Genomic DNA, 54873 nt, shown 5'->3' on the forward strand with positions numbered 1-54873 from the left:
AGGGAGAACTGCTCTTTTTCAAAAGGGTGGTGCAAGTGGGAAAACAATCATTCGTTGTCAGTACCAACCAAAAACTTACTTGGGGTGTTACCGTAAGGTGGCATGAAGGCTAGAGCGTCAAATGTCTAGCGATAGACGAAAAGACCTAGCGTTCTAACTCAAGCCCCCACTGAAACGTTTCATCTCAGTAGGGGTAGTTGACATAGCGTATATATTCATAGTCTTGAAAAAATAAAGTCGTTACAATAAGCGTAAAAAATCCAATTTAAACTAGTACGTATCCTATTTGCTTCTTACATAACATAACGCGTGCCCTTAAGGAAGTACATCCACTAATAAACTAAAATCTTGTAAAGAAAAAGTACTATATTTCATAATACCTTGTACAGCTAAAAGTAAAATAAGACCGGTCACACACATATAATTAATGCTTTCTTCACTCTTTTTTTCAGCAACTATTCCGCCGCTTATACATAATATTCCTAACAAATGGAGTGCTAAATACATAAAGAAATAAGCTTCCTCCCAGCGAAGAATAACATTGACTGTCGTTATCAGCACAATACTAAGCAAAATCAAATAAAAAAACTTATTTGATGATATTGTTTCATTCATATAATTTTATACATCCCTTTCAAATTTAGAATTAATGATGTTTCAAAGCTATAAAGTAAATGATTGTTTTCATACTATAAAACAAAAGGAAAGCCACTATTACTTTCTCGAATACTTTATGAACCCACATATACTTCTCTTCATTTTTTCTGAAGATGCGCTTCATCATTTCTTCTACAATTAGACCAAATATTAGTAAAACCCCTAACACAATAAGAAGAGAAATAATATTTTCTTTTACATGAGTGCTAGAAAATAAGTAATACTCTGGAAACACAATCGTATCTACTACAGGTTGCACCCAATGACAAACACTTTTATCACACATATCTGTAATAGACGTAGAATCTATAATGTCTTTCAATATTTTTTCAATCGTCTTCTTCATCTCATTTACTCCCCACTACGTCTGAAAAGCTTTTTTCCTGTTCTACATATATAGCTGGCATTTCTTTATTCCAATATTTGCGGTTAACAAATAAAAAGATGAGTACTAAGTTTAATCCTGTTATAAAAATAATAAGTCCTGGGAAAAAGGTCGTATAATTTGAGAAATCTGCAAAACTCATTATCTCTTCTTTATTTATAAAAAAAGAAGCACCGATTACAAATGCATTGTTTAACATGTGAATAGCAATTGGCATGAGTAAACTATTTGTACGAATATATACGATTGATAGTACAACGCTAAATACTACTGCGCCTAGGAAATCAACATGTAACAACGCAAACAACATCGCTACTACAATAATCGCTATACTCGTTCCCCATTTTGCTGCAAAGCGTTGCAGTAAAAATCCCCGAAAAACAAATTCACCAATAATTGGCGCAATGAATACGACCATAATAAATTGATATACATATCCCCCTGTACTATCTATAATCGGTTCACGTAACGCGTTCATAATAAATTCCGGTGTAATCCATGCAAAGCTATACATGTACAAAATAAGATATCCATAACTAAATACGCCTAACATAAGTGCAATATATAAAACTTGTACCAGGTTAAATGTTTCATTTTTATTAATAAATAATGACAATGAAACACGGTGTTTTCTATATTCATAAAAAATCCATATAATCGGAAGGATGTAGAATATAAGAATATTTATAAAAGTAGAATTTTGCATATGAAATGTATTTTCTATCAATTCATTACTGACTCTTGCAACTAAAGTTAATAGTGCAAATACAATTAAAAAATATCTAGCTCGCATCGTTTGAAACGGATTCACACTCATCTCCTCCCCCTATGTTCTTTTATCATATCATTTGATTCTTAATTTTTTGCGAAAGAAAACCTTAAAATTTCCTTAAAAATTCCATAAATTATAGAAAGATGATATGATATTCGAGGAAATTAGGAGGGATTTTTTATGTACCAAGCAAATATTTTGCTCGTTGATGATGAAACAGCAATTTTACAATTACTAACTACCATTCTTGAAAAAGAAGGTTTTTCTCATATTACAACTGCAACATCCGCTGAAATAGCTTTATCTCTCACCGCGCAAAACGATTACGATTTAATTATTTTAGATGTCATGCTTCCTGGACAATCTGGTTTTGATATTTGTCCAATCATTCGCCAGACAACAGATTGCCCTATCTTCTTCCTCACAGCCAAAACATCTGATTTAGATAAAATATCTGGATTTTCACACGGTGCAGATGATTATATTACGAAGCCATTTAATCCACTTGAAGTAGTAGCTCGTATGAAAGCACAACTCCGTAGACATATGAAACAAGCAGTACCACACGAACAAAAAGCACACTCCAGTTCATTTGGTAGATTTGAAATTGATCGATATTCCGCAGAACTTACAGTAAATGGACATGTTGTCGAATGTTCCGCCCAGCTATTTCAGCTATTACTCTTCTTTTGCGAGAATCCGAACTACGTATTTTCGAAAGAAGAAATATACGAAAAAGTTTGGGGAGCACCTGCCTATAATGGCGATGATAATACTGTTATGGTCCACATTCGAAAACTACGTGAAAAAATTGAACAAGACCCAAGTAAACCAGAATATATAAAAACCGTTCGCGGACTTGGCTATAAGTTCATTACAAAGTAAGGTGACGATATGAATTTTAATAAACGACTTATTATCCAGTTTATCCTGCAACACGTATTTGTTTTAGTTACATTACTGCTTGCTGTAGTAGCTGCTTTCACTTATTTAATTTTCCTTGTTACTAGTACTTCATACGAACCGAATATTCCAGATGCTGATAATTTTATGATTGCAAGATATATCTCTTCAGAAGATGGCGATATTTCGTTAAAAGCTGAAGTAAAAGACTTAATTAAAGAAAAAAATGATTGGATTCAAGTTGTAGAGGAAAATGGAAAAGTTCTCTATCACTTTAATACGCCGAGTGACGTACCGACATCTTATACGAGAACATCTTTATTCTCGTATATACAGAATCATATAGAAAGCCCTTATACATTTACATATTGGGAAATTGAATTAGAAGAAAAGAACGTACTTGTTATATACGGCGGTATGTTAAAAAGCAATCTATTACTGAAAACGATACAGAAAGAGCACCCTTCTGTATCTACGGATACGTTCACATTAACAGAAGAAGAAAAACAGTTACTTTCTAAAGAAAAAGCAGCACTTCAAATCTTTAATAGTGATGGCGAAGAAGTATTCTCCTATCCAGATGGAAAGAAAAAAACGTTTTCTGTCATACAAGCTGCTCTTAGCGAAAAGGAACCGTGGAATCATAAAGAAAACACGTCTAGCTTTTACGACACAAATAGCAATCACCTTCTCGTTGTAACTGCCAAAAATGAGTACTACTACCCAGATGATGAAATAGACGATGTATTTACTAAAAAGTTTCTAATCGGATGCGGATTAATCCTTCTTATCGTATTTGTTTATTTAGTCATTCTTTCTATTTGGTACGGTAATAAATTCGGAAAACCGTTACTCCATGCGATGCGCTGGCTTAAAAACATCGCTGGTGGAAAGTACGAAGAACCTGTTAGTAAAAAAGGGAAACCTGTCAGGTTCCGGCGATCTGGTAAAGAGAAATGGTCATTCCGCTTATTTAGTGATGTGACAAATTCACTAGAGCATCTTTCTATTACACTCAAAAAAAATGATGCGATGAGGCAAGTACTGCAGCAAACACGTGAAGAATGGATTACTGGTCTCACACATGATTTAAAAACACCACTTAGTTCTATATATGGCTACGCATTATTACTAGAATCACAGCAGTACAACTGGACTGATCGTGACATTCAACAATTCGGCAGCGTTATGAAAGAGAAATCTCAATATATGACGACATTAATTGATGACTTAAGCTTAACGTATCAATTAAAAAATAACAGTCTTCCTGCGCAGCACGTAAACATTGAAATGAATCAATTCGTCCAAAAAGTCTTATTACAATTTATTAATAATCCGACACTTCAAAATCAAAATATTGAATTCGTACCAAGCTCAAACAAAATTCAATATTTCATTGAAGAAAAATGGTTCCAGCGTATTATCGAAAACTTACTAGTAAACGCGGTAAAACATAATAATGAAACGACAAATGTGAGCGTAAAACTTTCCCAAAACGCTACTTCATTTACACTCTCTATTTCAGATAACGGAAAAGGAATGGATGACAAAACGAAAGAGCTTCTATTTGAGCGATATTACAGAGGAACCAATACAGAAGAAAGCAACATCGGAACTGGGCTTGGCCTTGCTATTACGAAACAGCTCGTTCATGCTCATAACGGAACGATTTCTATTGAGAGCGAACTTGGAAAAGGAACAACGATTATACTTGTGTTCCCGTTTCATTCGTAGAAAAGACGCTATGTGGCGTCTTTTTTTAGGGCAGAGTTCAGCGGCAAATGAAATTATATCGACTTACCAACAAAAATCGTCAAATATAGCAACCTATATGAAAAAAGCGAACCACTCAGTGGCTCGCTTTTCCTTCTATTATTACTTCTTCTTCACCGGTATCCAAAGTTCAATTTGAGCGAACTCACTTTTATCTGCATGGGAACGTTCATCGTATAGCTCAAACTCATTAACGCCGCAATGTTCATATCCTGAATGTGGGAACCATTCTGAGAATACAGCATTCCACGTTTGGTGAATAGACGAAACCATTTCTTCATGAGGAACTTTCGGCGTTGTAAATACAGCATATGTCGCTGCTGGGAAAGTACGCTTCGCAACTTCATTTGGTACATTTTCAAAACCTGTAACTTCCATTCCGATAATATAAGTGAAGTCCCCTGTTTCTAAATTAAAATCAGTACATAATCCAAGCTCTACCCATTGGCTCGTATCTTTACGATTCGGAATCGTTGTTCCAAGATCTTTTTGTAAATATTCTTGCCAAAATGCTGGTATGTCTTGATGGTTTTTCCCTTCTTTACTTGTCGTCTTCAGTTCATAACCCGCCATTAAAAATTCTGGTTTATTTACAATACGATATTCCATTTGTATGCCTCCTAAATATGGATTTAATTTTCTTTGCTTTACATTCACGCTGTAATACATCGGTGTTTCTATTTCTTGCTTTCGATATTCACTCGGTGTCATTTGAAATAATTTTTTAAAGGCTCTCGTGAACGTTTCATGAGATTGAAAGCCATGCTCAAATGCGATATCAATAACTTTTTCATCCGTATGAGAAAGCTGATAAGCTGCCCGGGCTAACCTCCTCTTTCGAACATACTCCATTACTGTATCACCTACTAACGCCTGAAATACACGATGAAAATGAGACTCAGAAAAACCTGCAATACGTGCTAAATTACGCAACGTCTGTTTTTCCATGACATCTTCTTCAATATAATTAATTGACCTTTGAATTTGTGTTTCATAGCTTTCCATCTCTGTTCACCCGCCTTATATGTATTATGATAAAAGAGAATCCTATCCAATTCTTGACGTTTTTTACTATAATTCCATAAAACATTGTAACTTTTTTATATGTATTTCGTTGTTATGTATGAAGGGAGGGAAATGTAGTGAAACGAAAACAATCATTAGAAGAAATTTACTCCGAACATATGCAAGATTTATTTCGCTATCTTCTCTCCCTAACCGGAGATTCCCACTGTGCGGAAGATCTCATGCAAGAAACATTTTATCGAATGCTCGTCCATATTGACTATTATAAAGGAGAAGAAATTAGGCCGTGGTTATTTACGATTGCCTACAACGCCTTTATCGATTGGTATCGAAAAGAAAAAAGATATAAAACAACGACAGTTGAAGAATTCCATTTACCAAACGTACCAAGTACAGAGCACTCTTATTTCGTAAAACATGAGATTGCTAGTTGGTTAGACAGTTTATCTTCTCTTCCCCTTGAAAGACGAAATGTGTTACTACTACGAGATTACTACGGATTCTCGTATAAGGAAATAGCAGAAATGACCGGTCTCTCACTAGCGAAAGTAAAAATTGAATTACACAGGGGACGAAAAGAGACGAAAAGCATAAAGGAGTGATAGGGATGGGTTGTACAAAGTTTAAAAAACTATGGGAGAAGTACGAAAACGGAACGCTCACGCATGATGAACAAGAAGAGTTAGAAAGTCATATTGAGACATGTGAAGAGTGTGAAGTTTACTTAGATGCGTTGCTTTCGAACAGTGAACCGATAAAGAAAAGACTACCACCACAAAATCTTAAAGTCCCGTTTTGGAAAATAAAATGGAAACAGCGTTGGCAAACCGTTAGTTTTGTCCTCGCTGTTTGTATAGCAATCTATTTTGTTGGTCATTTCTCATCTTCCTTTTACTTCTATTCGAACAATATGAAAAAGTTAACTGAAGTAGATGAGATTCCAGCACTCGCACTAGAAGCGACAATGCCAAATAGTCGTTCCGCTGGCGGCAGTACAAAGATTAAACCCTTTTTCCGTACAGAAAATGAAATGAATTTTTTTAAAACGGTCGGCAAAAAAGAGTTTCCAATTGGTACAGTAACAACGAGTAGTTTCTTATCCTCTGTAGCTGTCACAAATCAATCTTGGGCAAACACAGCCTATTCAAAAAAACTTTCCTTTGTTCACCCCAAAATCAAGCAAGTTGATCATTTGAAAGAATCATCTAAAAAAGTTTGGGATACACTTGGAAAAGTACATGAGGGCACCGTTGCAGAAGTAGCGATATCTTTTGACAAACTTTACACATTACAAGAATTAGAATCCCTTTTATATAGCGTATTTGAAGCACAAGGAATGCCACCAACTCCTATATGGTACGCTTTAGACACAGGGCAAGAAAGAATAAATGAAAATGATTTTATCCTACATGGCGGAGAAATGATTGGATTTCCAGAACATATAAATCTTCCTGAAAATGAAACAAAAAAGCTACACACAAAAGAAGATGAAGTAATCGAAATGATGCGTATTCTTTCTATAAATAAAGAAATTGTAAGTAAAACTACTTGGACTCGTCAAAAAGATCTAAACTTAGATAAGCGCTATCAGTATGTAAAAGATAATGGTGTAAAAGTATACGGCATTGTCATTACCGGCCCGTCAAAAGAGTTATTAAAATTACAAAACTCACCTCATGTTCGTTATGCGACTCTTGGAGATATTGAGGTTTGGAATTGGTTCGATTATTAATGAGAAAAGGAGAGCAAAGTGATGCTCTCCTTTTTTAATCCGAAATCACTTTCACATACATCCCTCTCATCGCTTTTTCATAAGCGACCTCACTCATCTGTTTTATTTTTTCCGATACGACAGACGATCGAACAACTTCACCTTCACGAAGGAACGGAGGATCAATAAGACGGACTTTATTTTTCTGATACAAATCGTAATCGTTTCTATCTTCTTTTACTATTACATTCGGATGAACTTTGCTTAATAAAGCATGCACTTCTGGCTCACTACATTGCTGCAATTTCGAAATAAGCTCCTCGTCTTTAAGAAGGAAATCTTCTGCATGAATAACCTTTTTATGAAGAGCTAACTTTAACGTTTTCGCTAACATATCGTTTCCGTAAATATTCATTGGTTTCATAAAGAAATCAATTACTTCTTTGTAATACATTTCTGTAAACCATTCTGCTACTTCGATACTTTGAAGAACCATCTTCCCATCTACTGCGATGACATCCTCTAAAAATCTATGAACCTCTTCTAAAGAAGTATATCCGTATGTATACATATCTCGTAACGTATAATCCACTCGGTCTGCGCATAATTCGGGCGCTGACCTTTCCAGTAACGTCCACTTCGAATCATCTAACAAAATTTCCTCATAGTTATAACCATACTTTGAAAGAATCGCTGGAATTTCTGAGTTTTTCACGACAGAACTAAATATCTCTTCATGATAACTTTCATTTATATTATCAAAAACGTAATCAATCACATGAGAAAAAGCAGTGTGCGATACGTCATGCAGTAAACCTGCAATTTGTTCTTCAACTGAACCACCGAGTTTTTTCACTAATAACATAACGCCAACTGAATGATCGAAGCGCGTTACATTCCATTTCTCATTTATTAAGTAGCTTGCGCCATTTTGATGAATACCTTTAAGTCTTTGCACAGACTTACTTAAGATTAATTCTTCTAACACTTGATCCACTTCAAATTCTCCGTATAGTACATCTGATATGATCACTTATAATCCCCCTTTATTTCCGCCACGTCTTATAATCGTACCTCTTTTATGAAATTAGCACCAACAGAGATATTTATTGTTATTTGTTTTTATTGAAAAAAATAGAGAGCCATCAGCTCTCTATTTTATAATCCTATTCAAACGTAACCTCCACCTGCACAATCTCTGACCTACTTCCAAGTCTAAGCGGTGGCCCCCAGAATCCGAAACCAGAAGAAACAATTGCGTGGAACGCACCTTTTTGTGCGTATCCCCAGTCTAGTTCGTACATTCTTCTCGTTACAATATGATTCGGCGCCATTTGTCCGCGGTGCGTGTGACCGGATAATAGTAAATCTACACCAGCATCCGCTGCTTGTTTCAACTCGAATGGTTGGTGATCCATTGCAATAACAGGCATAGATTTATCTACCGTACTCATCAGAATTTCAAAACTTTGGCGATCTCGCTCTGTTTTATCTCTTCTTCCAACGAGATAAAACTGATCTTCAATTGTAATCACTTCATCTAACAAAATACGAATATCGATCTTATTCATCTCTTGTAAAAATTCAGGAACCGCTCTTCCGTAATATTCGTGATTTCCTAATACGCCGTATACGCCTAATGGAGCCTTCATTTGTTTCATAATGTGCCCCATATTTTTTTGAATGAACACACCTGGATGATCATCTATAATATCACCTGGCAGTAAAATAATATCAGGCTCCATTTCATTTACATGACGGACAAGTCTTTTTAAATGCGAAACGCCAGATAATTTACCGAAATGCATATCAGAAGCCATCGCAATGCGTAAACTTTTACGTCCCTCTACTTTTTTCGGTATGTGCACCTCGTATTTTCTTACTACTGGGCTATATGCGTTGAATACTCCATACGCAAAGATAAAGATAAATGCAACTAACACAGCCGTTCCTGTCCAAATAATTGCCGCTTCTTTCTCCACTGGAAACTGTAAAAGAAAGACTGTAATATTTGCTAACGGCAATAACATAAGCGCATATTGTATGACCGCAAACCAAATTGAACCTATCGTTCGTAGAAATGGCAAAAACTTAAACACTTGTACGAGAATGTACGCATATGAAATAAATCCGACTACGAAAGCGTAATATCCCCAAGATTGCCAGCCGAATACCGCATGAAGCCAAACCCAACCGTTCCAGCCTATGTAAAGCATAAGTAGTGTGTATATAATTAATATAGTAAATATATTGAGATAACGAAGATTTTTCACAGCGAGCCTCCTTCTTGATTTCTTCTATTATATCTTGTTATGCACGTTTAACGTAAATATTAAGCACTTCGCTCTTCACAATAAAAACCTCTAACTGTTTAGTGATGTTGCGTTTGTTGCGACGCAGGTTAGGAAATTATTGAAGAGGAATATATAAACAATACAGCGACTATTCCCTTGAGAAGGATTCATAAAATTTCATTATCCAAAACTCACCTATGCAATTATGCATAACCATCCCTTCCGTTTTATTTTCATGTTACGATATAAACGAAATACGACATATATCGACAAAAATAAAAGGAAGTGATTGCATGAAACGTTCTAAAACATTTTTAAAATGTTTAGCATTATCCGCTGTTTTTGCTAGTAGCGCTTTAGCACTTTCAACAACTGCTGCTTACGCTCAAACGACGTCACAAGTTGTAACAGATATCGGGCAAAATGCAAAAACACATACGAGCTATAATACATTTAATAATGATCAAGCTGATAATATGACAATGTCTTTAAAGGTAACTTTTATCGATGATCCCAGCGCAGATAAACAGATTGCCGTTATTAATACAACTGGTAGTTTTCTAAAAGCAAATCCTACTATAAGTGATGCACCTATTGATAACTACCCAATCCCTGGTGCTAGTGCAACATTACGTTATCCTTCACAATATGATGTTGCATTTAACCTTCAAGATAACAGCGCTCGTTTCTTTAACGTAGCACCTACAAATGCTGTAGAAGAAACGACTGTAACATCTAGTGTATCTTATCAACTTGGTGGTTCTGTTAAAGCTTCTGTAACGCCTAATGGCCCTAGCGGTGAGGCTGGTGCAACTGGTCAAGTAACTTGGTCTGACTCTGTAAGCTATAAACAAACTAGTTATAAAACAAATTTAATTGACCAAACAAACAAAAACGTAAAATGGAACGTATTCTTTAACGGATATAACAATCAAAACTGGGGTATTTACACACGTGATTCCTACCATTCTTTATACGGAAACCAACTGTTCATGTACTCTCGCACATACCTATATGAATCTGATGCAAAAGGTAATTTAATACCGATGGATCAACTTCCAGCGCTAACAAATAGCGGCTTCTCTCCTGGTATGATTGCTGTTGTTATCTCTGAAAAAAATACAGATCAATCTAACTTACAAGTCGCTTATACAAAACACACCGACGACTATCAACTTCGTCCAGGCTACACATTCGGAACTGCAAACTGGGTTGGAAACAACGTAAAAGATGTTGATCAAAAAACATTTAATAAATCGTTCACAATAGATTGGAAGAATAAAAAGTTAGTAGAGAAAAAATAGATAAAGAAAACCGAACTGTCACTTAGGTGACGGTTCGGTTTTTATTTAAATCACAAACTCTTTCACTTCACATTAAAATAAAACTTTCAATACTACAGAACAAACTTAAGTGCTCTGCATGGAAGTTTGTATAATTAGACATTCTTTACATAGATAAAAATATAAAAAACTCTCTCCTATTTGAAAAGTTATTCCTCCTGTAAGTCCCCCTTCATTCCCATAATCTTCTCCGGTCAACATAGCCACATAGTTCATACTTTTCGAGCAACAAGGACACGTTGCCTCTATAGAATCGTCTATGTATAGAGGCGCTTCAAGTATTCTACAAATATAATCTCTCCCCATAGCATCTAAAGCTTGGTCATATTCATCTTCATCACAGGGGACATCATATTTCTCCATCGTTATTAATTTCATATCATATTTCGACAAAGGAACTGGTATCTTATCAATTAATTCATACTTCCAATCAAACATCTCACTTTGAGTAATGGTATGTATAGAACGTTCCATTATATTTATTTTGAAATTTTGTATATCTTCATATAAGGAACAATTTAAACAAGTAATTAACGGCAACTCTCTTAATTCTTCTGTCTTAAGTTCCTCTAATCTCGAATCATTCAAATCAAAGGTAAATATTTGATGCGCTTGCTCATTACATTGCGGACATATAGGAACTTTCCAAGTTTCTCCACCAAAATAATGGCTATATCCCTCTTCCCCGCGAATAACTCTAAACCCTAATTTATTCATATATTTGCCTCCGCTTTATAAATTACATAATAAGTCTACTTCACTTTTAATCATCCATTAGGTCCGTCTCGTATAATGGGTGAATACTATCTCTATTATAGAAGTAACAACCCAGGTTGGAGAGTTTATAAGGAGAAATACATAAAGCCTGAAATTTTTTCATGTGTTGCTGCTTTGATTTTAGTCCATAACACGTTCCTCCGCATAACAAATAAATACTTGCTTTCCCGAACCTAAAAATACTACATAATATTCATCTGTAACATGCCCTACTATATACTCCCGTTGATATCAAAAACTTGTAAAATATCTTGCTCTAACTTTATTGCATTAAAATCAGACTTAGCCCTTTCCCCTAATATCCTAATAGAGCGAATAACATTTCTAATTATCAATATTTTTCTCGTAGCATAATCTGCAGATAAAAATGTTTCATAGTCAATCCTTAATCTAAAATCTGCTTCTTTACTCTTCCTTTTAAAGAGCTTTCTTTCTTTAAAAAAACCCGCATCTTCATATTCCGGAGTTATTTTGGCTACTATAGGGATTATAGCTATTTCTTCTACTTCGCTACCATAATTATTACTATTTAATCCTTCAAGTTCACTACCGATCTCTGAAATTATATTTATAAATTCCTCAGCAATATCCCCTTCTAATTCACCACTTAAAAAAAACCTCATAATCACTCACCCTTGTTAATAGTCACTTTTATTTAGTGGAGGACGCTTTCCATTATTTTTCTTTTTATGTTGCCATTCGCATCATACGTTAACGATTCGTTTCCGAATTTTACAAGTTGATTTCCTTCATTGAATGTTGCCGCTATAGATTTTGTTTCTTTTCCATTCTCTACAACTTTCACACTTGTACGGTTTCCAAATCCATCATATGTGTATGATTTAGTTGTTCCGTTTGGTAGTGCTTCATTTAATAGTTGGTTGATCGGGTCATATACAAAGTTTGTCTATCATGATTCTTTTTGCATCACTTTTTAATAAGATTATCCCACACACCATATATGTTTTTACCACTAAGCTACCTTAATATATACAAAGAAAGAAGAGCTTATGTTAGCCCTTCTTCCTTCAAAGTACTCTTCCTCTTCTTTTAAATCTATTAATACATTTCTCTTCACAAACAAATACCCTATTAATTCCCTATATCTATTCAATCTCTCTAAGAATATTCTTAATTTTATTTTTCACATAAATACCTTGTAATAAAATTTTAAATTTAAAATCTTTCCTATTACAATAACTGTTCTTTATGTCTAATAGAAGTTTTTTATATTTATTTACAGATAGAACCCTCCCTAATGCTTCTATCGCTAATCCCTTTATTTGATTAGAATACACATCTTTCATAATTATTTCTACCAATCTTTCTTCAATTAGAACATCACCCTTAACAACTTTAGAAACAGATTTGTCATACATTATAGCTGTTAAAGCATGTTCTAATCCTCTTCCATTTAAGAATAAATCAGCAATTATACATTCAATTGCTTCTTTTTGATTTATAGAACAATGAATAGCTTGCCTTAACGCTTCTATACTATATAAAGTATCGGGATTATGATATTCTCTAATAACATCCTTGATTCCAGAAGAGGATTGTAAAATAGCTACCTGAATTTGCTCCATCAACTTTTTATCTTGCACTTCTATACTCTTAAAGAAACTTATATTCTCAAGATTCTCCATAGCCCCTAGCATAGATATATACGGGATTGCTTCAGAATAATATTTTTCTACTATACACTCCGCTATCTCTTTTCGCATCCTTTTTGCTCTATCCATTCGTCACCTCACCACTTAATAGCGTACAACCCAAACCCACTTCGCTCCGGATTTTTTATACTTTTGAACTTGTTTATTAACCCTACTTCTATTCTTCTTATACTCTCGTGAAGTTTTTAACTCCACTACTAATCTGCCCTTAAAAAATTGCAAATCAGCTCTGGTTCTTTTATTCCCTCTAATTGGCTTTTCGTATTTTCCACCGGGAACTACCTTCTTCATTGCCTTCCCCCATGCATCATGAGCAGCAATCCCCTTTCGACGAGGAGTACCTGGCATTTTGTTATATGCTTTTCTTGCTACCTTAAGTGCTCTATAGGAACCTCCGCCTACACCACCAATAGCACCAAGAGCTGCACCACCAGCTACTGCGCCAGCCAATTTCCAACCTTTAGCCCCACTTTTTTTAGCAGAATAATAACTTGATACACCACCAAAAGCAGCACCGGCTGCCATCCATGCCCACTTACCATCTGGATCCGTCATCATAACTGGATTATTATCCGCATACGTATATCCATTCATTGTAACCGGATCATCCTCATCACCCGGATCAGGATCCACCGATAAGAACACACCATGTTCTGGATTATAGTATCTCGCAATCAGATAATACATACCAATTTCTTTATCATACATGTATCCTGCATATCCAAATGGATTATCTGCTGCGATACCTTTTGCGTCGCTCTTTAGTACGTTACCCCATGAATCATATTCATACGTTGCTACAACTTCTCTATTTTGATCTGTCATCGCGACTACATCACCACGTGGGTTATAGTGATAGTATAACGTTTGTCCTTTTGACTTCATTGCCAAACGTGAACCGTCTACAGAGTATACATATTGACGAAGAACGTTGCCACTACCATCTGTCTCATATAACGGATTAATACTATCTCCATCATAGAAATAACGTGTTATTTGACCATTTACACTCTTTTCAATACGACGATTATCGTCGTCATATTTATAAGTTGCGAATGCATTGCTCTCACCTTGTTTTGTGATAGCTACAATTTGGTCATGTTCGTTCCATGTATACTTGTACTTTCCATCCGATATACGATTTCCATTCGCATCATACGTTAATGATTCATTCCCAAATTTTACAAGTTGATTTCCATCATTAAATGTTGCCGCTATAGACTTTGTTTCTTTTCCATTCTCTACAACTTTCACACTCATACGGTTTCCAAATCCATCATATGTGTATGATTTAGTTGTTCCGTTTGGTAGTGCTTCATTTAATAGTTGGTTAATCGGGTCATATACAAAGTTTGTTTCTGTTACTTTTCCGCCCGTACCTTCATGTTTAACCTTCGTGCGGTTACCCGCTTGATCATATTCATATCGTTCAGAAAGTAGAATACTGTTTGATGTACCGACTACTAAATCTTTAATTTTGTTCGCGTGGTCATAGTTAAACGTCGAACCTGAACCATTACCAGCTGTATACGTACGAACATTTCCTTGATCGTCATAGTCAAATCGATACGTTTGAGAACCGTCTGTTACACGTATATTTTGATCTAACGTGTTGTAGTCATACGATACTTTATTTGTATATCCGCCTTGCGTTACTGTTTGTTCTTTTAACTTTTCTGTCTTACTGTTTGCTTTATCATGATACGCCCAGTCAATTTTTCCGCCTCGGCTATCTGTTGCACTTGTAACGCGATCAGCCTTGTCGTATGTTTTCGTGCGTTCTACACCGTTGACAAGATCTTTCACTTTCGTAACTTGTCCATTTTGATCACGTTCGAATGTAAATGAATCTTTGCCATTGCGTTTTTCACCAACAACGCGATCAGCTGTATCATATACGGATTCTAAAATAGAACCATTTGGCATTTTTATTTTAATCTTGTTTGCATTTTCATCGTACGTGTTTTCAATACGACGGTTTAATGCATCGATATACACTGTATTTTTATTATCTACATCATATTCATATTTGTGTGTTTGTGTTTTCCCACCAAACATGACAGATTTCTCTGTTGTATTTCCATTATAATCATAACGATAATTTACAGAAGTACCATTCTTTAATGTAACCTTTGTTAATAGATTATCTTTGTTGTAATCATATAGTTTTGTATTTCCTTTTTCATCTGTTTCGCTCTTTTTATTTCCTGATGCATCGTATGTGAATGTATTCTTCTGTCCTTCTTCATCATACGCAGCAACAACATTTCCATCATTGTCGTACTCGTTTTTAATAAGAGCGTTACCTTCTAGTAAACGAACATCATCAAACCATACTTTCCCTTTATTATTGTTTCTAAATAGTAGGTACACTTGAATATGTTTAATTGGTTTCTTAGCTGGAATTACAACCGCACTACGGTTCCAATCATTTGTACCACTTGGGAATTTTGCTTGATAATTTTCACCGCTACCATCTTGATAATGTACATCTGCCCAAACAGAGTAGTCTCTAGATAATTTATCTGGAGCATCATTTTCTACATTTTCAGATTTAGACATCCCTGTCAGCGTTAATGTTTCTGCCTTTTTCTGATTCAATACAACTCTTGTACCATAGCCAACATCTGCCCCTCCATATTGACTACGCTCTAATACTATTGATGAACCTCCAGTAAAACTATCGTGCGAGATTTCTTTAGCATCACAAGTCGTTCCATCCCCTCTAGCCCATCCAGAAATACAACCTTTTTCGGTTACATTCTCTACACTACTATTTGTAATCGGATTAAAACTAGAAGAAACTTCACCTTTTTCCAATTGAATCTTGTCAAACCATGCAGAACCACTCGTCGCAGCGCCACCATTTTCTGCTTGTAAATAGATTTTTACTTTTCTCGTTTGCTCTGTTGTTTTAAAGGTAACTTGACGGTTAACCCAGTCCCTTGTTCCTTGAATTCTATTGTGACGAGTATCATGCCAGCCACCATCTATACCAGCACCGTTTTCATTTAATAACTGTACATTGAAGAAAGCAGCACCATTGGCTAAATCCGTTTTCACCATACCACTTAATGTGTAAGTTGTATTTGGTTCTAGTGTTACTTCTTGAATTGCTGCTATATAACCCCACTCATTACTTGTTGTTTTCGTTGTAATCTTAAGTGATGACTCTCCTCCAAGACCTCCTGGAGCTGGTGTTGCATCTTTTGCGATAGAACCAGAATTATTGTGATTTACTGGTACCCATTTATCCGTGCCATTTATCTCGAAGCTCGGATTTTGAATCAAGTTTTCCCCTGTTCCTAACTCTTTACTTGTTTCAATTGGATTACCGTATTTATCATGCTGTGTGAAAGAAGACGTATGAGCCGCTTGGTCTGTTTCTGATACCTCTGTATTTGCAGCCTTATAAGCAACTGTTGTTTCACGATTCTCATTATCTGTCGCTTTAACAATTCCATTATCTTTATTATACTCAAACTTTTCAGTTCCCATTTCATCAGTAACAGAAGTTACATTCCCATTTCCGTCATAGGTCGCTGTTTCTGTTTGATTTTTAGGAGTTGTTGTTTTCACTAAATTATTCGCATTATATTCATACGTCGTCGTTAAATTCAGACGCCCCACATCTTCAACTGTTTTTACTGGATTTCCAGCATCGTTATACGTATAAACAGTCTTACGTCCTTTAGGATTCGTTAATGTAACTTCTTTCGAACCTGTATTATATGCTAATGTCGTAGCTTTCCCTAGTGGATCTGTTATTTTTACTAATCTATTATTCTCGTATGCATACGATGTTTTATATGGTTTTGCATCTGTATGTTGCGGATCATAAATAGATGTTAGTAATCCATTATCATATCCATGTTTATATACTTTTCCTTCTGGAGTTGTTGAAGAAACAAGTAAATCTCCATCATACTTAAATGTAATCGTCTTATTATCTGGACCGATTACTCTTGCGGCTTTTTTATTATTCCCATCATATTGTACGAGTAACTCTTTACCAGAAGCGTTTTTCACTTTTGATAAACGTGATTCACCATCATACTCATAAGTCGTCGTATTTCCATATTTATCTTTTGTATACTCAATACGGCCTTGTGCATCTCCAGATTTATAGAAAGTAACCGTTTGGTCTTTATCTTTTATTTCATATCCGCCTGATACTTGCTTAATCTCTAAATATATACCAGTAGGAGCTTGATACGTATTATCTCCTGTTCTAGTAAAAGTAATATTCGCACCATCGGCAGAAATTAAAAGTAAGTTTCCATTTCCATCGGCCCAAATTCTTTCCTCTAATCCACTCGACCAACCCGTACCAAATAAGCCGACCTTTTTACTTAGACTGTTGTATGTTCTTTCTACTGATACATCCGGCCCGCGCCCTGATAACGTAATATCTTTCTCACTCATGATAAAGTTACCATTTGTAGCATTTACTTTACCATTTAACACAGGAATTGATGCCCAGTAATCAAACATCCCTATAAATCCAGAATCTTGGGAGAATCTAGGTACAAACTCATGCGAAATTTCACTTTCAGCATGTCCAGCTTTACTATATGCCGTTACACGGAACCAATAGTTTTTCGCACTTGCATAAATTCCACCAGAATTTTTATACACGGGTGATGGATCTACTGCTAATTCTGTTCCTTTTTTATCATGATGTAGTAAATATTGGCCTTTCACTATTTCATCTTTTGTTGGCCAAATTTTCTCATTTTGTGTTGTCCAATTTGTTTTATTTCCTACATCGAACGCTTCGTAATCTTTTCCGTTATAAATCCAAACCTTATACCCTGCTGCTTCTGGTACTGCATCCCATTTCAATGTTACATAACCATTTGTTTGATCTGTTGCATTGATATACGCTGAGCCATCTGGCTTTTTCACTTGTTCCAATGGAATGTAAACAATTGCTTCATCAGAAAGTGGACTATCCTCACCAGTTGGGTAGGTGGCTATAATACGAACCCAATATCCACGTGCACTACTATAATCTCCAAACGGACTTTTATCTAAAAATGCATTTTTATAAATTGGACCGGGATTGACTGGTGCTTCTGCACCTTTTCCATCATCATGCACCCAATAACGGCCTTGTGCAATCTCTTCTGGCGTTGGGAATATTTTTTTATCTTTTGTTGTCCAATTTGTTACATTCCCAACTTCGATTTCTTCATATTCATGTCCATTAAATATTGCTACTTTATAGCCGTTCGCTCCTGGAACTGCATCCCATTGTACATTGAAGTGTCCTGAACTACTGCCACTACCATTTGAATAAGTTTGTACTCTTGGTTTATTCGGTTTCGCGTATGAATATTTTACTTCCAAGAACGGTGCATTTGTTCCATTTTCAGCTGCAATAAACTTCTTCCAATGGTTTTGACCATTACCATTTGCATGTAATTTAAAACCGTTGTTTGTTTTTGCACCTTCTACCCATGCTTTTACTGTGTTAGTTACGTTAAACCTCGCCCATTGCCCTCTTGTTACATCAGCATGCGCAATATTATTTGAACCAGGCTTATTATTCCAATTTAAACTGCCTTCATTCCAGGCACCCGTCACTTCGTCTAACCAAACACCATTTGGTTGATTCGTATAATAATGCCAAATGGTATGTGCATTGAATGTTGCACTTTCAATATTTGCCCCTTTAAAATTCGAAACGTCTGGTTTAATAAATGCAAAGTTTGTCCCAGATGCGCCATCATAATATCCGACTTTTAATGTATAAGCATTTTGACCAGCGTCCCAAAGCTTTCCTCCTGAATAGTTTACAGTTGGATATGCGCTTGAAGCATAAGCATTTTCAAAGTTGCCTAATTCAACCGAAGGATCTACATATACCGGATATTTTCGTTCCGGTGCTTGTAACCACTGCGAGTCTGCGGTAACAGTTAATGTATATGTTTTTTCATCTGTCTTCTCAATAGTGTAACGAACCGCATCTGACGTTACAGCCTCACCTGATTGTTGATCCACATTTGAATCGTTCATATACGGTTTCGGTAATGTGAAGACTTTTTCTTTTTTCTCATTTTGGAAGTCGATTGAACCATCTTCCTGTAAGCTCGGTGTTAAATCTGTTTCTAATGCAAATGTAAAAATGTGATGTCCTGTATATTCACGTAATACAAAATCTTCTTTTACATTTTCATTAAACGTCGTACTCTTTAAATCAATATTTGGGAAAATCCCTTTATACCATACTGTATTATTTTCATGTGTTGCAGTGACCGGTGACGGCTTCACTTCACCTTTTTCACCATTTGCACTCATTAATTTGTACTGAATCGTATGATCTTTTACTTTAAATTGAACGTACTTTCCATCTTGTGCTGACTTTTCAAATTCTGGTTCTAACGTTGTATTTTCTGTTACAATTTTTTCATTTGGTGCTTCTACTAATTTCGGTGAAACCTCTTCTAACTTTCCATCTTTCTCAATATGAATCGGTTCCGTATATACCTTTTTCGTATATGTACCATCATTATTATCGAAAACTTTTTCGGTTTCCGTTCTTTCTTCTACAATCTCAGTCGGATTTGCTTGTGCTTTAGCCTTATCCTTCTTTAACTGATCTGGATGTGGAGCTGGTAACTCCTTTTCCTTTTCCTCTTTCTTTTCTGTTTCTGGACTTTGTTCTGAATTTGGAGATGGTGTAAACGGTGGTGCTGTTTCCGCCAATCCATTCAGTGGTATGGAGGTAACGATTAATGCAACTACAATAAGTTGTATTAAGTACCTATACCATTTCTTTGCTTCCATAAACTCACCTCGCTGAAATATTTTTAACATATATAATGTTACATATCACAATGTAAACAAACGAAAGAGTAAAGTAAATATAGTTTTAAAGTTTTGAAGATTTTGTGCACAAAATCCGACAATTTAACAACAATTTAACAAATATTATTGCAGATAACTATTTTTATTATATAATTAAAGATTAACAATAATACGATTATTGTTTGCTAGCGACATGATATAAATATCATTCAACTAACCTTTTATTTTCACTTTCAATTTTGTTCTAATATTCAATGAAACTAATATACTGAGCTTCATATTCCTATGGGTAAATATTGTTCCCCTAACTGTAATACCTTTATTTATAGCAGGTAATTAGAATATCTTCCTTACTATTCATACCAAATAACTGTTTGAACGCGCTCCCCCTCTTCTTATGATATCTATAGCTTTTCCCCACTACATTTCACACACGAAAAACTATCATTACAAACAAAGAGGAAGTCTCCCAAAATATATTTTGAGAGACTTCCTCTTATTAATAGATTGCTGATTTTAACTCTCTTAAATCACAAAATCCTCCGGAATAAACACCTTCACTTCTTTCGGCTGTACGTATACAACATCACCCGCTTGAATACTTAGCTGTCTAAACTGTTCTTTACTAATTTCTGCTTCTAAATACTCCTCTGTTCCGTCTCGCTTTAATTCTACATATACGACAGGTCCAACTGCGTGAGAATATGATACTTTCGCTGGGATTGCATCTACGCTTTGTTTCGTACGAGAGATGGATAAGTGATGTGGCCTTACGTAAGCTACTCCGTCTACATTTGAAATGTGCTTATGCTCTGGTGCTTCTAGTTCTACCGATCCTACATTTAACTTACCTTTATGGACGCGGCCATGAAATAAATTTACATTTCCTAAAAAATCGTACACGAACGGGCTTGCTGGGTTTTCATATACTTCTTCCGGCGTTCCCATTTGTTCAATGCGACCTTCATTCATTACAACGATGCGGTCTGCAACGTCTAACGCTTCTTCTTGGTCATGCGTTACGAATACGCTCGTAATTTGAAATTCGTCATGTAATTTCCGCAGCCATCTTCGTAATTCTTTTCTCACCTTTGCATCGAGTGCACCGAACGGTTCATCGAGTAATAAAATTTTCGGTTCGACTGCAAGTGCCCGAGCTAGTGCAATTCGTTGTCGTTGTCCGCCAGATAGTTGCGCTGGATAACGTTTAGCAAAGCCATCCATCTTTACGAGCTTTAATAATTCTGTTACTTTTTCTTCTATCGCTTCTGCTGACGGTCTTAAGCTTTTCTTTCTTACTTTTAAACCGAAAGCAACATTCTCAAATACATTCATATGTTTAAAGAGTGCATAGTGCTGGAAGACGAAACCGACTTGCCTGTTTTTCACGTGAATGTCTGTTAAATCTTCCCCATCAAATGAAACAGAGCCTCCATCCGCTTCTTCTAATCCTGCAATAATGCGTAGTAACGTCGTTTTCCCAGAACCTGACGGGCCTAACAAGGCGACAAGTTCACCTTTTGGAATATCCAAATGAATGTCTGTTAGCGCTTGAAATGTGCCATATTGTTTTGATACACCTTGAATTTGAATACTCACCGTAATCCCCCCTTATTGTCGTTTTTCCATTCGCCATTCGATCCAGTTTTTTATAACGAGTGTAAACACTGCAATTAATGACATTAACGTCGCTACTGCAAACGCTGCTGAAAATTGATATTCATTGTACAAAATTTCAATATGAAGCGACATCGTATTCGTAATGCCGCGCACGTGACCTGATACGACAGAAACGGCTCCAAACTCACCGATAGCACGGGCATTACATAGAATCATGCCGTATAAAAGACCCCATTTTATATTTGGAAGCGTAACGCGCCAAAACATTTTCCAGCCACTTGCGCCAAGTGATAAGGCTGCCTCTTCTTCACTTTTTCCTTGCGCCTGCATAATCGGAATTAATTCACGTGCAACGAACGGGAAGGTTACAAAGATTGTTGCGATAATAATGCCTGGTACAGAAAAAATGATTTTCACTCCATGTTCAAGTAACCATTCGCCAAGAGCACCCCTCGGTGTGAAAAGTAAAACGAATACTAATCCTGCGATAACTGGTGACACAGCAAACGGCAATTCAATAAGGGATAGTAATACTTGTTTTCCTTTAAACTGAAACTTTGTAATAAGCCATGCGGCCGCTATCCCAAATATCGTATTAAGCGGCACAACGATTAACGCAACGAAAAGCGTTAACCTAATTGCTGAAAATGCTTCTTGATCTGTGATGGCGGCAAGGTATACATCAAATCCTTTTTCAAAAGCTTTCAAAAAAATTGTTACGAGCGGGAGTAATAGAAAGAGAGATAAAAATAAGACTGTAATCGTAATGAATATGCTCGGTACAAGTTTAGATTCTTTTTTAGCTGACACGTTTTTTATTATTTTCTTTTCTAATAATGTTGGTTCCACTTTCTCTCCTCCTATTCACTTTTTAATTCATGCCTTCTACTCCAGCTTTGAATCATATTAATAATAAGAAGGAAAAGGAGAGAAATAATAAGCACCACGGTCGCTACAGCTGTTGCTCCTGCGTAATCATATTGTTCTAGTTTCGTCATAATCATAAGTGGTGCGATTTCTGTTTTCATCGGCATATTCCCGGCGATGAAAACGACAGATCCGTATTCTCCTAATGCCCGCGCAAATGCGAGTGAAAAGCCAGCAAGTAAAGCCGGGAATATTTCTGGCAAAATGATTTTCACAAATATTTGGAAGCGTGACGCCCCTAAGCTAGAAGCCGCCTCTTCTACTTCTTTATCAATATTTTGAAGTACCGGTTGTACCATCCGAACGACAAATGGTAAACCGATAAACGTAAGCGCAACGATTATTCCGAGCGGCGTAAAAGCTACTTTTATATGAAACAGACTAAATATTTTCCCAATCCATCCATTTTCCGCATAAAGCGTTGTAAGTGTAATACCAGCTACAGCTGTCGGAAGGGCAAACGGTAAATCAATGAGTCCGTCTAATAGTCGTTTTCCAGGAAATGTGTAGCGTACGAGCACCCAAGCTATTAATAAGCCAAAAATGGCATTTATAACTGCTGCTGCAAGTGAAGTCGTTAAACTCACTTGATAAGAATGCAGCACACGCTCGCTCGTTACAACCTCAGCAAACTTCTTCCAACCTAACTGTGAAGTTTGAATAAATACGATAGAAAGTGGTATAAGTACGAATAAACTCATATATAGCATTGTAAATCCAAGAGATAATCCAAACCCCGGTAAAACACGTTTTTTCCTCATCTTCTTTCACCTCATCCCCCCTTATTTTTTATAAATTTGATCGAATACACCGCCATCATTAAAATGTTTTTCCTGCGCTTTTTTCCAACCACCAAATAGTTCATCTACTGTAAATAATTGAATCTTCGGAAATTTAGACGCATATTTTTCTGCTACTTTTTCATTACGAGGACGATAAAAGTTTTTCGCCGCAATTTCCTGCCCTTTTTCTGAGTACAAATATTCCAGATATCCTTCTGCTACTTTTCTCGTTCCTTTTTTATCAACGACTTTATCTACAACAGCTACTGGTGGTTCTGCTAGTATACTAATTGGAGGTGTTACAATTTCAAATTTATCTTTTCCGAGCTCTTTTTGTGATAGTAATGCTTCATTTTCCCAAGCAATCAATACATCACCAATTCCTTTTTCAACGAAAGTTGTCGTTGCTCCGCGTGCTCCTGAATCAAGTACTTCCACGTTTTTATAAATTTGCCCAACAAATTCTTTCGCCTTATCTTCACTATTATTATATTTTTTCAGTGCGTATCCCCACGCCCCTAAATAGTTCCAACGTGCTCCCCCAGATGTTTTCGGGTTGGGTGTAATGACAGACACACCTTTTTTCGTTAAATCATCCCAGTCCTTAATTCCTTTCGGGTTTCCTTTTCGCACTAGAAATACAATTGTTGATGTGTACGGAGTGGAATTATCCGCAAGTCGCTTCTGCCAGTCTTCTGCTAGTTGTTTTTTCTTGCTAATCGCATCAATATCATAAGCGAGCGCTAGCGTAACAACATCGGCTTCTAAACCATCAATAACAGAACGCGCCTGGCTTCCGGATCCTCCGTGCGATTGTTTTACATTTACTGTTTGCCCATGCTTCTCTTTCCAGTACTTCGCAAAATCTTTATTAAACTCTTGATATAACTCACGTGTTGGATCATAGGAAACATTTAAAAGCTCAACTGTTTTTGTACCTCCACTTCCTTCAGAATTATTAGTGGACGTTGCCGAACCACACCCTGATAAAAGCACAACTGCTGATAATAAAACACCTGTACTTTTCATAAACGCTGTCTTACCCCACTTTTTCATCGTTAAGCCCCCTTAGTTTATACATATAGAAAAAGGCACACAATATATTCACAAAAGTGAACATTGTGCGCCTTCAGTTTATCTGATTAGCTTCTAATGTATCTATTCGATTTCTTTTCATTTTAATTCTGTAATTCACATGTGTCAACTCGGAATTTGAATTTTCTTACTAAACTAAAATATCGGCATACTCCGCGCCCAATGATTTTTCAAATCAGCAAATTCTTTTGGTAACTTACTATTTTCATTGCTTTCTAATTTATATGCATCTACTAACATCGTAGCCATTGATGCACGGTTCATTACTCCATTTGGATTAAAATTACCGTTCTTATCATTTTCAGAGTTCATTTCATCCATAATGTCATAAATAAGATATTGCACCCGCCGTAAGCGTTAATTCCTTCTGTTCTACGTATATCTCCTCCTTGTTGGTCATATGAAGGTTTAAATATATGGCACCACCGCTTAATCAATACACAAAAAAATGAGGCAACCACCTTCAAAGATGGTTGCCTCATTTTTACACTTGCATCGCTTTCTCTCTCAATGCTCTTCTTAACAATTTACCTGTCGTATTCTTCGGCAATTCTGTTAAAAATCCGATACTCATTGGCACTTTATATTTTGCTAAATGTAACGTGCAATAATGCATAAGTTCCTCTTCTGTTACGTTAGCTTGTTTCAAAACGACGTATGCTCGTACTGCTTCTCCTAAGTTTTCATCAGGAACGCCAATTACGACAACTTCTGCTACGGATTCGTGTGTATATAATACTTCCTCTACTTCACGAGGGTATACGTTATAACCGCCAACTAAGACGATATCCTTTTTACGATCAACAATATAGAAGTAACCTTCTTCATCCATTTTCGCTAAGTCACCTGTATATAGCCATCCGTCTTTCAATGTCGCTGCTGTATCTTCTGGAGCGTTATAATATCCTTTCATAACGTTAGGCCCGCGAACAATTAATTCACCGACTGCGCCAACAGGTACTTCTTCCCCAAGTTCGTTCACAATTTTGTTTTCTACATGCCAAATATTTGTACCGATCGACCCAGGTTTACGCGGACGATCTAGCGGGTTAAAACAAGTAACTGGTGATGCTTCTGATAAACCATATCCTTCTGAAACGATTACGTCAAAACGTTTTTCAAAGTTTTGCAGAAGAGCAACTGGCATTGACGCACCACCTGAAATACAAAGGCGAAGCGTCTTCACATCTTCTGCGCTTGCTTCTTCAAATAAATATAAATAATTGTACATCGTCGGTACGCCAGCAAAAATCGTTGGCTCATACGTACGGCAAATACGGAATACTTCTTTCGGACTAAATTTCGGTAACATTAAAATGGTTGCTCCGTTCACAATCGGTGCATTGACCGCCACCGTTAAACAAAATACATGGAACATCGGCAGTGCCGCAACGACGCGGTCATCAGCAGTATATTGTAAATACGACGCCACATCGCTCGCATTACTGTATAAATTTTTATGTGTTAACATCGCACCTTTCGGTTTTCCAGTTGTGCCTGAAGTGTATAGAATAACCGCAACATCTTCTTCATCTAGCTCTGGGCCTTCGTAAGTTAAATCTCCAGCCCCTATCATTCTCGTAAACGTTTTCATTTTTTCGGTTTCTGTATATTTAAAATCTGATGAGGTTTCGCATATGATGATGTTTTCAAGTGAAGGAAGTCTTGTTGTAAGAGATTGTATAACAGGTAGAAGGACGTCGAGTACGATGATTGTTTTTACATCTCCATTTTGTAAAATGTAATGCATTTCGTCTGCTGTATAAATTGGATTAACTGGAATAACAGTTGCTCCAGCTTTCATTGTTCCGTATAAACCGACCAAAAAATGTGGTGAATTTCCAACAACTAATGCAACATTGTCCCCTTTTCCAATGCCTATTTCCGCTAAATTGCTAGAAAACCTTGTGACCATTTTGTTTAATTGGTCATACGAGACCGACTGATCCATAAATATATAAGCCGGTTTATCCCCCTTCTTTTTCGCCGTTTCAGCCAAAGATTGAACGAGATTCACACAAATCCCACCTTTATAAAATTTAGAATATTTAAAAATTCTAAATTAATTATATTAAAAGAAAATTAAAGTAGCAAGTGATATTTCATTAACTGCATATACAACGCTCACCTCCTGTTGATTCACTTTGGAAGGATAAGGGGATTTTATTTGTTAGCAAATGATGAAACGAAGGCTAAAATCATTCCAGGATAATATGCACTCATCTTTTCACTCAGTTTTTCTAGTTCCTCTTTATTCAAGCTCGTATGCTCCCCATATAAGTTGATTGCATTCGCTCCGTTTTCATGAAAAAACAATGTTACATATAATGTCGGTAACCCGGTATTGGCCTCATCTATTGACCAGACAAGATCTGGCGTTTTATTCATCGTACTAAAAGCTTCATTTCTTTTCCATTTCTTATTTTGAAACATAGTTTGTATATCATCTATCTTTCGTTTGTTATCCGTATGCGTAAAATATATGACATGATCCTTCCCTGGCTTTCCAATAGATAAAAGTGTACGACTTGAGGGCGTTTCATCGTTACAGGCTGTCATTCCGATGACAAAGCTGAGCAGTAATGCAACGTACATTAGCCTTCTCATTTCAATCCGCCTCCTTTTGAATATATATTCCTTTATGAGAGGCAAATGTCCTGTGATTTTATGGTGAATGAAATTATATAAGCGATTTTTAAAATATATCGACTTACCGATAAAACGTGACAATCTACGCAAAAAGAGGCTGCCCGTTACGGCAGCCTCTCTTATTTTTAGAAGAATAAATGTAAGAAATCTTCTGTTGTAATATTACCGAAGTAGCGTTTAATATCTACGCCTTCTAAAGCTGCAGTGAATGCATCTTTATCAAATTGTACGCCTGTTAGACGCTCTTCAATGTCATGGACATCTAGTGAACCGAAGAAGTCACCGTAAATTTTACATTCTGTTACTGTTCCTTTTTTCACTTCAAGACGAACGTCAACTTGTCCAACTGGGAAGCGGTGTGAATGTTGTAAGTTGAACTTCGGAGATTTTCCGTAGTTCCAGTCCCAATTTTGGTAACGTTCTTCAGAAAGTTTATGGATCTCTTTCCAATCATTTTCTGTTAATTCGTACGCCGGAATTTCTGTTTCCCCTTCGAAAATTGTTTCTAGAAGAAGTTGTCTAAACTCTTCTGTCGTCATTTTTTCGTTTAAGAATTCTGTAATGTTCGCAACGCGGCTACGGATTGATTTGATTCCTTTTGATTGAATCTTATCCATTTTTACTTTTAACGCTGATACGACGTGATCGATTTCAGAGTCAAATAGTAACGTACCGTGACTGAACATACGACCTTTCGTTGAGAACTGCGCGTTACCTGAAATTTTTCTGCCTTCAGCTAAAATGTCGTTACGACCACTTAGTTCTGCATTTACGCCTAATTTACCAAGCGCTTTCGTTACAGGCTCTGTGAATTTTTTGAAGTTGCTGAAACTATCTCCATCATCTTTCGTAATAAAGCTGAAATTTAAGTTTCCTAAATCATGGTATACTGCGCCTCCGCCTGATAGACGACGAACGACATGAATACCTTTTTCTTTTACGTAATCTGCATTAATTTCTTCTACTGTGTTTTGGTTTTTACCAATGATAATGGAAGGTTCGTTAATGTAGAACAGTAAATATGTTTCATTAATATCTAAATTCTTCACACAATATTCTTCAATCGCTAAGTTTATTCTAGGATCTGTAATTCCTTTATTATCAATAAATAACATCATATCACCTCATGAGTTCCATACGTAGCCACTATGTGCTAGCGTAATATGGCCACTGAAAATTTGTTTTGCTTCTGTTACTAAATCAGATGTGTTTCCTGTATGCGGTAAGTGCGTTAATAAAAGTTCTTTTACATTCGAATCTTTCGCAATACTTGCTACTTCTGTACTATTCATATGCCCTGCTTTTGCCGCTTCTTGATGTGCATACATATTACACTCACAAATGAAAAGATCAGCATCTTTTGTGAATGGAATAAATTCAGGAATATAACTGGAATCCGCGCTATATACTACAGCGTCACTACCAGCTGTAATACGCATCGCAAAGCATGTAACAGGATGAACAGTTTTTAAGAATGAAATCGAGAACGGTCCAACTTGAAGTGTTTCTTCTGGGTTGTACGCGATTCCTTTCGTATGTGGTTCATGTGTTAACGAATGGAATCCATTCTCGTCAAACGTATGACCGTATATTGGTAATTCCGGTAGTTGTCCCTTCGCCCCGCTCGTAATTAATCTCGCATATTGCAATACCCCAATGTCTGCAACATGATCGTGATGATAATGCGAAAGTACAACTGCATCTATATCAGATGGTGTTATATATTTTTGAAGCTGTGCTAGTACACCACTACCACAGTCGACAAGTAAACGAAAACCATCGTGTTCAAACAAATACCCCGACGTTGCTTCTCCCGCCTCTGGAAAGCCGCCCCAAAAGCCGACAACAGTCATTTTCATATGTATCCATCCTTTCTAAAACCGAGTAGGAATGCATGTTTCACTTACATTCTACATTGTTAACTATAATCCATTTCCTAAACTTTTTCATTATTTTTCAATTTTGTTATAAAACAGTTGTTGACTTTTGTTTTTTGTACTAATACAATGATAGTAAGAAATGGAAATGGAGGGATTGACATGATCGATCAACCAATGGAGTTTTTCAGAAATTTACCAACGAAAACTTGTGCACACTGCGGGAAAGAAATTGATGAGCAGCACGAAGCATACCATAACAAATGTGATGACTGCGTTCACGAAGAATAGTAGTTTATGAACATAAAAAACCTAGCAGACATAGTCTACTAGGCTAATAACATCGTATTCTTCTTCATCGTTGAACCTTTCACCAAGAGCTCCAGTTCAAACTCATACAATTCTTTTTGTCGATAATTTTTCGTATGGATTTTATCCATCATCAGGTCGACAACTTTTCGGGCCATCTCATCGATTGGCTGTTCAATTGTCGTAATACCTGGCTCTGTAATCTGTGATAATATTTGATTATCAAAACCAATAACAGCGAGATCATCTGGAATGCTCCAGTCATGGCGTTTTGCCTCTGAAATGATTCCAGCTGCAACCTCGTCGCCTCCTGCCAAAATCGCGGTAGGATTTTTTTTGTCCTTTAATACTTCATGGAATATTCTCTTTCCATCGTCCCAAGAGAAAGCGTTTTCAAGAAAATCGATCGCTTCTACTTGGCGGCTCTTCTCAGTTATGGCACGTAAAAAGCCCATTTTTCGCTGCTGGCTAACCACTTTGGTTTCGTTACCACGACAAAAAATAAGATTACGATATCCTTGTTCTAACACATGCTTAGCAGCTATGTATGCTCCTTGCGCATGATCAAACTTCACTGTTGGAACATTTGCTTCCTCAATATATTCATTACATAACACGATTGGACCGTGCTGTAAGTATGGCTCTACATCTTCCCACGGATTTTCTAGTGAACATAGAATAATCCCATCTACTTGTTTCGTAGATAATAATTGTAAATACTCCATCTCTTTTTCCGGTAAATATCTTGTTTGACAAATAATCAGTTTATATTTATGTTCAGAAGCAGCAATCTCGATTGCTTCAATAAATCTACTGAAGAAAGGATTTGTAATCCTTGGAACTAGCACCGCAATTGTTTCCGTCTTTTGTTTACGAAGCCTTCTCGCCGCAGAATTAGGAACGAAACCTAAATGCTTCATTGCTAATTGAACCCTTTTTTTCTTCTCATCTGAAACATATGGATGATTATTAATCACCCTAGAAACCGTTGTCCTTGATAACCCCGCTAATTTCGCCACGTCCTCTATAGTCGACACGAAATCCTCCCCCTTTGCATGAAAACGTTTTCTTAAACTGATTATATAGTATATTATTGGAAACTGCAATATGGGTTGTTATGATTTTACTATATTAATATTATACATAGGGAAAAGTCTGTTAATGGGAGGAGCAATCATACTGCTTTTAGAAGTTTATAGTAGGTATATTTATAAAAATTTGAAGGTGATATTTCATGAATCGGACAGATCGTTTATTAGCTATATTAATTGAATTACAAAGAAGACAAACTGTTACAGCAAAAAGCTTAGCTGAAAAATTCGAAACAAGTATAAGGACTATTTATCGAGATATGGATGCACTTAACGAATCGGGTGTTCCCATTTATTCAATGCCTGGTCATGGTTATTCATTAATGGATGGTTATTTCTTGCCTCCCATTCAACTTACGCCTGAAGAGGCTGTTACTCTTTTACTAGGCGGTGATTATATTGAGAAAGCTTTCACCTCTTCTTTTTCTGTACATGCGCAATCAGCAAAAGAGAAACTTGAGATAGTCCTTCCTACTGATCAACAAAAGAAAATTGAGGAATTGCGAGGAACTTTCCGTTTCCTTTCTCCTATATTTTCAAACCAGCAAGCCGAGCAAGAAAAACTAGAGAGCCAATTTTTCTTGTTACAAGAAGCTATTCAAAGAGAGCAATCTATCTCTTTTTCGTATCGTAAACCGAGAGAAACTACAAAAACAAGACGTACCGTTCATCCTTACGGTTTAGTCAATATTTCGGGAATTTGGTACATCGTTGCCCATTGTTTACTTCGAAAACAAATACGTAATTTTCGTTTAGATCGTATGGAGAAATTACAACAAGAGCAAGAATTCTTCACAAAACCGAAAGACTTTTCTTTACAAAACTACAAGCCTGAAAGCAATCGCACTGTTACGGTTCATTTATTATTCCCATCTCATATTGCACATAAGATTATTGAATCCCGCTACTTTTTTATAGATTCATACGAGCATAAAGACAATGGCTTTCATGTCTTGTTGAAATCAAGAAACATAGACGAAGTATTTCAATGGGTATTGAGCTGGGGAAGCCAAGTGCAAGTACTTGAGCCAAAAATTCTTTCTGAGAAAATTCGTGATGAAGCAAAAAAAATGTTAAAACTTTAATTTCACTACTGACATAATGTTGTCAGTAGCTCTCCTTTATAGTAGGTATTAACAAATACATTTTCATAAAAAGGAGTTAACAATATGAAGAAATTTGAGGAATTAGCTACATATTACATGGAGGAATTAGAAAAATATTCGATAGAACAATTTAGGATCAAACCTTCTGCTGAAGAATGGTCCCTCGGTCAAATGTATAATCATTTAATTGCCTCTACATATATGCAGTTAGATGCAATCGCGAAATGTAAAACTGAAACACCATCAACAACTAACAAGAAAACGGATATGGGTGAGAAAGTATATAAACTTAGTGCTTTCCCAAATATACAAATCAAAGTACCAAATCATCCTGGATATACACCTGAAAATCCCTCTAATAAAGAAGAAATACAGAAGCGTATTCTGGAATTAATTACAGTTGTTAACGATATTGAGCCAATACTTTCTTCTATTCCAAGTGATTGTAAAGTCGCACATCCTGGGCTTGGTTACTTAAATTCAGCAGAATGGTTCCAGCTTATTTCTATGCATTTTGCACATCATCTTCGTCAGAAAGAGCGATTAGAACTTAAGGTTTGCTAAGTGTAAACCTTCCACTAAAAAGAGACTGCCAATATTGGCAGTCTTATTACTAAAATATGCACCGTCTATATGATGACTCATAAAGTCTCACTTACTATCAATAGAAAACTCCTTTATTTTATTCAAGATAAAGCCCCATCAATACGTCATCTCCATATGTTCCATCTTCATATTTAATTTGCTTTCTTTGTCTTCCTTCTTCTACAAACCCCATACGTTTATACACCTTAATCGCCCTATCATTAATAGAAACTACACCTAAGCAAATTTTCTCTAAACCTTCCTGTCCTTTAGCCCAACTAATAAGAAATTCAATTAGTTTCGTACCAATTCCTTGATTACAGCACGCCTCTCTAATCCCCATTCCCATTGTACCTGCATGTCGTAGGCGTTCTAGTTCGTAGCGTTTGAAAAGTAAAAAGCCAACCACCTTACTATCTACTTCATAAACTATATAAAGATTCCCTTTTTCATTGCTTTTCCGTATCTTTTCTTTTTCTGCATCAATATCATTTGGTAATTTCTTTGGAGATACTATGAAAAACTTTGTAGTACTTTCCGATAATATAATTTCTTTTCTAATATTCATTATTGCTTCTGCATCAGTCTCTTTTGCTAATCGTATCATTGAATCACCTCGTACTTTTTCTTTAAAAAAATAATATTAAAACTATAAAACGCCCAATATGCAATATTACATATTGAGAATCTTTTTACTCTTGATACAATATTCATACATCAAAATAAAAGGAATGTATGCAATGAATCCAATCTTAACAGCTGCAAAACAACTATTACATAAAGAAGAAAAGATTTTATCTACTTTAAAATGTTCACTTACTGGCTATATTATTACGCATAAAGTTCCGCATCCTGGCATGTTACTTGCTACTAATAGAAGACTTCTCTTTTTTAGCCAATATAAAAACACATTCATTGCCGAATTTGATTATGAAAAAATTCTATCCATAGAAACGAAGAGAAGAATCTTTGACAAAAAAATAATATTTTACTATGAAGATGAATATATAACGCTTGGATACATTACAAGTTCGAATGTTGAAGAGTTCATAGACTTACTTCAAAGAAAATGTAAAACTAGCACGGACTTATAATTAGCGGGGCCCCCCCTGCTGATTCATTATTTTAACTCCTCCCACTTCGTCCAAACTTCTCTCCCGTTTATATGGTACATATTATCCTCTCGATCCATAAACCCATGCACAATAAACTCACGTCTAATCGTACAAAAATCATCGTGATATTGTTTTATAAATGTATTAATTTCTTTTTCCGTATATTGATTTCCAGCGTTTAATTTGCTAATTAAATGCTCTAGCAATACTAGTTTTTTCTTCTTTTGACCTGGAATCGATTTTAGGCGGTCCTCTTTATCGAAAAAGTTACGAATCGTCGTATCCCTGAACTTCATTTCACTTTCAGTCATTTTGTTGTCCTCCATCGGTTTTTATGCAATAAAATTTATCGTTTGTCTTTACTATTCTTCTTCATTCTTTTACTTATAACATCCATAAAGTAATACCCGCTAATTAACACATAGTAGAATAAAAGTATTCCTAGTGCATCTTTCATATTTATATATTTTTCTTTATGAAACAAGATAGGTGAAAGGGCGTAAACAAGAAAGATGATTAGCGGATTTACGATAAAATAATAAGTAAGATTTCCTTTCATCATATCAACTCCTCTATTCTAGTTTTCTCTGTAAATTGTTGTAATTCCTTTTCTTTCGTCTCTATAGCTTTTAAAAAGGTTTATATATAAACTACAGAAAAGATACCCTACATTAAAATAAAAAAGCACCGAAAAGGTGCTTTTTTCTATGCTTCAATCGATTGGTTTTCCGCAATATTTCTAAATTGTCGTTTGTGCATCCAAGTTAAGGATGCGATTGTTCCAAGTGATAATACAACGATGAAAATCATGAGTATTCCTACGTTTTGCCACATGAAATTAAAGTCTCCACTTGATACGACTGCTTTCAATCCTGATACAGAGTATGTCATCGGTAACCAAGCATTGAATGGTTGTAAAAACTTCGGAATCAATTCTAGTGGGAATGTCCCAGCACTTGTTGTAAGCTGAATGATTAATGTGATGATGGCGATGAAACGCCCTGCATCACCGAATGCTGTTACTAAACATTGAATTAATGCGATAAACGCTAAACTTGTAACGATGCTAAAGAGTATAAAATACGGCATACTTTGTACTTCTACACCTAATCCAAATAGTAATATAATATCTGCTACTATCGCTTGAATAATACCGACTGATAGTAGTACGCCGAACTTACTAATAAACCAACTAAATCCTGATTGCGGAACGCCAACTGTATCACGTAATGGATATACGATTGATAATAGTAATGCCCCAACAAATAAACCGAGTGATAAGAAATACGGTGTAAATCCAGTTCCGTAGTTAGGAACTTCCGCCATTTTCTCCGTCTTCACTTTTACAGGACTTGCAAACATATCATACGTTTTATCCGTCCCTTTTACTTCACCAGTTTTCTCTGCTCCTTCGCCAAGTTTCTCAGCAAGTTCACCTGAACCATCGTTTACTTTTACGAGACCATCTGTTACTTTTCCGGATCCGTCTGCTAGTTTATTTACGCCGTCGATTAGTTGGGTTGAGCCGGTTGACATTTTATTTAGGCCACCATTTAGATCGCCCAGACCTGTTGTTACTTGATTTGAGCCATCTGCTAATTTGGTTACTCCTACTGATAATGTACCTAAACCACCTGTTACTTGACTTGAACCGTCCGCTAATTGATTTATTCCACCTGCCATTTGGTTTGCTCCTACAGATAACGTACCTAAACCGCCTGTTACTTGGTTTGAGCCATCTGCTAATTGATTTGCTCCTGCAGATAATTGACCTAATCCAGCTGTCACTTTTCCGGATCCGCTTTGTAATTGCGTTACTCCATCAATTAATTGAACTGATCCATCTTTTAATTTATCAGCACCTATTTTTGCTTTATCTAATCCTTCACCAAACCCATGAAACTTACTAACAAATTCATTTTGTGCGTTCGTTAATTTCTCAACACCACCTGCCAGAGTTTTCACCCCTGCTGGATTTGGTAATTTGTTTTGCAATCCATTTGTTGTTTGATGTATTTCGCCTATTAATTGTTTTACTTCTTCATTTAATTTATTTGTTCCACCTGCTACTCCGGCAGCTTTTTGCTGAACTGTCGCTGTACTTTTTACAGCACTTGTTACGAATGGTTGTAACTGCTCTTGATATTCTTTTGGTAAACTTTCAATTTGCTTTTGTAAATTCGCTACCTCTTGCGCTGCATTTTTTGCATCTCCTGCTGTTGATTGTGTAAGTTCATTTAACTGATTTACATTCGCCCCAGCTCCATCTATTTTCTCATTTACTGTATTCAATATAGAAGGAACTTTCGACTGCATTTCCTCTAAGCCTACAGCAGACTTTTGTACGTTACTATTTAACTCTTGCAATCCCTTTTGAATTTCTTGAGACCCTTTTTCTAATTGACTTTGCCCTTCAGCAAGTTTTCCCATACCATTTGATAGGTCAGTTGTTCCTGTTTGTAATTCACCAGATTTACTTACTAGTTTGTTCAAGCCACCAGTCACTTTCTCAGATCCATCACGCAATTCACCCGTTTTGCTATTTAACGTATTTAAACCGTTCGTTACTTTTCCGGATCCGTCCACTAATTTTCCTATACCTGTCTGCATTTCACCTGTTTTGCCATTTAGCGTATTTAAACCGTCTGTTACTTTTCCGGATCCATCTTGTAATTTTCCTATACCCGTTTTGCTATTTAATGTATTTAAACCTGCTGTTACTTTTCCAGACCCATCTACTAACTTATTAGATCCATCTGCTAATTTCCCAACTCCATCCTTCATCTCCCCAGACTTTCCTTGAAGTGTATGAAGGCCATCTGTCACTTTACTTGAACCATCGTGCAATTCACTTGATCCGTCATGTAGTTTATTTGCTCCTTCCGCCCCATCTGCTAATCCTTTTGAGACGTCTTGAATAGAATCAAACATTTTCTCTGCATATGTTTTCGTTAACGTACTTGATACTTCACCTTTAATTTTTTCAATGGCTGTTCCGCCAATTTGTGAAGATAAGAAGTTTAAGCTTTCGTTTGGAATGTATTCTAAGTTTAATGGTTTTGGATCATCTTTTAATAACGTTGTAGCGTTACTTGAGAAGTCATTCGGAATGCGTACTAACATGTAATACTTTCTACCTTCCATTCCTTTTTTCGCTTCTTTTTCACTTACAAACTCCCATTTGAAACTTGTATTATCTTTTAAATTATCAACGAGCCCTTTTCCAACCTCAATTGGTTTCCCATCAAATACTGCACCTTTATCTAAATTGACTACCGCAACTGGTAAATCATCTAACTGTTTATACGGATCCCAAAAGGCCCATAAAAACATACCTGCATATAAAATTGGCACGAATAAAACCGCGATAATTGGAATTAATATTTTTTTACTTTTTATAATTTCAGTAAACTCTTTACGAAGTAACTGATTCCATTTCATCATTTCTCCCCCTTTTATTAAAATGACCAAAATGTTCATTTGGTCATTTTCACCCAAACAAAAAGGCTATACCTATTCATACATATGCCTTATCCCCGAATTTATACTATGCAACTGTTCCTTACTATGAAGTGAATATTTCTATTATCCCTCCTAAAATTAATATATGACCGTTTTGTTCAATCAGTCACTTTTTTATAATAATAAAAGGATTATCTTAGTTTGACAATCCTTTTAATAAATAAAGTTCAAATAATTCTGCGATTTTTTCTTTTTCTAACGGTTTATGATTTTTTTCCCAATCAAAAATAAGCGATACGTATAAGCGAAGCATAATAAATGCTGTAATTTCTGGATCACATTTGCTAATTTCACCTTTATCAATCGCAATCTTTAAATACGATTGAATAACAGAAACGATTTCCACATCTACTTGTTGCATCACTTCTTGTACTTCTTTCGTTCCCATATCGCGCTCTTCTTGAATTAATTTAATCATGAGCTGATGTTCTTTTCTGAATTCTAATATGCTATATAATGCTCTATGTACATTTTCAAAAAATGAAACATCTGAACGAATTGCATTTTCTGCAACTTGCTTCATTTCTGTAATTAAATTAGAAATAATTTCACCAAATAGCTCTTCTTTATTTTTGAAAAAAGTATAAATCGTTCCTTTTCCTACATTCGCTAACTTCGCTACTTGATCCATCGTTGTTGCTTTATAACCGAACGCTGAAAAAGACTTTGTTGCAGCTTCAATAATAGAACGTTTTCGATCTATCGCCACATCGTCACCTCCAAAAATGACCAATTGGATAATATAGTCAATCAGTACATCTTTGATATTACCACACGCTTACATTCTAGACAAGTTCTCTTTTTTATTATTTCCAGTATAAAAAAATTCCAGTCAGTGTATATCATACTGTCCATAGTTTATCAGAAGAAAAGAGAAAAGGAAAAGGTGTTCTTAAGATATACAATTAAACCTTACTTAACAACAACGAATTTCCCTTTTTTCAAATAATCAAATAAAAAAACAAGAAAATCTTTACATTTAATAGTAATATAGAAAATAGACAAGTTTATCAAAATAGTGGAGGCTTTTTCAGTCATGATGCGTGCGCTTCGTTTAAATATAAAGCAAGCTTTTTGTAGTCGTATTTCTTTAATTATTATGTTTAGTGGATTCGTTCTTATTTGTATTTATCACTATTACTATGTCATTCGTTATTTAGGAGACGCAGCGAGTGGACCTATTTCAACAGATATAAAATGGATCGGATTTCGCGACAATGAAATGGATGTTTATTTATTATTAATGCCAGTTATTGCGAGTTTCCCCTTTAGTACAAGTTACAATTCGGATAAGTCAGATGGTTTTAAACCGTTTGTGAGTAAGGGGATTTCTTTATTTCCTTATTCAGTAATGAAATATATCGTTACGTTTTTTTGCGGAGGATTTCTTTATACATTTCCATTCATCTTATCGTTATTATTTTGCAAATTAACCATTCCAGACGGAACACCTACGATTGGTTCAGGCATCATAAATGCTGATGGAATGTTCGCAAACCTATATTTCGATGCGCCTCTCACTTACATTACTGTATATATCGGAATTAATTTTTTATTTGCAGGTTTAATGGCCCTTTTAGGACTTGCTGCATCTGTATGGTCACAAAAGGACTATATGGCAATTCTCTTTCCATTTGCAGTTGCCTCCATTCCTTACGTCCTGCTAAATACAATATTTCCTTCAATAGGCGGAGCACCTATTCATTTATATGATCCGAAACAACCATTGCAAGGCATGTCACCGTACATTTTAACGATGCAATGTGCTTTCTTCCTTCTCGTTAGCTTATTTATGTATATACAAGGAGTAAAGCGGGATAGAAAAAAATATAGAAGAAGACTGCAAAAAAGAGAGCGGTGTAGAAAAGCGTTTCAAGCAATTTCGGACTAAATAATTGAACGAATAAGAGCGTAATTCCCTAAGTTAGCTTAGAGAATTACGCTCTTATTCTCATTTCCATTTATCAATCGTATAATCATCTCCCCTTTACGGCGTACCTGCCAATCCCCATAAAATAACGACCGCCGCAAAATAAATCGCTTTAATACCTACAACTAAACATAATAAAACAACTGCATATTTACTTAATTCTCTTCTTGCGCCTATTAGAGTAAAAATGACTGCGAAACTAAATGTTACATAGGACAATGCTGTATGTATTAAGTTATATGTAATATCCAAATTTTGAGTAAGTCCTGTTACCTCCGCTACAAATTGGAGCATGACGATTGTACAAAACAAAATTGCAAGCTGATTCATTAATTTTCCATTTAACCACGCTTGCATCTTTAACCTCCTCATTATAAAAAGCTGAATTTTTAATTAATTTTAACATGATTTTTACAGAAAAAGAACGCTCAGTATATCTCTAAGCGTTCTTTCATGACTATTTAAGAAGCTTTCTTCAAATCAATTTGAGCAAGTACTGGGTCGTGGTCACTTACACGTCCATGTTCTTTCATAATGTTTGAGTTTAAGTGTACTGGATCTACAATTGTGTGTGGTGCGATGTTGTTTGTTACTAAAATATGATCTAACACTTGTGCATTTCCTTCATGAATGTACGTGTAGCGGTTCTCTTTCGGCACTGTGTTTAACATATTTTTCAAGATTGTTCCTTCTAGTGCTTTTAGTGGTTTAGCAAACTCAAAATCGTTCATATCTCCTAACACAACAACTGGTGCATTCGTGTTCTTTTTCTGAATTCCTTGTACGAATTGATTTACTTCTTGCGCTAACTGAATTCGTTTTTCTTCACTCTTTAATACGAGCGGCTGTACTTTTCCAAATGGCGTTGCATCTCCTATTTTTGAGTTTAAGTGATTTGCAACGACAACAACGTTTTGTCCTTGGAACGTAAATTCTGCTGCAAGCGGTTTACGTGTACTTTCAAATAATGAACTTTCGTCTCCAATGCGAACAACGTTTTTATCAAGTAACTTCGGTACTGCTGCTAATTTCACGCGTGATGGGTTGTAGAAGAAACCGACGCGAATATTAGCTCCTGGTGCTCCCCCATCTAGATTATTGTTCGGAGCAATTTCTACATACTCATACTTCGGTCCACGAATTTCTAGAACTGCATCAATGATACGTTTTGCGCTTAACGAAGCATCTGTTGTACCGTCATTAATCGTTCCGTTATTATCTTGCATTTCCTCTACACCGATAATATCTGGCATTTTTAAATTGTATTTAATAGAATACGCTAACGCTTTTACTTTTTCATCTGTCGTTTCTTTTTTATTCGCCGAGAAGTTTTCAATGTTATATGTAGCAACTGTTAACTTATCAAGACGAGGCTGAACATTTGCCCCTACTTGCTTAAATCCACCGTCTACTATAGATGGTAATTCTGTCACTGGTGAAATACGGAATGAACCGTAATCATATCCGACTACCCCTGTTATATCTCCAGTGAAAGCATCTCCTACTTTCGCTACATAATCACGAGGTACTTTTACAGAAAGACGCTCAGGATTTAATTGATTTTCATCTAAAAGAGTTGTACCATATTTCGTTACGACTTTATCTCCACCATTTTTTACTGTTACATATAAATTCCCGTTTTTCTGAGGAGCAATAATTTTTGGCGTTGGCATCGTAACGCGCATACCTTCTACACTTTCATAAAAGTCGATTGCATCTTCATTTGGATCAAATAAACCAAATGCATCATTATCGATAATTTGATCAGGAATTTTCACACCGTTTTCTCCAAGTACAATCGGCGCTGGTAAAGCTTGATCTTTTGCGATGACAGCAACGCGGCTCGCTTTAATTTCCGTCGTTGTTAAGTCTGTTTCAAATCGCTCTGCATATCCAGGCCCAACATATTCTTCTACTACTCCATCAACTTGAATAAGATCTCCTGCTGCTACATTCGCATCTTTTTTGTATACATACATACCTTCTGAAGTAGCTGGATCATTATCCGGCTGATTATCTTCTATATAAAAACCGTTTTTATCAAGCGCTGTGACAACGCCTTCCACATTGTATACTTTCTTCCCGTTGTAAGGAGAAATATGTGATTTTCCTTGAATATCATGAATACGAACCTGTTCATTATTTACGATAATAAATGAAAATGTTGAAATGGCTGAAGAAGTAAGCCCTTCTTTCTCTGCGATTGCTTTAATCACACTATTTTCATTCACTACAATTTGTCCGTTATAACGAACACTCTTATTTGTAGGGTTAGAGCCATCTAACGTATAGTAGATTGTTGCTCCTTCTGTATTCGTTGTTAATGTTACCGCTGTTCCTTTCGCAATTTCCCCGCCACCAGGCGAAGCTACTACATCGCTAACACGGTTTTGTTCTTCCCCTTGAAACTTATGAGCTGTTACCGATTTTAAACCGGGGCTACTAAAATATAATTCAAGCGTTCCTGTTAAACTAACTTTCTTCCCGATATTTTCAGGATGATCTTTCACGTTTACTGCCGATCTCACATCGCCTTTTGGCAACTGAACAGGCATGATTTTGTCTGGATTCGTTTCAGTTGGCGAATCCGCAATTGCTACGTTTGTATCATCAAACTTAGCAGGATCTTTCGTGTATTTAGAAGGACTTTGCGTATATCCAACGATGTATCCTTCCACTGTCCCCTTCGTTTTCCCTTGCTGCTTAAATACTTGAATTGCTTTTTCTACTGACATAGAAGTATTTTCTTCTGCCTGCGCTAAAGTTCCAGTAAATGAAAGCAATAGCATCAATGATAAAAAGACACTTAACAATTTCTTCACAGCCATTTCCCTCTTCCTATTTCATATTTTCTCAGCATTTCTATCATAACAAATGATTCGTTATATAGAATGCTATTTCGACAAGTTTTACAAAAAATTTATTTAATTTACAAGCTTTCAAACTATAATACAAAATAATAATTTTACACCTTCTACGAATGCGACCTATAATAGTAGAGAGAGAAAACAGAAAATATCGAAATTTCATTGGCATGTAAAATGGATTCATTTGAATAGGAGTGATTGGATGGAAGTGCAAACAGAAACATACCGCGCAGCTATGAATGGAACATTAGAACGTCATTTTTCAGATATGATTGCCGTTATACCAACTAGAATTACAATTGAACAGTTAAAACAGCGGCTAGAGACTATCTCTACTAAAGTGGATGAATTAAAAATTGTTTACAGTGATGAGACAAGCCTTATTGTTGAGTTACATATGGATGAAACAATCATACCGTATGAACTGCATATTGATGAAACGGATGATCCAGAAGAATATAAAATGTACAATAGACAAGATTCTACAATCGTAGATCGTAATTTTGAAGATGCTGCTTATGGCACTGAAATTTTCACTCGTACGCTATTTGTAGGCGATGTGCTGGACTGCTTTTTCCAGCAGTTACAGTTTTTATGGAACCTCGCTCCAGACTTGTTATTTGTAATCGATTCAAGTGCAGCAATGAAAGTGATATCTAGAAGCTATATTGAATATCACGTTGAAAATGAATTATTACCTGACATTCCTGACTTGTACGTTATTCATTCTGTTTATGAAGACGATAAAGACGGTGAGCCTACGCAATATTGGTTTCATACACACGGCCTTTTAAGAGCAGGCGTAACGGAAATAGAATTAATTATTCCAAATCGTATTTCTTCCTACTACGGCATTGGTGATCTCTTTCAAACATTTGCGAATAATGCCGTTGAGAATGGACAAGTCCCTATGAATGAGCCTATCGTTATCGCGCATAGTCAGCAAGGTTCTATACATACAGTAGCTGTTCCGTGGGAAAAGGGATTATCTTATATTGGGCATAAAACGAGTATGGATCAATTGTCTTCAATCGAGGATGAAGAAGTGAAACTACAACCAATAGATGCACAAAACGTATTCTTAGGCGGGGTGGATGACCGAGATGAATACCATCAATCTCCATCCGTTCTCTTATTCAAATTTAATACTTCAGAAGAATATATTGAAAGTTTTTTCAAAGAACACGAGGAAGCTACTGGGCTCATGTTCTATAAAACAAATAGTGAAACCGATCGTATGGCTTACAATGCGAAGAATACTTTCGGGTATTTCAGCAACATTTTTCACATTGAACAATCAAATGAAGATTTTCGTTTCCTCGCTAAGTTTGGTGTCTCCTACGAAGAAGGAAAAAGTGAACATATGTGGTTTGAAATGCAAGAAATCACGGAAGATTTCATTCAAGGAATACTCATTAATGAACCATATTTTATAGATAATATGAGTGAGGGAAATAGTTATCAGTTAGATTTTGATAACCTAACAGAGTGGGTTATTTATGCGGGAGATGCTGTTATAAAGCCAAATAACTTATATATGTTTATTGGTGAATAAGTAACGAAACGCCTTCAATATGATTGAAGGCGTTTCTTATATTTTATTGTACGAGTAATTCCGTCTCCATTACTTTCTCCAAATGAGATAGTACACGCTTTGCGGCTTTCTCACCTTGATCAATACAGTCCGGAAGACCAGAACCAGCATAAGAACTACCTGCCAAGTATATACCTGGCAACTCTTTCTCCATAAATGTTGTGAGTTTCTTCATTCGCTCGTTATGGCCTACTGTATATTGGGGCATCGCTTCTTTCCAGCGACTTACGACTGTAAACTCAGGATCCTCTGTAATATCCATCGTCTTTCGTAAGTCTTCTAGTACAAGCTGAACGAGTTCCTCTTCTGTTTGTTCTACAACTGCTTCATCACCAGCACGACCGACGTAACAACGAAGAAGCCTTTTTCCTTCTGGCGTTGTATGTGGCCATTTTTTATGTGTCCACGTACATGCTGTAATTGTGTAATCGCTATTTCGAGATACGACAAATCCTGTTCCATCGATATCGCGCTGAATGGCTGATTTCGAAAAAGCCATTGCTACATTCGCAACTGATGTGGACGGAATGTTGCGGAAGAAACGAAACTGCTTGTACTGTGCGAACATAGATGGCAATACTTTATGTGAGCTTGCCACTACGACCGCGTCCGCTTCTATTTCTTTTCCGTTACTAAGAGTAATCGTGTAAGCATCACCAAGTTTTGCAACTTTTTCAATGCGAGTTCCCTTTATTATCGTACCTTCATGTATCTTCGCTTCGAGAGATTCTACGATAGATTCTAAACCTGTTTTCACTGTTTGGAAGATTCCCTTTTTCGGTTCAGATTTCTCTTTCTTCGGAGCAAGTGTACGCATACCGAGTGAAATACTGCGATGTTTCTGCTCAATTTGATACATTTGCGGGAATGTTGACATTAAGCTCATTTCATCAATATCCCCTGCATAAATACCCGATAGTAATGGTTCTATTAAATTTTCAACCACTTCGTTGCCGAGGCGATGTCTGAAAAAATGCCCGAGTGATTGGTCAGATACTGGCTTTGATCTCGGCATTAACAGATCAAAACCAGCTCTTAGTTTACCAATTGGGGAGAACAGCCTGGAAAATAGAAACGGCGTAATTTGCGTTGGAATTCCCATCATCGATCCGCTCGGCATTTTATGTAACCGATTGTTTACGAGGATAAATGATTGACCGGCCTTATTATTTACAATTTCATCGCCAAGACCTAATTCTCGCGCTAATCTAGCTGCACTTTCCTTTCGTGCTAAGAAAGAATCCGGCCCGCGTTCAATTGTAAATCCATCTTTTCGAACGGTTTGAATTTTCCCGCCAAGTTTACCCGATGCTTCTATCAGTAATGTATCGATCGGCAAGTTCTTGTCATGAATATCTTTTTGTAAGTTATACATTGTTGTTAATCCTGTGATGCCACCGCCGATGATTACAACTTTTTTCCTCAAGCATGCTCCCCCTTTCTTTTTACAATACAGATTCTTTTTTCTTTAATACAACATCTGTTAAGCACTCAATAAATGCGTCCGATGCATTTGGCATTTCTGGACGATAATATTTTGCACCAATTTCATCTGTTACAACTTTACACTCAAAGTCATTGTCATATAAAACTTCTAAATGTTCCGCAACAAATCCAACTGGTGCATATACGAATGAACTGTATCCATACTTTTCGTTTAGTTCTCTCGTTAAATCTTGTACATCTGGACCAATCCAAGGATCTGGCGTGTTTCCTGCACTTTGCCAACCTACTGCATAGTTTGCTACTTCAGCACCTCTTGCAATATAGTCAGCTGTTTCATTTAATTGATCTGGATATGGATCGCCAAGCGCGATAATTTTTTCTGGTAAGCTATGTGCAGATACGATTAATACTGCTTTTTCACGCTCTGCTTCTGACATACCGTTATATATACCTTTCACTGCATCAACCCAGTACTGGATGAATTTCGGTTCTTTATACCAGCTATCAATGCCGTGAATTGTTAAGTTTCCAAGTTTCTCAGCTTCTTCTTGTGCTCGTCCTACATACGATTTCACGCTAAATGTAGAATAGTGTGGCGCAAGAACAAGTGCGATTGCATCTTGTATGCCGTCGTTATGCATATCTTTCACTGCATCTTCAATGAAAGGTTCGATATGTTTTAAGCCAAGATACATATGGTACTCTACTTCATCTTGTACTTCATTTAAACGCTGTTCTAACTTTTTAGCTTGCTCTAATGTAATAGTAGCTAAAGGAGAAATACCACCAATTGCACGGTAACGCTCTGTTAAATCTTCTAGCATTTCAGGACTTGGCTTTCTTCCTCTACGAATATGTGTATAGTAACGTTCAATATCTTCTTCTTTATATGGCGTTCCGTATGCCATTACAAGCAAACCAATTTTCTTTTTCATACAGCAATGCTCCTTTACTTCGCTAACTGCCCTTTAGAGTATTCATGAATAAATGTAGTTAAGCGTTTTAATGTATCTGGATTTACTTCTGGGAATACACCGTGTCCTAAGTTAAAGATATAACCTGGCTCTTTCATCCCTTGATCTAAAATACCTTTTACATGTTCTTCAATAACAGACCATGGTGCAAGTAAGAATGAAGGGTCCATGTTTCCTTGTACCGCCTTATGAACGCCGCGTGTGCGCGCCTCTTCGATCGGTAAGCGCCAATCTAAGCCTACTACATCAAGCGGTAAGTCGTGCCATTCATTTACTAAGTGTGCAGCTCCTACGCCGTGCATAATCATCGGTACACCCATCGGGCGAACTTCTGCAAAAATACGCTCCATTGCCGGTTTAATAAATACGCGGTAATCTGCTACATTTACTGTTCCAACCCAAGAATCGAAAATTTGAACTGCTTTTGCTCCTGCATTAATTTGCGCTTTTAAATATGTAATAACCATATCTGCTAGCTTATCCATTAAAGCGAACCAAGCTTTCGGCTCTGCATACATGAACGCTTTCGTATTATGATAATTACGAGATGGACCGCCTTCAATCATATAGCTCGCTAATGTAAATGGAGCTCCTGAAAAACCGATTAACGGTACGTCTAACATTTCTGTCGTTAATAAACGAATTGTATCTAATATGTACGGTACGTCATCTTCTGGATTGATTTCCCCTAGTTTTTCTACGTCTTGTAAAGAACGAATTGGATTATCAATAACTGGGCCAATACCTGATTTAATTTCTACATCCACACCAATTGCAGGTAGTGGTGACATAATATCTTTATACAGAATTGCTGCGTCTACGTTATATTGATCAACTGGTAACTTTGTAACGTAAGCACATAACTCTGGATTGTGTGTAATTTCAAATAAAGAATACTTTTCTTTTATCTTTCTATATTCCGGCTGCGAACGACCTGCTTGACGCATATACCATGCTGGTACATAATCAGTACGTTCCCCCCTACATGCTTTTAAAAATGTCTCATTTATAGTTCTTACCAAGACCCTTGCTCCCTTCCTTGCCAATGCTTTTGCTCTAAATACGTTCTATTCCGATATTTATCTTTTTTTACTATACAGCTTGTAAAAACAAAATGCATAACATTATGTACGTTGTTCATGAAATTGACACAAACATTCGTAAAACCGCTTACTATTTTCACAACATTCTTATTATAGCACAGAGAAAAACTATGGTTTAGCTACTTTTGACTTTTCTCCTTCGCGATTCGTTTGTGTGTTATATGGTACAACGTAAAAACTCGGTTTTGAAAAGATGTTAACGAACTTTTCTTCATATTCCCCGGCACCATTTACAGTTGCTACATGCGTATGGACTCCGTTTTCTACTCTATAAATACGATACATAATTCTTTCATCTGGAAGTGGTGTCCAGCTTAATTTTGCTTTAAATAAACCGAAAGGGCTAAACGCTAATTTCACTTTTACATCTTCAATTTTGCGCAAACGAATCGGAGCACCGATTGTTTCCACACCTTCTGGTTTCATAAACTGCTCTTTCTGTTCCACATTTGCCTTCGTTAAAATTTTCTTAAACAATTTCGTTGCTGACGCACTTTCTCCTTGCAACTGATGCTCTTTATCCGTACGGTCATAACCAATCCAAACAGCACCTACTAAATTTGGCGTATAGCCAACGAACCACATATCTCTAGCTCCATTATCGTCATTCGGTAAGGAAGTTGTACCTGTTTTCCCAGCTAATGCACCGCTATATATGCCTGCTCTTGCTGTCCCTTCCTTCACAACCCCTTCTAACATTTTTGTCATATACCATGCCGTTTGTTTCGAGAAAATTTTCGTTTCTACTTTTGGCGATTCTCCAATAACTGCGCCGTGTCTATTTAACACTTTATCAATCACGTGCGGCTCAATAATAGCGCCATTTGCTAAAAATGCACGATACATTTTCACAAGATCAAATGTTGAAACACCATTTTTCAGCCCGCCAAGTGCTGTACTTAAACCAGCATCGGCAATATGAACATTTCCTTTCTCTAAATATTGCTTTCCTTCTTCTACCCCTAACTCATTTAATAAAGAAACTGCCGGCACATTTGCTGACTCTAAAATCGCATCGTACATCGTCATTTCTTTCGAATACGCATGGTTATAATTTCGGGGTTCATAGCCTTCAAATGAATTTCTTTCATTCGTCAATAAAGAATACGGATTATACTTTTTCGTTTCGAGTGCTGGTGCATAGACGATAAGTGGTTTTAGCACAGAACCGGGCTGTCTTTTTGCGAAAATACGATTAAAGCCTCTCGGGACGTACTTTCTTCCGCCAATCGCCGCTTTAATTCCGCCCGTACGATTATCCATTAATAAAAAAGCACCTTGCGCCCCCTCTTCTTTACCAGGGAAATTCCTTGCATCTTGAAACTGGTTATACGCTACCTTTTGAATCTTTTCATCCATCGGTACGACAAACGTATATCCTCCGCGCAGTACTTCTTGATGAGACAATCCGTATAAACGAGCTGCTTCATCTATAACCATATCAATATACGGCATATATGCGAGTTCATTCTCGTCTAAGTTTTTATATAAAGCAATTGTCTTTCCTTGATAACGTACACTATCTTCGGCAGTCAAATAGCCTTGTTTATGCATAAGTGACAATACGAGATCACGCCGCTCCTTACTTTTCTCTGGTGAGAAATACGGTGAATATCCGTTTGGCGACTTCGGAAGACCTGCAAGCATTGCGCCCTCTTCTACTGTTAAATCTTCTACATTTTTATTAAAATACAACTTTGCTGCTGCTTGAATACCGTAAGCTCCATGGCCAAAATAAATATGATTCATATACATTTCAAGAATTTGTTGCTTCGTATATTTTTGCTCTAATTGAAGGGAAATTGCGACTTCCTTCAATTTACGCGTAACTGTTTTTTCACGAGTTAAAAAAACGTTTTTAGCAAGTTGCTGCGTAATGGTACTACCACCTTCGACCTTTTCTCCAGCTAACGTATCTTTATAAAGAGCCCGGAATATAGACGGGTAATCAATTCCTTGATGCTCATAAAAACGAGAATCTTCCACCGCAATAAACGACTGCTGCACGTATTTTGGAATTTGCTCGATTGGTACGAGCTCTCTATTTTCTACGTATAATTTCGTAATTTCTTTCCCTTTCTGGTCAACGATACGTGATGAAGAGTGGAAAACGAGCTGCTTTTCATCCATCATATAGCCACCAGCTAACACAATAAGTTTATAAAGTACAATCGCTAATACGAGCGTTGCTAATCCACCTAATAAAGTCCACTTTACTTTCTTCATACATCGGCCTTCTTTCCAAATGATGGTACATTTATTATTTGAAAAAGAAGTATCTTTATGTATATAATCTTCGAAGTTTTTTACGAGAGTTGATATAATAGAAACAAACAATTAAGGGGGCATTAAAATGAAGGCTATTATTTCATACGAAACACCTCTAGAACAAGCACATTTCACTGCAAAAAATAATGAAAAAGATATGTTTTATAAAGAAAATACAGAAGAATCTGTAGAAGGTTCTCTTCAGTATGACGTACTAGACGCTGTTGGTGAATTTAAAGGACAACCTGGCTACATCGTTTGTAACAACATTTCTGTCACAGACGAAGGTCGCCCTGTATTTGAAAACCGTTTTAAAAACCGCGCAGGCCTTATCGAAAACGAACCAGGATTCCAAGCGATCCGCGTTCTACGTCCATTAAGTAACGATACATATGTCATCTTAACGATGTGGGAAACGGAGCAAAACTTTAAAGACTGGACAGAATCACGTTCATTCGAAAATGCTCACAAAAAACGCTCTGCACAAGCAGAAGGACAAGGACAGGCTCAGGCGCATCCACATGCAGAGCAGCAGAAAAGTATTTTCTCTCGTCCGTCATTTGTGACTACTTTTGATGTGTTAGTTTAGGTTTTGGAGTTCGGAGTTTGAAGACCACGGTATGTGAAATTATATCAACGATTTTCCGAATATATCTATCATATCTTTGAATATATCAACGATTTTTTCAATATATCGACGATTCGACAAAGAATATCGACTTATCGACAAATGACGACATAAAAAAGGAAACACCGTTACACGCCGGTGTTTCCTTTTTCTTTGTACCAATTATATATACGAAGCGCATCTTCTTTTTGCATATGCTTCACTTTGTAACGATGCCCCGCTACCGATACCACTGCTGTACATAGCTCGTCTTTCTTTTGAAAATACGATTGATTGTATCCTACTGCTTGAACATGCCTTCTTCGCATGATTCCTGTATATTTTGCTAGGCCTCGGTACACCATTACTAACTGATTGTCTCGTATCATATATCCACCACTTTTATACCGGGCATATGCAAGTAACGTAAATATGATAAATAGTGGTATTAAAGTGAATAACGCCATATTTTGCTTAAAATATATACTCGTACCGACGATCGGCACAGCGAGTATCGCACTTGTAATCCAGCCCATTATTACGTAACGGCGTAATGCGACCTCCGGTAAATGAACGATTTTCTCTTCCATTTCATACGGCAACTGCAAATATGTAAGTAACTGCTGTACATCTTTCTTTTTCATAAAAGGATGTAGCATCACTTCATGCCCTGCTGCTTCTATACTTTGAATGACTTCCACTTCGACAGAGCAATAACCGAAAGGCTCGCGGAGAATTCCTTCTTTCACCGTAATTGCTTGAATGCGATGTAATTTTAAAACAAACTCTTTCTTATCAAATAAACCTTGCACGATGCGAACTTCATTTCCGTTTCGCTCTATTTTAAAGTTCGCATATTTTAACGCATAGCCAGCTGTCGAAACGACCCACGAAACCGCCATTAAAATCGCGGCCATAACGATTAATTCATATACACCGTTATCCATCACATACGCTTCCACTTTATTTATGAGCCATTCTGGAAGAAATTGATTAAACTCTGTGTAAATAAGAAGTAATCCAGAAAACACTAATCCGAATCTACCAGACGTAATGGAAGCTACTAAAATCTCTTTCATCGTTAACTGATAAATCGTCTTACTTTCTTCTGCCATGGGTACTTCTTCACTTGCAGCGCTTCTTTTTTTATTTAATAAGGCAATTAGTTCCTTCGCTTCATCTTCTTTAATACCAGCTAACATCACTTCCGGCTCACTACCACCGCCCGCTACTTCTATGTTTAATTTCGTCAGTCCGAGCACTTGATAAATGATGTTAGAAGACGTACTAATATTTTGCACACGTTCTCTATTTAAGTAGCTTTCCTTCTTAACGAACACACCGTGCTTTATATGTAAAATATTATTTTCAACCCAGTACACTTTGAAATACCATTTTATAGCTGAGAAAATTGCCATAATAAATAATATGGCCAAAAGAACAAGATGTAAGAAATACCAAGGTTTTACTTCACCATCTGAATGAAATAAAACAAGAAAAATAAAAGGCAACAAAGTCGCAATTCGAATACCTAATAAAATTGTGATCGGATGTTGCCTCTTATACATCCTCATCACTCACTTTCGCAAGTTCTCCAATTTGTCTTTTCAGCTGCTCTGCTTCTTCTTTCGTTAAGCCTGGAATACTATGAGAAGTTGCCGCTGTTGAAATATGTAATTCTGCTAAATTATACTTTCTCATAATTGGGCCCTGTTCAATCGTTACGTGCTGCACACGCATCATCGGAATAAGTACGCGTTTTACAACGAACATTCCCTTTTGAATCTCAATCTCTTCTTCATTTAATCTGTAACTATAATAACGTTGACGTAAATTTGGAAACACAAAATAATCAAGCGGGATAAATGTAATAGCGCCTGTTACTAGCAAGCCAAACAACCAGCCCCACCAGTTAAAATTGATCATAAAAAAGAAATACGCAATTACGACTGCTAGTATAACTGCCGCCCCAATTAAAGCGTGGATTCGCCACACTTTCAGCATATTAGAATGAATCTCCCTTTCTAACGGCTGCATCTCATCACTCCAATTATATGAATGTATTAATTATATATTAGTTGGTATATACATATTTGTAAAATTACCCCGCGTTAACGGACAGTAAAAATCCCCAAAAATTTCAGCTGGAGCAAAGAAGTTAGGTGGGCGTCGGGCTGCCCGTAAACGTCCGATTGGTGAGGGCTAATAATCAGTGGGGATGAATCCCCCACTGATTAAAGTTTCACTTTATAGTTTTCTACATCGTATCAATCATTTCCTTAAAATTCCCTTCATTAATCGAATACACTTGAAACTGAATGTAATCTATCTCATTCGTATCTGGTTTAGCAAATGGCAAAATGTTAAATCTCGCCGCTGATCTTCCTAACATATCTACAATCATTAAAGAAACGTCAATATATTCGAAGTCTATACAGAATACTACTGCTTCTCCCGTAAATTCATAATCTTTAATCGCATCATAGGACTTATTCGCACTAATGAGCATCACTTTTAATAGTTGGTTCAAATTTTCTGGTTTAAAATTAATCATATATACAGCTCCTTTTTTCAACAAAACACTACAAAAATAGTGTAATCTTATACTTTCATAGCTTCACACATCAATTATATTAAAAATAAAGCTAGTTTTTTATATATTTTTTGATATAATTACATACGGGAAACGGGAAGAAATTTGTCTTCCCTTGTGTTTTTATTTGCATCTAGTACTTTTGCTAGATGCCTTTTTTTATGCTAAAAAGGTACCCTCATATACTTTGAGGATACCTTTTCCATCAACTTAGTGCACTTCAACAATTGTACCATCTTCGAATACTTTAAATACACCAGTAAATCCTGGTCCACCTGCGCCTTCTATTTTATATGTCGTACGCGCTCTAATTTGATAATATTTCTTTCCATTCTCTACTTGCGTATTCTCTAGCGTGTAATCATAGTCTTCTTTATATTCATTTTTGATATATGCTGTAGCTTTCTCAAAAGTAAATGCATTTTGATTCTTTCCTGTCTCTACTTTTTGGTTCTTTTCTGCCTCAGTTTTTTCGTTCTTTTCTGTTACTACCTTCTGATTCTTTTCTGCCTCAGTTTTTTGAGTCTTTTCTGTTGCTACCTTTTGGTTTTTTTCTGCCTCAGTTTTTTGAGTCTTTTCTGTTGCTACTTTTTGATTCGTTACTGCATTTGTTTTTTGTGCCTTCGCTGCTGCTTCATTCTTTTCAGTTTTTTCTTCTTCATTCATTTTAGTAACTAATCCTACCGCTTTTTTATTATATTCTTCAAGATTCTTGTTATCTTTTGTTTCTGCAACTAGCTTATTTAATATCTCTTTCGCTTCTGCATAATTTTTCTTACTTATTAACTCTTCACTTTTCGTCAGTTGCTCGCTATACTTCTTTTTTTGCTCTAAGATGGCTAGTAATGCTGTTCGTTCTTCCTTTGCTTGTTTTACAAGCGTAGCATTTCCATTCTTCATGTTCTCTACTTTTTCAAATGACTTGATTGATTCTTCTACCTTTGTTTCTTCTTTTAACTTCACTGCTTCAATCATTACTTTCGTTTGTTCTACAAGCGTCTTTGCATCTGAATCGTCTTTTTTCTCATCTAGCGCTTTTTCAAATGATGATAAAGCATTTTTATATTCTTTATTCGTTAACGCGGTCTTTCCTTCATCCATTGCTTTGTCAAAATTCCCATTACTACACCCAGCTAACATTAAAAACGTAAGTCCAATTACCATTAATAACTTTTTCATTTTTTCTCCTCCTATATATCCCTAAAACGATAACAGCATATGTATAAAAGTCTGTGTAGTAATTAGACTGAAAATAAAGATGTACTTTGTGTGTGGGAAAGGAAGTACATTTCATTTACTATCATTACTTAAAACTCCTAAATAGTTGGTAGTTGGTTTTCTTCTTCTTTTAAAGACAGAAAGGAATTTTAATAATGTGCGTAAAGCTCTCACCAGGCTCTTTACTACACACACTCTTATACACATAGAAAAACTATTTTTAGGTTGCTATTTTTTCAGCTTTACTTTTTCTCCCTTTGTAACATACTGATAAACAAAAGAAAACAAACCGTAACATAAGTTACTGTTTGTAACTATTCTGTAACACGAATGTAACATAAGACTTTTAAACATACAATAGTTTTTTTACATTATTTTCCCCTATCTACCTTTTAAGGTGTAAATACAGTGCTAAAACGAGTTTCATCTCCCACCTGCTATTGGACTATCATCCTTTGAATACTTTAGGAAAAAGCTCTCTTTCTTAAAGTACTCAAATTAATTACATAGATAACTCTTTTTTCCCCAAAACATTACGAAGGCCTTTAACCTTTTATTTTCACATTAAATATATATAGCTATTTTTTGATATAACCATATCAAGAAAATAGGAAGAACTTTTTCTTCCTTTTTGTTGATATTTGCATCGAGTTCTTTTGCTAAATATTTTTTATGCCAAATAAAAAAGGTATCCTCCAATACTTTGAGGATACCTTTTCATTTTTATTATCTCTGCTGTTTTCTACCTAATACGAGCAATCCAAAACTCATCATAATAAGAAGTGCTCCCATATATGGTTCCACAGGCATTTTCTGTCCTGTCTTCGGTAATTCTTTTTCAGGCTTCTCTGGATCCGTTGTTCCAGGCTTCTCTGGATCCGTCGTTTCTGGTTTCTCTGGATCCATTGTTTCTGGTTTTTCTGGATTCGTCGTTTCTGGTTTTTCTGGATCCGTTGTTTCTGGTTTTTCTGGGCCTGGTGGTGCTAAAGAAGTCAATTTGTTTAATACTTCTAATTGAACTGGACTTATCATTCCTTTTGTAATTTCAAATGGAATTGGATTAGTTAACTTTTCATAACCCTTTGGTGCTTCTACTTCTACAAGTGTGTAGTGACCTACAGATAAGCCTGAGACTTTCGCTTTTCCTTCTTTATCTGTTGTTACTTTCGTTACTACTTTGCCTTTTTCGTCATGAACTTCAAACACTGCCCCTGATAATACATTCTTACTTTCAGCAGCCATTTTTGTAATTTCTACTGAACCTTTGTCTAACTGTTCATTCTCTACTTTTAGTAATAAAACTTCTGTCATACCTTTTTTGATTTCGAATGATACTGATTCTGTTAGTTTTTTGTAACCTGGTAAACTTTCCGTTTCTACTAATTTGTATTTTCCTACTGATAGATCTGAAACTTTCGCTTTTCCTTCTTTATCTGTTGTTACTTTCATTACTACTTTGCCTTGCTCA

The 54873-nt window shown here is 36.2% G+C and carries 48 protein-coding genes and 1 pseudogene; 12 read left to right on the plus strand and 37 right to left on the minus strand.

The window, feature by feature from the left end:
* Positions 1–315 precede the first annotated feature (315 nt).
* The 3 genes from DN394_RS19115 to DN394_RS19125 are packed head-to-tail and all read right to left on the minus strand — an operon-like array spanning position 316 to position 1853.
* Entirely contained in the window at positions 316–615 is a 300-nt protein-coding gene (locus DN394_RS19115) for a hypothetical protein (RefSeq protein ID WP_001006045.1), read from the minus strand.
* A gap of 31 nt (positions 616–646) precedes the next feature.
* Positions 647–1003 carry a hypothetical protein gene (locus DN394_RS19120; RefSeq protein ID WP_000750876.1) on the minus strand — a complete coding sequence of 119 codons (357 nt, stop codon included), beginning with the start codon at positions 1001–1003 and terminating at the stop codon, positions 647–649.
* A gap of 1 nt (position 1004) precedes the next feature.
* On the minus strand, positions 1005–1853 hold the full coding sequence (locus tag DN394_RS19125) for a CPBP family intramembrane glutamic endopeptidase (protein ID WP_141522578.1): 849 nt from the start codon (positions 1851–1853) through the stop codon (positions 1005–1007).
* Positions 1854–1994: 141 nt separating this feature from the next.
* On the opposite strand from DN394_RS19125, the gene DN394_RS19130 reads away from it, so the two are divergent.
* Together DN394_RS19130 and DN394_RS19135 are read left to right on the plus strand one after the other, a co-directional pair.
* A complete protein-coding gene (locus DN394_RS19130; RefSeq protein WP_097918326.1) occupies positions 1995–2699 on the plus strand; it encodes a response regulator transcription factor in 705 nt (234 codons plus the stop codon).
* A gap of 9 nt (positions 2700–2708) precedes the next feature.
* Positions 2709–4451: a sensor histidine kinase gene (locus DN394_RS19135; protein ID WP_064473066.1), complete on the plus strand. Its 1743-nt coding sequence runs from the start codon at positions 2709–2711 to the stop codon at positions 4449–4451.
* Positions 4452–4592: 141 nt separating this feature from the next.
* Here the strand turns inward: DN394_RS19135 and DN394_RS19140 are convergent, their stop codons facing one another.
* Entirely contained in the window at positions 4593–5495 is a 903-nt protein-coding gene (locus tag DN394_RS19140; RefSeq protein ID WP_149294130.1) for an AraC family transcriptional regulator, read from the minus strand.
* A 137-nt stretch (positions 5496–5632) separates the two neighbouring features.
* Between DN394_RS19140 and DN394_RS19150 the strand changes: the two genes are divergently transcribed.
* Positions 5633–6118 (plus strand): RNA polymerase sigma factor, encoded by a 486-nt coding sequence (locus DN394_RS19150; protein ID WP_149294131.1) that lies wholly within the window; start codon positions 5633–5635, stop codon positions 6116–6118.
* Positions 6119–6123: 5 nt separating this feature from the next.
* Entirely contained in the window at positions 6124–7248 is a 1125-nt protein-coding gene (locus tag DN394_RS19155) for an anti-sigma factor (RefSeq protein WP_149294132.1), read from the plus strand.
* Between the two features lie 34 nt (positions 7249–7282).
* Here the strand turns inward: DN394_RS19155 and DN394_RS19160 are convergent, their stop codons facing one another.
* Both DN394_RS19160 and DN394_RS19165 read right to left on the minus strand, forming a co-directional pair.
* Positions 7283–8260, minus strand: coding sequence for an HD domain-containing protein (locus tag DN394_RS19160; protein WP_149294133.1), 978 nt, complete (start codon positions 8258–8260; stop codon positions 7283–7285).
* 133 nt (positions 8261–8393) lie between these two features.
* A complete protein-coding gene (locus tag DN394_RS19165; RefSeq protein ID WP_149294134.1) occupies positions 8394–9500 on the minus strand; it encodes a metallophosphoesterase in 1107 nt (368 codons plus the stop codon).
* Between the two features lie 314 nt (positions 9501–9814).
* Between DN394_RS19165 and cytK2 the strand changes: the two genes are divergently transcribed.
* A complete protein-coding gene (gene cytK2 / locus DN394_RS19170) occupies positions 9815–10825 on the plus strand; it encodes a beta-channel forming cytolysin CytK2 (RefSeq protein ID WP_149294135.1) in 1011 nt (336 codons plus the stop codon).
* A 105-nt stretch (positions 10826–10930) separates the two neighbouring features.
* Here cytK2 and DN394_RS19175 read toward each other — a convergent pair whose 3' ends face one another.
* The 14 genes and pseudogenes from DN394_RS19175 to DN394_RS19240 form a co-directional block, all read right to left on the minus strand.
* Positions 10931–11581 carry a hypothetical protein gene (locus tag DN394_RS19175; RefSeq protein WP_149294136.1) on the minus strand — a complete coding sequence of 217 codons (651 nt, stop codon included), beginning with the start codon at positions 11579–11581 and terminating at the stop codon, positions 10931–10933.
* 272 nt (positions 11582–11853) lie between these two features.
* Positions 11854–12264, minus strand: a complete 411-nt coding sequence (locus DN394_RS19180; protein WP_149294137.1) for an Imm44 family immunity protein — start codon at positions 12262–12264, stop codon at positions 11854–11856.
* Between the two features lie 68 nt (positions 12265–12332).
* Positions 12333–12548 (minus strand): annotated as a pseudogene (locus DN394_RS29835) (RHS repeat domain-containing protein); the annotation flags it as partial.
* Between the two features lie 199 nt (positions 12549–12747).
* On the minus strand, positions 12748–13383 hold the full coding sequence (locus tag DN394_RS19190; protein WP_078984836.1) for a hypothetical protein: 636 nt from the start codon (positions 13381–13383) through the stop codon (positions 12748–12750).
* A gap of 15 nt (positions 13384–13398) precedes the next feature.
* On the minus strand, positions 13399–20106 hold the full coding sequence (locus tag DN394_RS19195; protein ID WP_252197128.1) for a DNRLRE domain-containing protein: 6708 nt from the start codon (positions 20104–20106) through the stop codon (positions 13399–13401).
* A 546-nt stretch (positions 20107–20652) separates the two neighbouring features.
* The gene (locus DN394_RS19200) at positions 20653–21726 is read right to left on the minus strand and encodes a sulfate/molybdate ABC transporter ATP-binding protein (RefSeq protein ID WP_149294138.1); all 1074 of its coding nucleotides are present in this window, start codon (positions 21724–21726) and stop codon (positions 20653–20655) included.
* Positions 21727–21738: 12 nt separating this feature from the next.
* A complete protein-coding gene (gene cysW / locus DN394_RS19205) occupies positions 21739–22596 on the minus strand; it encodes a sulfate ABC transporter permease subunit CysW (RefSeq protein ID WP_149294139.1) in 858 nt (285 codons plus the stop codon).
* Positions 22597–22607: 11 nt separating this feature from the next.
* Positions 22608–23435, minus strand: coding sequence for a sulfate ABC transporter permease subunit CysT (gene cysT / locus DN394_RS19210; RefSeq protein WP_149294140.1), 828 nt, complete (start codon positions 23433–23435; stop codon positions 22608–22610).
* 21 nt (positions 23436–23456) lie between these two features.
* Positions 23457–24512: a sulfate ABC transporter substrate-binding protein gene (locus DN394_RS19215; protein ID WP_149294141.1), complete on the minus strand. Its 1056-nt coding sequence runs from the start codon at positions 24510–24512 to the stop codon at positions 23457–23459.
* Positions 24513–24686: 174 nt separating this feature from the next.
* A complete protein-coding gene (locus tag DN394_RS19220; protein ID WP_149294148.1) occupies positions 24687–24863 on the minus strand; it encodes an S-layer homology domain-containing protein in 177 nt (58 codons plus the stop codon).
* Between the two features lie 172 nt (positions 24864–25035).
* The gene (locus DN394_RS19225; RefSeq protein WP_149294142.1) at positions 25036–26568 is read right to left on the minus strand and encodes a fatty acid--CoA ligase family protein; all 1533 of its coding nucleotides are present in this window, start codon (positions 26566–26568) and stop codon (positions 25036–25038) included.
* 146 nt (positions 26569–26714) lie between these two features.
* Positions 26715–27158, minus strand: coding sequence for a hypothetical protein (locus DN394_RS19230; RefSeq protein ID WP_098110614.1), 444 nt, complete (start codon positions 27156–27158; stop codon positions 26715–26717).
* A 167-nt stretch (positions 27159–27325) separates the two neighbouring features.
* Positions 27326–28315, minus strand: a complete 990-nt coding sequence (locus DN394_RS19235; RefSeq protein WP_149294143.1) for a lipoate--protein ligase — start codon at positions 28313–28315, stop codon at positions 27326–27328.
* A 9-nt stretch (positions 28316–28324) separates the two neighbouring features.
* Positions 28325–29059, minus strand: a complete 735-nt coding sequence (locus DN394_RS19240; protein ID WP_149294144.1) for an MBL fold metallo-hydrolase — start codon at positions 29057–29059, stop codon at positions 28325–28327.
* A 180-nt stretch (positions 29060–29239) separates the two neighbouring features.
* On the opposite strand from DN394_RS19240, the gene yhfH reads away from it, so the two are divergent.
* A complete protein-coding gene (gene yhfH / locus DN394_RS19245; protein WP_000567010.1) occupies positions 29240–29368 on the plus strand; it encodes a protein YhfH in 129 nt (42 codons plus the stop codon).
* 38 nt (positions 29369–29406) lie between these two features.
* On the opposite strand, the gene DN394_RS19250 is transcribed toward yhfH, so the two are convergent.
* On the minus strand, positions 29407–30423 hold the full coding sequence (locus DN394_RS19250; protein WP_000103725.1) for a LacI family DNA-binding transcriptional regulator: 1017 nt from the start codon (positions 30421–30423) through the stop codon (positions 29407–29409).
* Positions 30424–30620: 197 nt separating this feature from the next.
* Between DN394_RS19250 and DN394_RS19255 the strand changes: the two genes are divergently transcribed.
* Complete coding sequence (locus DN394_RS19255; protein WP_064473056.1) at positions 30621–31562, plus strand: helix-turn-helix transcriptional regulator; 942 nt, start codon at positions 30621–30623, stop codon at positions 31560–31562.
* Positions 31563–31646: 84 nt separating this feature from the next.
* Positions 31647–32147 carry a DinB family protein gene (locus DN394_RS19260; RefSeq protein WP_098208673.1) on the plus strand — a complete coding sequence of 167 codons (501 nt, stop codon included), beginning with the start codon at positions 31647–31649 and terminating at the stop codon, positions 32145–32147.
* 118 nt (positions 32148–32265) lie between these two features.
* On the opposite strand, the gene DN394_RS19265 is transcribed toward DN394_RS19260, so the two are convergent.
* Positions 32266–32775: a GNAT family N-acetyltransferase gene (locus DN394_RS19265; protein WP_098208672.1), complete on the minus strand. Its 510-nt coding sequence runs from the start codon at positions 32773–32775 to the stop codon at positions 32266–32268.
* Positions 32776–32908: 133 nt separating this feature from the next.
* On the opposite strand from DN394_RS19265, the gene DN394_RS19270 reads away from it, so the two are divergent.
* A complete protein-coding gene (locus tag DN394_RS19270; RefSeq protein WP_046958351.1) occupies positions 32909–33262 on the plus strand; it encodes a PH domain-containing protein in 354 nt (117 codons plus the stop codon).
* 26 nt (positions 33263–33288) lie between these two features.
* On the opposite strand, the gene DN394_RS19275 is transcribed toward DN394_RS19270, so the two are convergent.
* The 4 genes from DN394_RS19275 to DN394_RS19290 all read right to left on the minus strand — a co-directional run bounded on the left by DN394_RS19275 (position 33289) and on the right by DN394_RS19290 (position 37514).
* Positions 33289–33594, minus strand: coding sequence for a DUF2087 domain-containing protein (locus tag DN394_RS19275; RefSeq protein WP_000140295.1), 306 nt, complete (start codon positions 33592–33594; stop codon positions 33289–33291).
* Between the two features lie 35 nt (positions 33595–33629).
* The gene (locus DN394_RS19280) at positions 33630–33845 is read right to left on the minus strand and encodes a hypothetical protein (protein ID WP_098127930.1); all 216 of its coding nucleotides are present in this window, start codon (positions 33843–33845) and stop codon (positions 33630–33632) included.
* Positions 33846–33988: 143 nt separating this feature from the next.
* Positions 33989–36724 carry a YhgE/Pip domain-containing protein gene (locus DN394_RS19285; protein WP_149294145.1) on the minus strand — a complete coding sequence of 912 codons (2736 nt, stop codon included), beginning with the start codon at positions 36722–36724 and terminating at the stop codon, positions 33989–33991.
* A 217-nt stretch (positions 36725–36941) separates the two neighbouring features.
* Entirely contained in the window at positions 36942–37514 is a 573-nt protein-coding gene (locus DN394_RS19290; protein WP_000963377.1) for a TetR/AcrR family transcriptional regulator, read from the minus strand.
* Positions 37515–37841: 327 nt separating this feature from the next.
* Here DN394_RS19290 and DN394_RS19295 point away from each other — a divergent pair, with 327 nt between their 5' ends.
* Positions 37842–38696 carry a hypothetical protein gene (locus DN394_RS19295; RefSeq protein WP_046958356.1) on the plus strand — a complete coding sequence of 285 codons (855 nt, stop codon included), beginning with the start codon at positions 37842–37844 and terminating at the stop codon, positions 38694–38696.
* Positions 38697–38792: 96 nt separating this feature from the next.
* Here the strand turns inward: DN394_RS19295 and DN394_RS19300 are convergent, their stop codons facing one another.
* Positions 38793–39092 (minus strand): hypothetical protein, encoded by a 300-nt coding sequence (locus tag DN394_RS19300; protein WP_001149500.1) that lies wholly within the window; start codon positions 39090–39092, stop codon positions 38793–38795.
* A gap of 104 nt (positions 39093–39196) precedes the next feature.
* On the minus strand, positions 39197–41563 hold the full coding sequence (locus DN394_RS19305) for a DUF6359 domain-containing protein (protein ID WP_149294146.1): 2367 nt from the start codon (positions 41561–41563) through the stop codon (positions 39197–39199).
* Between the two features lie 241 nt (positions 41564–41804).
* Here DN394_RS19305 and DN394_RS19310 point away from each other — a divergent pair, with 241 nt between their 5' ends.
* On the plus strand, positions 41805–43157 hold the full coding sequence (locus DN394_RS19310) for a DUF4026 domain-containing protein (RefSeq protein ID WP_097918302.1): 1353 nt from the start codon (positions 41805–41807) through the stop codon (positions 43155–43157).
* A gap of 43 nt (positions 43158–43200) precedes the next feature.
* On the opposite strand, the gene hemY is transcribed toward DN394_RS19310, so the two are convergent.
* The 4 genes from hemY to DN394_RS19330 all read right to left on the minus strand — a co-directional run bounded on the left by hemY (position 43201) and on the right by DN394_RS19330 (position 48945).
* Complete coding sequence (hemY, locus tag DN394_RS19315) at positions 43201–44622, minus strand: protoporphyrinogen oxidase (RefSeq protein ID WP_098208670.1); 1422 nt, start codon at positions 44620–44622, stop codon at positions 43201–43203.
* Between the two features lie 19 nt (positions 44623–44641).
* Positions 44642–45577 (minus strand): ferrochelatase, encoded by a 936-nt coding sequence (gene hemH / locus DN394_RS19320; protein WP_000726803.1) that lies wholly within the window; start codon positions 45575–45577, stop codon positions 44642–44644.
* A 14-nt stretch (positions 45578–45591) separates the two neighbouring features.
* The gene (gene hemE / locus DN394_RS19325) at positions 45592–46638 is read right to left on the minus strand and encodes a uroporphyrinogen decarboxylase (protein WP_046958361.1); all 1047 of its coding nucleotides are present in this window, start codon (positions 46636–46638) and stop codon (positions 45592–45594) included.
* A gap of 189 nt (positions 46639–46827) precedes the next feature.
* A complete protein-coding gene (locus DN394_RS19330; RefSeq protein WP_098704875.1) occupies positions 46828–48945 on the minus strand; it encodes a transglycosylase domain-containing protein in 2118 nt (705 codons plus the stop codon).
* 127 nt (positions 48946–49072) lie between these two features.
* On the opposite strand from DN394_RS19330, the gene hmoB reads away from it, so the two are divergent.
* Positions 49073–49576: a heme-degrading monooxygenase HmoB gene (gene hmoB, locus DN394_RS19335; protein ID WP_097918298.1), complete on the plus strand. Its 504-nt coding sequence runs from the start codon at positions 49073–49075 to the stop codon at positions 49574–49576.
* A gap of 167 nt (positions 49577–49743) precedes the next feature.
* Here the strand turns inward: hmoB and DN394_RS19340 are convergent, their stop codons facing one another.
* The 5 genes from DN394_RS19340 to DN394_RS19360 all read right to left on the minus strand — a co-directional run.
* On the minus strand, positions 49744–51162 hold the full coding sequence (locus tag DN394_RS19340; RefSeq protein ID WP_098110619.1) for a PH domain-containing protein: 1419 nt from the start codon (positions 51160–51162) through the stop codon (positions 49744–49746).
* Positions 51155–51631: a PH domain-containing protein gene (locus tag DN394_RS19345; RefSeq protein WP_001182715.1), complete on the minus strand. Its 477-nt coding sequence runs from the start codon at positions 51629–51631 to the stop codon at positions 51155–51157. Before DN394_RS19345 ends, DN394_RS19340 begins: the two co-directional genes overlap by 8 nt.
* Positions 51632–51851: 220 nt before the next feature.
* The gene (locus DN394_RS19350; protein WP_046958365.1) at positions 51852–52148 is read right to left on the minus strand and encodes a hypothetical protein; all 297 of its coding nucleotides are present in this window, start codon (positions 52146–52148) and stop codon (positions 51852–51854) included.
* A gap of 249 nt (positions 52149–52397) precedes the next feature.
* Positions 52398–53366, minus strand: coding sequence for a hypothetical protein (locus DN394_RS19355; RefSeq protein ID WP_098110620.1), 969 nt, complete (start codon positions 53364–53366; stop codon positions 52398–52400).
* Positions 53367–54131: 765 nt separating this feature from the next.
* On the minus strand, positions 54132–54873 hold a 742-nt coding region (locus DN394_RS19360), incomplete at its 5' end, for an MSCRAMM family protein (protein ID WP_149294147.1).

The sequence above is a fragment of the Bacillus sp. BB081 genome (assembly GCF_008368895.1).
GTDB lineage: Bacteria > Bacillota > Bacilli > Bacillales > Bacillaceae_G > Bacillus_A > Bacillus_A wiedmannii.

Bases quoted from the DNA above. Each gene is read 5' to 3' on its own strand.
- DN394_RS19115 (WP_001006045.1), bottom strand. From the start codon at position 615: ATGAATGAAACAATATCATCAAATAAGTTTTTTTATTTGATTTTGCTT.
- DN394_RS19120 (WP_000750876.1), bottom strand. From the start codon at position 1,003: ATGAAGAAGACGATTGAAAAAATATTGAAAGACATTATAGATTCTACG.
- DN394_RS19130 (WP_097918326.1), top strand. From the start codon at position 1,995: ATGTACCAAGCAAATATTTTGCTCGTTGATGATGAAACAGCAATTTTA.
- DN394_RS19135 (WP_064473066.1), top strand. From the start codon at position 2,709: ATGAATTTTAATAAACGACTTATTATCCAGTTTATCCTGCAACACGTA.
- DN394_RS19140 (WP_149294130.1), bottom strand. From the start codon at position 5,495: ATGGAAAGCTATGAAACACAAATTCAAAGGTCAATTAATTATATTGAA.
- DN394_RS19155 (WP_149294132.1), top strand. From the start codon at position 6,124: ATGGGTTGTACAAAGTTTAAAAAACTATGGGAGAAGTACGAAAACGGA.
- cytK2 (WP_149294135.1), top strand. From the start codon at position 9,815: ATGAAACGTTCTAAAACATTTTTAAAATGTTTAGCATTATCCGCTGTT.
- DN394_RS19175 (WP_149294136.1), bottom strand. From the start codon at position 11,581: ATGAATAAATTAGGGTTTAGAGTTATTCGCGGGGAAGAGGGATATAGC.
- DN394_RS19180 (WP_149294137.1), bottom strand. From the start codon at position 12,264: ATGAGGTTTTTTTTAAGTGGTGAATTAGAAGGGGATATTGCTGAGGAA.
- DN394_RS19190 (WP_078984836.1), bottom strand. From the start codon at position 13,383: ATGGATAGAGCAAAAAGGATGCGAAAAGAGATAGCGGAGTGTATAGTA.
- DN394_RS19195 (WP_252197128.1), bottom strand. From the start codon at position 20,106: ATGGAAGCAAAGAAATGGTATAGGTACTTAATACAACTTATTGTAGTT.
- cysT (WP_149294140.1), bottom strand. From the start codon at position 23,435: ATGAGGAAAAAACGTGTTTTACCGGGGTTTGGATTATCTCTTGGATTT.
- DN394_RS19215 (WP_149294141.1), bottom strand. From the start codon at position 24,512: ATGAAAAAGTGGGGTAAGACAGCGTTTATGAAAAGTACAGGTGTTTTA.
- DN394_RS19220 (WP_149294148.1), bottom strand. From the start codon at position 24,863: ATGAACTCTGAAAATGATAAGAACGGTAATTTTAATCCAAATGGAGTA.
- DN394_RS19230 (WP_098110614.1), bottom strand. From the start codon at position 27,158: ATGAGAAGGCTAATGTACGTTGCATTACTGCTCAGCTTTGTCATCGGA.
- DN394_RS19235 (WP_149294143.1), bottom strand. From the start codon at position 28,315: ATGTTATTTATTGATAATAAAGGAATTACAGATCCTAGAATAAACTTA.
- DN394_RS19240 (WP_149294144.1), bottom strand. From the start codon at position 29,059: ATGAAAATGACTGTTGTCGGCTTTTGGGGCGGCTTTCCAGAGGCGGGA.
- yhfH (WP_000567010.1), top strand. From the start codon at position 29,240: ATGATCGATCAACCAATGGAGTTTTTCAGAAATTTACCAACGAAAACT.
- DN394_RS19255 (WP_064473056.1), top strand. From the start codon at position 30,621: ATGAATCGGACAGATCGTTTATTAGCTATATTAATTGAATTACAAAGA.
- DN394_RS19260 (WP_098208673.1), top strand. From the start codon at position 31,647: ATGAAGAAATTTGAGGAATTAGCTACATATTACATGGAGGAATTAGAA.
- DN394_RS19265 (WP_098208672.1), bottom strand. From the start codon at position 32,775: ATGATACGATTAGCAAAAGAGACTGATGCAGAAGCAATAATGAATATT.
- DN394_RS19270 (WP_046958351.1), top strand. From the start codon at position 32,909: ATGAATCCAATCTTAACAGCTGCAAAACAACTATTACATAAAGAAGAA.
- DN394_RS19275 (WP_000140295.1), bottom strand. From the start codon at position 33,594: ATGACTGAAAGTGAAATGAAGTTCAGGGATACGACGATTCGTAACTTT.
- DN394_RS19280 (WP_098127930.1), bottom strand. From the start codon at position 33,845: ATGATGAAAGGAAATCTTACTTATTATTTTATCGTAAATCCGCTAATC.
- DN394_RS19285 (WP_149294145.1), bottom strand. From the start codon at position 36,724: ATGAAATGGAATCAGTTACTTCGTAAAGAGTTTACTGAAATTATAAAA.
- DN394_RS19295 (WP_046958356.1), top strand. From the start codon at position 37,842: ATGATGCGTGCGCTTCGTTTAAATATAAAGCAAGCTTTTTGTAGTCGT.
- DN394_RS19300 (WP_001149500.1), bottom strand. From the start codon at position 39,092: ATGCAAGCGTGGTTAAATGGAAAATTAATGAATCAGCTTGCAATTTTG.
- DN394_RS19305 (WP_149294146.1), bottom strand. From the start codon at position 41,563: ATGGCTGTGAAGAAATTGTTAAGTGTCTTTTTATCATTGATGCTATTG.
- DN394_RS19310 (WP_097918302.1), top strand. From the start codon at position 41,805: ATGGAAGTGCAAACAGAAACATACCGCGCAGCTATGAATGGAACATTA.
- hemH (WP_000726803.1), bottom strand. From the start codon at position 45,577: ATGAAAAAGAAAATTGGTTTGCTTGTAATGGCATACGGAACGCCATAT.
- DN394_RS19330 (WP_098704875.1), bottom strand. From the start codon at position 48,945: ATGAAGAAAGTAAAGTGGACTTTATTAGGTGGATTAGCAACGCTCGTA.
- hmoB (WP_097918298.1), top strand. From the start codon at position 49,073: ATGAAGGCTATTATTTCATACGAAACACCTCTAGAACAAGCACATTTC.
- DN394_RS19340 (WP_098110619.1), bottom strand. From the start codon at position 51,162: ATGTATAAGAGGCAACATCCGATCACAATTTTATTAGGTATTCGAATT.
- DN394_RS19345 (WP_001182715.1), bottom strand. From the start codon at position 51,631: ATGCAGCCGTTAGAAAGGGAGATTCATTCTAATATGCTGAAAGTGTGG.
- DN394_RS19350 (WP_046958365.1), bottom strand. From the start codon at position 52,148: ATGATTAATTTTAAACCAGAAAATTTGAACCAACTATTAAAAGTGATG.
- DN394_RS19355 (WP_098110620.1), bottom strand. From the start codon at position 53,366: ATGAAAAAGTTATTAATGGTAATTGGACTTACGTTTTTAATGTTAGCT.